Consider the following 57671-nt stretch of genomic DNA (forward strand, 5'->3'; position numbering starts at 1 on the left):
TTAAAGATGATGCAACAAACATAACCATACTGATTAACCACAAAGTCATACCCAACCCAGAACCAGGTATTGCTGTTGGTAATGCCGATAAAGGAGGATAAACTGTCCAACCGCCAGATGCAGGTCCTGTTTGAATAAAGAATGAAGACATCATTACCACACAGGCCATAAAGAAGAACCAGTAAGAAAGCATGTTTAAGAATGGCGATGCCATATCTCTAGCTCCAATTTGTAATGGTATCAATAAGTTACTAAATGTACCGCTTAATCCTGCAGTTAATACAAAGAATACCATAATGGTACCATGAATAGTAACCAAAGCCAGGTAGAAATCTGATTTGATACGGCCACCTTCTGCCCATTTACCCAAGAAAGTTTCTAAAAATGGAAAGTTTTTATCAGGCCATGCTAATTGGATACGGAATAAAATTGATAAGCCCATAGCAATAACTGCCATGATAATACCTGTAATTAGGAATTGCTTAGCAATCATTTTATGATCCATACTGAAGATATACTTTGAAATCAAAGTCTCCTTATGGTGCCCATGATCAGCGTGATCGTGATTGTGTTCGTCGTGTAATGCTATTGTTGACATAATTCTTTCGCTCTGCAGTATATTATTTATTTAAAGCCATTTGGTTAGTTTTCACAGCTGCTGAATCTTTAGCTGTTGAATCTGACACCGATTTAACAGGTGCAGGTGCCACTGGCAAATTAAATTGTTTTCTCAAATCGTCGTTTAAGTAGGTTTTCTGTTTAGCTAACCATTCTTCGTATTCCTTTTCAGAAACTACACGAACATCTTTTTGCATGTTATAGTGACCAGCACCGCAAATTTTAGCACAGTAGAAAAGGAACTTAAAATTAGGATCGTTCGTTTCCTCCTGCATTTGAGCAGTAGTTTTTGTTGGTGTAAATTCAAAAATTGTCTGCATACCCGGTACTGTGTTCAACTGAACTCTGAAATGAGGCATGTAAAAACTGTGAATTACATCTTTACTATTTAAGATAAGTTTAACTGGCTTGTTAACCGGAATAACCATCTCATCAGCCATCAAATCATCGCGTGATTTTAAATCGCTAAAATCGATACCTAATGTATTGCTAGCTGTAGTTAATTTATAGTTTTTGTGTCCTACAACTCCATCTGCCCCTGGGTAACGGATAGACCATTTAAATTGCTCCGATGTAACTTCGATTTGAAGTGGTTTATGATTTGGATCTTCTACTTTGAAGAAAATTGATCTCCATGTTAAGAAGCCCATTAATACCAATACCGTTAAAACCAATGCAGGAACAATTGTCCAGATTTTTTCGATTGTATTGTTGTGCGGATAGTAGTAAGCTTTTCTTTTTGCAGAATATTTGTATATGTAAGAAAATCCAAATAATAAGATGTGTGTTGCAATGAAAACGATTGTTGTAATGATCAATGTTAAATTGAACATATCATCAATACGCTTTCCGTGGATAGATGCAGCATCTGGAAGCAACATTGAACCATGAACTGTATATTCCCAATACACACCATATAAACCTAAAACCAAGAACAATGCAAATAAACTAGAATTTACTCTGTTCCAGTTGATACCACCATCTTTGCCTTGTGCCTCACGGCTCAGTTCATAAACTTTTAGGGCTTTACCCACAATTGCTATGAACAAACAAACTGCAAGGAAAACCAGAATATAAAATATAACTGATTTATAAACCTCGCCCATATCAACCTTAGGTGCCGCCGCTGCTGCTGCATCTTGTGCAAATGCGCTGGTGTTTGCAAAAACAGTAAGTAATACTGCTAAAGCTGCGGTCGTTTTATTCGTGATAAACTTTCTTAAACTCATTTTCTTAAAAGTAGTACGCCGTACTGCTAATTATAATAATAATTAAATATTTGCCCCTATATAATTCACCAAACTAAAGCTGGTGATGCAAACTCTCTTGTAATAATGGGTGATTTTTTGCTATTAAAGGCTTTTTACTTAAAGCGCCTAAAACCGTAAAGGTAAACAATCCTACAAAACCTGCTGCAATTCCGATTTCGATAAAGCTGAAACCGTTAGTTCCTTCTTCTACTGCACCCGGCATAATCATTTGATAGTAATCTACCCAGTGACCTAACAATACCACAATCGAAACGAACAATAATTTAACATCCGTTCTTTTGTTATCTCTATCCATTAATAATAATACAGGAGCTAAGAAGTTCATTGCAAGGTTTAAGAAAAACCAGAATTTATAATACTCAAAGCGTTTGTAGAAATAAACAGTTTCCTCTGGCATGTTTGCATAGTAGATTAACAAGAACTGTGCAAACCATACGTAAGTCCAGAAAATAGAGAAACCAAAAATAAACTGACCTAAATTGTGCAAGTGACTATTATTAACCCATTGCATATAACCAGCTCTTCTTAATAAGATAAGGATAATGGCAATTGTTGCTAAACTGCTTACCCACATTGCAGCAAAGTTATACCAACCAAACATGGTTGAGAACCAGTGCGCTTCTAAAGACATAACGGTATCGAAAGCAAAAATTGGAGTTGTAAATCCGTAAATTACTAGAAAGATACAGGCATTTTTAAAGCTTTTTCTGTAAGAATTTAATCCACCTGCTAAATCTTCATTGTATGAAAATCCAACAAACATCATAGCGAAAATGCTGTAAACCCCTAAAAATAATAACTGACGGCCTAAAAAGAAAGGTTTATTTAGAAATACAGATTTACCTGCGATGATTGCATCATAATGCTCTGATCCTTTTTCTGCTAAACCATGAGTTGCCCAATGTTTATAAAGATAAGGTACACTAACACTCTGGCCGTGTTCTATTATGGTATGTTCTATAAACAAACCGGCAGTTATTATAGCAATAAGTATAACAGCAGCAATTGGCAATGTTTTGGCCATTGCTTGTGGTACACGTAAAATTGATGCAGACCAACCTGCCTGAGCTACAAATTGAACCGCTAAAAAAAACATACCCGACATACAAACGCATGCAAAGTAATATCCCATAAGTAACAGGTTGGCAAAAGTGCGCTCTTGGTGGCCACTTAAAAAACCATAAGCAATAGCTGCAATACCTAAAACGATACCGATTATGCTTAAAGTTTTTACTTTTCCTGTAAACTCAAATTGTTCACTAAAATTAATATTGTGAGTTCCCATTTATATTCTGTTTACTTATTGTCCTTTTTGTAATTGTTGAACATACATCACTACTTTCCAACGATCTGTTGGAGAAATTTGTGAAGCATGCGAGCCCATGTTATTTACACCATATGTAATGGTATGATAGATTTTACCTGCAGTAAGATCTGCCATAGCTCCACCTCTTGATGAACTGCCTTCATGATAAGAAGGTACACCGCTAAATTTCTCAATTTTTACTAAGTGTCCTTGTCCATCACCTTTATCACCATGACAAGGGTTACAGAAAACTGTAAACAAATGTTTACCATCTGCAAGGTTAAGGGTATCTACCGGTAATGGATTTACCATGCTAACACCTGCTGCCTCATATCCTTCTTTTGTGTTAGGGTATTCATCATACTCAGTAAAACCTACTGGTTTTGTATGTGCTGGTGGCAACTGTGCAGTTTTACCATCTTTAAAATTTTTATTTGGCTGATCAGGATTGTAAGCAATCGGATCATACATATTCCTGGCATATTCCAAACCAGTACTACGTTTATCTTTACAAGCCGAGAAAGTAGCTACAAAAGCAATAGCTAAAAGCGCAGTGTAAACAAATTTATTCTTATTCATAGCTAATGTACTTCCTTTCATTATACTTTACTTCTAAAGCACCAGCGTTTTTTAATAATTCATCAATTACGGTATGCTCAGCGTTTTCTTTTGCATCAACTGCAATAACAAAGCGATCATCGGTTGCACGAAGATCCATTACTCTTGGCGCTCTTCCTGGAAATAAGTGTGTTGAAGCATAGTAGGTTAATACCATACCAAAAGCACAAAATAAAACCGTTAATTCGAACATTATCGGAATAAAATCCGGCAATGCAAATGATGGTTTACCACCAATGTTTACTCTCCAATCGATAACTGCGCAGAAATAAATTAAAGCGAAGGCCGCACAGGTACCTGTAATACCAAAGCAAAATGCCGCAATATCAATTCTCGATCTTTTAACTCCTAATTTGGCTTCTATTCCGTGTATAGGCATTGGCGTATACACATCATGTATACTGATGTTATTTTCCTGAAGCTTATCGATGCCGTGCATCATTTCATCAGGATCACCAAAACTGCCTAAAATATATTTGATATCACTCATTGTTATATTTTTGCGTAATCTTCTTGTTTAACACTATCAAATTTCTCTAAAGATTCTATGTACTCAGCTATATACTCTTTATTTTCATGACCTTCTTTAATCTGTTTCATCTTGGCTTGCTCACTTGCAGATTTTAATAATAATTTAACCTCGGCAATGGCAATAGATGGTAATACTCTTAAGAATAATAAGAACAAGGTAAAGAATAGTCCGATTGAACCCACAAATACACTTACATCAACCCAAGTTGGATAAAACATTGCCCAGCTTGAAGGAATATAATCACGGTGTAATGAAGTAACGATAATTACGAAACGCTCGAACCACATACCCACGTTTACAACAATTGATAAAATCCATGTTGCCCTGATGCTTAAGCGAATCTTTTTAAACCACAACAGTTGTGGAGAGATTACGTTACAAGTCATCATCATCCAGTATGCCCACCAGTAAGGACCAGTAGAACGGTTGATAAATGCGTATTGCTCATATTCAGAACCTGAATACCATGCAATGAAAAACTCTGTTAAATATGCAACACCAACAATTGAACCTGTTAAGATGATGATTTTATTCATCGACTCGATGTGGAACATTGTGATGTAATTTTCAAGACCTAAAACTTTACGTGCTACCAATAATAAGGTTAACACCATCGCGAAGCCTGAAAAAATTGCACCCGCAACAAAATAAGGAGGGAAAATTGTTGTATGCCATCCCGGAATTACTGATGTTGCAAAGTCCATTGATACAATTGTGTGTACCGAAAGTACAAGTGGCGTTGAGATACCTGCTAAGATTAAAGACACGGCTTCGAAACGTTGCCATGTTTTAACACTTCCACTCCATCCAAAAGAGAAGATAGAATAGATTTTTCTACGTGTGCCTACTGCACGATCGCGGATTGTAGCGATATCTGGTAATAAACCAGTATACCAAAACAATAAGGATACAGAGAAGTAAGTTGAGATTGCAAACATATCCCACACTAGAGGTGAGTTAAAGTTTACCCATAGTGAACCAAACTGGTTTGGTAAAGGTAAAACCCAATAAGCTAACCAAGGACGGCCCATGTGAGATACAACATATGTTGCCGCACAAATAACGGCGAAAATCGTCATCGCCTCTGCAGAACGGTTAATGGAGTTACGCCAGTTCTGACGGAAAAGTAATAGTACTGCTGAAATTAATGTTCCAGCGTGACCAATACCAACCCACCATACGAAACCGGTGATATCCCATGCCCATCCAACTGTTTTATTTAAACCCCAAGATCCGATACCGTTCCAGAAAGTGTAACTTACTGCTACAACCCAAAGTAAAGCACCTAATGAGGCAAAAGTGAACCCGATCCACCAAGCTTTGTTTGGCTTATTCTCTACCGGTCCTAAAATATCATCCGTAATTTTTGCATACGTGATGTTATCTCCGGTAATTAATGGTTCTCTAAGTATTGATTCGTTATGTCCTGACATAATTTGTATTTTCTTTATACTAAAGCTTACGCTTGTACTGTTGTATCTGTATTTCTAATTTTTGTCATATATCCGATACCTGGTTTCACGTTGATCTCTTCTAATACGTAGTAGATACGCTCAGAACGTAATGCTTTAGAAACTTCAGAGTTTGGATCGTTTGAATCACCAAATATGATTGCATTTGCTGAACAAGCTTCTTGACAAGCCATTTTAATATCGCCATCTTTTAATGGACGTTTCTCAATTTTAGCCTGAAGTTTGCCACCTTGTATACGTTGGATACACATAGAGCATTTCTCCATAACACCACGAGAACGTGTAGTTACATCAGGATTTAAAACCAATTGAGTAAACTCGTTATTTAAATAGTTATCGAAACGAGAATCGTTCCAGTAGTTAAACCAGTTAAAACGACGTACTTTGTATGGACAGTTATTCGCACAGTAACGTGTACCTACGCAACGGTTATAAGCCATGTGGTTTAAACCATCTGATGAGTGTACAGTTGCCAATACCGGACAAACCGTTTCGCAAGGTGCGTGATCACAGTGCTGACATAACATAGGCTGGTGAACAACCGAAACATGATCTAAATCTTCCAACTTAGCAATTTCTTTCTCTCTTGTTACATCACCGTCCTTAGTTTCGTAGCTGTAATAACGATCGATACGAATCCAGTGCATCTCACGACGACGGCGAACCTCATCACGACCTACAACAGGGATATTGTTTTCTACGTTACAAGCCACAATACAGGAACCACAACCTGTACAAGCATTCAAATCGATTGCCATAACCCAGTTGTTACCTGGTTTTTCGTATTGATCCCAAAGGTCATAGTTTTTATGTCCTTCTTCGCCTTTACCCGTACCAGCAGCAGGGTTTTTCAGGTATTCTTTAAAAGTAGCTTCACGGATTACGTTACGGCCTTCGAAAGAGTGGTGCGTTTGTGTTTGTGCCAACTCGTAATGACCGCCTGTAGGAGTAAGCGTTACCGTAGTAGCATATTGCATTGTTCCATTTACAAAAGAAACAAAAGGGAATGCATTTTTACCTACATCGTTACCTGCTTTACCAACTTTGGTACGGCCATAACCCAATGCAATAGAAACTGTTCCCTGTGCTTGTCCTGGTTGTACTAAAACAGGAAGATCAACTGAATATCCGTTGCTGCCTTTTACGGTTACAACATCAAATTCTTTAATATTTAGTTTCTCAGCATATTTAGGCGCAATAGCAACATAATTATCCCAAGTTACTTTTGAAACTGGATCAGGTAATTCTTGTAAGAATGCGTTGTTTGCACTTTTACCATCACGCATTGGAACGTTTTCGTAAACCTGTAATTCTACATCTTTAGCTAAAGCTTTGCTGCTGTTCACAATTGAAGTAGCGACTGCAGCTAAAGACAAGCTGAATGAATAAGCACCTGCAGGTTTTGCAGTTACCGAAACAACACCTTTATCTAAAACCTCATCCCATTTAATACCTAAAGCTGGCAACATTTTGGTTTCCCAATTGTTGCGAACAAACTGATAGTAATCCTTAACTGGAGCATCAGCCCAAACTAATAAACTTTCTTCAGCTTGACGGCTGTTGAAAACAGGATTAATAGTTGGCTGTACGATTGAATAATATCCTTCGTAAGCATTTGCATCACCCCATGATTCTAAATAGTTATGATTAATGGCAACAACATCACAAAGTGAAGCAGTTTCATCAGAACGATCTGAGAATGAAATTTTAGTTGGTACTTTTGCTAAAGCATCACCGAATTTTTTGCTATCGATCGAATCGTAAGCTGGGTTGCTATTTAAGAATAAAACTGCACCAACTTCTCCGCGACTCATTTCAGCAACTAAACCGTTAAATTCAGCATCATTACCTCCATATAAGTAGCAAGGATTATCTAAATCGATGGTAGTACCATAACTTCCGATAGAGGCATTGATGGCGTTTACCAAAATTTGAGTAGAAACATCGTTAGAACCACAAACTACAAGACTTTTGCCTTTAGTTTGCAATAATTCTTTTGCTACTAATTTAATTACTTTATCGGCAGTTGTATTGTTACCTAGTGTTCCACCAGGTAAAGCGCCACCAGTAATTGCATTGTATAAGGCGATTAAAGCTGGTCCTTGCTCAGATAATTTAATCGGAACACGAGTATCAGCGTTCGTACCCGTTAAGCTCATTCCACTTTCAAATTGAATGTGGCGGCTCATTTTTTTATTTTCTAACGATTTATAGTTACGGTTGGCAGTATACTGTGAGGTAAACTCTTCTCCGCTAATCCAGGTACCTAAGAAATCGGCACCAAAACTTACGATTAAATCTGCTTTATCGAAATTGTATTTTGGTAAAACGGCTTTACCGAAACTATTTTGATTGGCCTGAATAATACCTGTATAAGAAACAGCATCATACTGAACCAGTTTAGTTGCAGGATATTTCGTTATGAAACCTGCAATTACTGCATTTGTTGATGGACTGTTAACTGTTGAAGCAACAATACGGATTTTTTTACCAGAAGCTTGTGCTTTAGCCAATTCTGATTTTACAAAACCATCAACTTCAGACCAAGTTGTTTCTTTAGTTTTAAGAACCGGCGCCTTTAATTTAGATACATCGTATAAATCCAAAACAGAAGCTTGTGCTCTTGCATCTGTACCACAATTAAATTGACCCGCATTTGGATTTGGTTCTATTTTAATTGGGCGTCCCTCTCTTGTTTTAACTAAAATACTTTGGCCGTTAAAGCTAGAAGTATAATAGTTAGGAATACCTGGAGTAACCTCTTCAGGCTTAACCAAATAAGGGATTGATTTTTTTAACGGTGTACTTTGGCAAGCGGCTAATGTAACGGCACCTAAACCAAAACCTAACGCCTTTAAAAAGTCGCGGCGTGGGGTAACGGTACTTAACCCTGCTTCATTTAAAACATCTTCTATTGGAAGTGGCTCGGCGAATTCGTTTTTGTTATTTTTAACAAAATCGGGTGTATTGTTATACTCCTCTAAGCCTTTCCAGTATTTTTTATTGCTTTCCATTTAAGCTATATTACTGTTTATCGAACGTTCTTACTAAACTCTAATCTATTAATAGTGGCATTTACCACACTCTAAACCACCCAATAACGCTGGTGTAATTTTCTCGCCTTTTTTAATTTTCTCATGCGCTTCGATAACCTTAGCGTAGAAAGCATTGTTTTTCTGACCAGAAATATCTGTTTCTTTATGGCAGTTAATACACCATTTCATGGTTAATGGAGAATATTGATAAATTTCTTCCATTGTATTAACCGGACCGTGACAAGCGAAACATACAGGTTCTGTTGGTTGTAATCCTTTTGCTTTACGAATTGCATCTTCTGCAACAACAACGTGTTGAGAGTGGTTGAAGTAAGCAAAATCTGGTAGATTGTGTACACGTACCCACTCCATTGGTTTTGATTTACTTTCGTCGTATTTCTGAGTTTCTGGATCGTAACCTAAAGCATTATAGATTTTTTTGATCTCTGGAGAAATCTGTCCGTCATATTTATCTCTTGCCTGTACCGCTTTGTGGCAGTTCATACAAACATTTAATGATGGAATAGATGCGTTTTTAGATTTAAAAGCACCTGAGTGACAATACTGACAATCGATTTGATTAATCCCAGCATGCAACTCGTGTGAGAATTTAATTGGTTGTACCGGTTGATAACCTGTATGAACACCAGTATTCCACATGCCCATCCAACCAAAAGAACCTAAGCAGATAATTAAGCACAAGATAAAGAACATAACAAATTTCTTGTTTTTGAACATCTTGCGAACACCAACTTTCAATGGCACATCCTCTTCAATCTCGATTCCTTGTTTTTGTAGAATTAAGCGCTCAAGCAATTTACTTGCACGACCTAAGATTACTAAAATTACAATGGCTATTAATACGATAGCAACGATACCAACAATCGAAAGTCCGGAAACTCCATCTTTGGCAGTTGTGTTTGCATCTACAGCTCCTGGAGCACCAGCTGCTGGTTTAGGCTCACCTTCTTTAATATATGCTAAAATGCTTTTAACTTTTGCCTCATCCAGTTCAGGAAAAGAAGTCATGGCAATTTTACCATTTTCGTTGAAAAGCTTAACAGCTGCAGGATCGCCTGAAGCCACTAAACCCTGTGAGTTCGGAATCCACTTTAACAAAAAAGCTTCTGGGTGACGATCGTTAACACCTGTTAAGGCCGGACCAATCAATTTCGAATCTAATGCGTGGCACGAAGAACATTTAGCTTTAAAAAGCGTTCTTCCCTCTTTAGCATCTTGCGCACTAACGGTAGAAACCGCTATAACGGAAATAGCTGAAAACAAGAATAACGACTTCCAAACGCTTTTTAAAATCATCGAGATATCTCTCATAATGAACACTTTATACTTATTTAATTTACTTTTTGTTGTGAAATTGATGCCTGAGTTGAAAGAACCCCATCAAAACTTGAACAAAAGTATAACTTATTAATAAATCCCATGACATAATAGTGACTGGAAATACAATTTATAATCATTCTAAACAAATGCTGATTCAAGCCTCTGAGGCAATAAAAATGGCCATTTTGATCGAAATCTAAAACGGCCATGTTATTCGAGACAAGTGTATGAAGTTTTCAGTTTGCAATTATGGGTTGTAATCGCGTTATGAAATCTTCAATACTTGAATATTTATTGTTTTAATATCCAGGCAAACATCAACGGCGCTACAATTGTCGCATCACTTTCTACAATAAACTTAGGTGTATGGATATCGAGCTTGCCCCAGGTAATTTTTTCGTTGGGAACCGCACCAGAATACGAACCATAAGAAGTAGTCGAATCTGAAATTTGACAGAAATAGCTCCAGAAAGGTATGTTCTCCATTTCCATATCCTGATAAAGCATTGGCACTACACAGATTGGGAAATCGCCAGCGATACCACCACCGATTTGGAAAAATCCAATTCCTTTACCACCACTGTTTGCAATATACCAATCGGCTAACCAGCCCATATATTCAATACCACCTTTTACAGTAGTAGCGGTTAATTCCTTTTTCATTACATAAGATGCAAAGATGTTACCCATTGTAGAATCTTCCCATCCTGGAACAACAATTGGCAAATTCTTTTCAGCAGCGGCTAGCATCCACGAATTTTTTGGATCAATTTCATAGTATTGTTCCAAATCGCCACTTAAAAGCATTTTATACATAAACTCATGTGGAAAATAACGTTCGCCTGCTTTTTCGGCATCCATCCAGATTTTTTGGATGTGCTTTTGTAAACGACGAAAAGCTTCTTCTTCAGGGATACAGGTATCCGTAACACGATTGTAGTGATTCTCTAAAAGATCCCACTCATCCTGCGGACTTAAATCGCGGTAATTAGGTACGCGTTTGTAATGTGAATGTGCAACCAGATTCATGATATCTTCTTCAAGGTTTGCACCAGTACAAGAAATAATAGAAACTTTATCCTGACGGATCATTTCTGCAAGTGAAATGCCCAATTCTGCAGTACTCATTGCACCAGCTAGGGTTATCATCATTTTACCACCCTCATCTAAATGTGTTTCGTAACCCTTTGCTGCATCCATCATTGCGGCTGCATTAAAATGGAGATAATTACGCTCCATAAACTGAGATATTGGTCCTCTTGTATTGCTCATTTCGTTTTGTATTGTTTGCCGCAAAAATAGACATTTAGCCCGAAAGGTGAAAACATAATGCGTTTTGACCATAATATAAAGCTATGTTAGATTAAAAAATGGAGCTATTGAATAACAACAAATGACTTATTGACCATAATATTTATTAAGGAAATTCCTTTTCTTTGCGCCATGAAAAGAATTTATGCTTTCCTTATCTTTTGGATAATTTCTGTGCCTGGTATGGCTCAAATGAAATTAATTAAAAGAATGCTTTCTAACGAGAAAGACACCACCAGAAAGGCCAGTTTCTTACCCATTCCTTCATTTGGATATTCGCAGGAAACCGGCTTTGAATTTGGTGTCGGCGCCATTTATTCATATTACACAGATCGGAAAGATACGTTAACAAGAAGTTCTAATTTTTCTCTAAACGCAACATATTCTACAAAAAAAACCTATAATGTTACTTTAAAAGGTGATGCTTGGTCGCCGGGAAATAAATATCACTTTATCGGCGATGTTCGATTTAAAAAGATGCCTTTTAACTTTTATGGAATGGGTAACAACACACAAAAAACTGATGAAGACAAATTGGTTATGAACCAGGTTAAAGCATTATTCGATGCAGAAAAAAGCTTTATTAGCCATGCTTACACCGGTGTTTCTCTTGGTTTCGAAAATTACAAATTTACAGATCAGGCTTTGGGTGGCATTTTTAGCAACAACCCAAATATTTTAGATAAAGATGGTGGCTCGGTAGTTTATGTAGGTTTAAGTCAAAGTTACGACACCAGAAACTCGAACAACTACCCAACTAAGGGTTTCTTTGGCAGAGTTACGTATCAATATGCGCCACACTTTTTTGGCGGAGATAGTTTTACAGGAAGCCAGATTAAACTCGATTTAAGAAACTTCTGGTCGATTAGCAATAAGGTTGTTGTGGGCATACAGGGAATTTATTACACCATACAGAGTTCTAAGACTCCATTTTATTTGTTGCAGCAATTGGGCAACGACCAAATAATGCGGGGTTATTATGGTGGCCGTTACCGCGACGAAAACCTTATGGCATCACAGGTAGAATTACGCTATCGATTTATGAATCGATTTGGGGTTGTAGGCTTTGTAGGTGTGGGTAAAGTTTTTGATAATGGAAATTTCGATTTTAAAAGCATGAAGCCTAATTACGGTTTTGGAGGAAGATATTTCTTCGATACGGCAAAAGGATTAAGTGTTCGTGTAGATTATGGTATAGGCGAAAAACTTGCCAACGAAAAACGCCAGAGCGGATTTTACATCAGCTTGGCAGAAGCTTTTTAAGGTTTCTTTGAAATTTGAGCCATACTATTTATTAGAACCCTTCCCAAAAATCTGCACTTTAGAATTGTCAAAATTGAATTTAAGCGAATCGGCTTTAATTGCGGGTTTATTTGCGTCAGAAATTAGATTTGCGTGTTTCGCTTTTGCTGTATTTAGATTTTTATTATAAATAATCTCTGAACCGGTTAACACAACATTTCCATAAGAAATTTTTGCATCTCCATATAAATACACAATAGATTTATCCTTACTGATTCTGACCGAATCAACCGCTCTATATTCTATCTTGGTTTCTAAGTTATCTTTAGGGTTTTTATATGCAACCTTAAGCTCTAAATTTTTATTTATACTGTTGTCGCTTTTATATTGAAAACTCCCAGGAATTTGGTTTGTATAATAAGTTCTATTTTTTAGATCGAAGATTATTTTCTCTGATTCTAGGATATTTCCATTGTGACTATTAAGCTGTGCATTTTTTGCAGTTAATTTATATTTTAAGTTATCCAATTCCACCTCTTCAGCCTTTAAAACATCACCATTAATTTCTATTAATACATCTTTAAAATGAGAGATTTTATCTTTATTAGCTCCAATCATGGTTTGAAAAGAAACCACTTTAATCTTTGAGGGATTAAGTTTAGTTGTATCGCTTAATGTAGTAGAGATTTTCTGCCAGCCTTCTTTCGTGTAAAACCGATTATACAGTTCCTCATCTTTAAGTTCGTATTTTTTTGGCAGGGAAGCCAGTACAATCATTTTATCGGTTGAATAAACATTTTTAGAAATCAGTTTTTCTCCAATAAACTTTACCAGCACGGAATCACCAGATTTAAATTCAGTTTTTTTGATCTTTAAATTTTCAATATTTAGATTTATAGTGAATGTTCCATCATTTAAAATAATTTTGCTTATTATACCATTCTTATCCCTTTTAATAGATTTGATTCTGGATTCGGCGAACCTTGCTTTATTAATCTCATACAAAAAAGCATGTTTTTCTGATTTCCAAATTAGGGTTCCGTTTGCAAAGGCAACTTTCGAAATTGTATAAACCGGCTGATCAATAACTATTGTTTCTACCCCATGGTTGGTGATTTTGAATTTGCTAATATATCCTGAAACAGATGCCGTAAGCTTATCGCCATTGGTTAATTTATTTCTAAAGGCACTACATTCTATCGGGTAGATTTTATTTCCAGATTCCAATTGCAATACATTTCCTGTAACCAGTTTTTCAAAACCGATAATTTTCCCGGTAACGGTTTTACCAATTAAGGCAGATGCCTCTTTGTTTTCAACATTTTTACCCACTTCATTTTGTGCATAAACAACCTGAACAGCAAATAACCAAATTAAAATAAGTCCCATTGGAATAATGGAGCAGTATATCCATTTCTTCATATCGGTTGATTTGGAATTGAACAGCATTTTGATTCGCTCTTTTATTGGGCTTTTAACAAAGTTGTGAATTAATGGAACATCGCTTTTTGCTACTGCGAATTTCAATAAAATGCCGGCATAAGTTTGATGACCAAAACTTAATGATGTGGTTTCATCTGCTTCAAATTCGTGTACTTCTTCCAACGCTTTATCGTATAGGTAAACAATTGGATTGAACCATAAAACAGCTTTAAAAACCATTAAAAGGATTTTATCAATAGAATGGAATTGATTGGCGTGTACTTGTTCATGCCTTAATAAAACCTGCAATTCTGTTAGCGTTAAACTATCCTCGTTAATAAAAACATAGTTAAAAAAAGAACAATTGGTAAACCCTGTCTTTTTTGGTACTAATCTTAAACCATCTACTGTTTCGGTATGATTTCTGGCAAATTTTGTAAGCTGCAATAATCGCCAAGCGCAAATAGAAAGCAAGCAGATTGCAATAAGAATATAGCCATACTGCGTGACCTCCAACCAATCGAAATTTTGAGAAATTGTGGTTTTGGCACTCAACTGAGTTTGAATACTTGGCTGAACATCTGACGAAGCGTATACCTGAGTACTAGGTGGGTAACTAGAAATGATGGGGTTCACGGCATCAACCGTTCTAATTAGGCTAAACTGCAAAGCAGGAATTAAGAAACTTAACAAAAGCGTAGTAAGCAGGTAAAACCTATTAATTTTAAAAAATGTAAGTTTTCTTAATATAAATAAATAGAAACCAAAAAACATTGCTGAGCACGCACTTACTTTGAGCAAATAGATTAGCCATTCCATAATTTAAGAGCGTTTATTAATGAGAGCGTTAATTTCTTCTATATCTTTTTCACTTAATTTTTCTTCTTTTACCATAAATGATAGCAGGCTTGTAGGAGAACAGTTGAAATAACCAGAAAACAATTTCGAGAAGGTGGTCTTCGCATATTCGTCTTTGCTTATTGCCGGAAAATATTCGTACGTTTTACCGTACGCCTTATAAGCAACATAACCTTTTTTTTCTAACAGCCGGACAATTGATGAAATGGTATTGTACGGTGGCTTGGGTTCTTCTTCAAGCTCTTCGATAATGTCTTTAACAAACGCTTTGTCCAGCTTCCACAAAACCTGCATAATACGTTCTTCTGCCTTGGTTAATTCTTCCATAACCAAATCTATAACTTAATTTTCAGTTATACAACTAAATATTAAGTTACATTACTGAAAAAGCAGTTATAAAAGTTGAATAACTGATTTAAAGGTATATAAATTATACTTTGAAAATGAACGGATAGCTCTGCTTGGCATTGAAGTCCCGCCATTCGCTGTAGCCCTTGTAATCCCGATATAAAATCGGAACAGGGCTGTCGCTTCTGTCGGGTTTATAATTTGTGGCCAGGTTCTAGCGAGCGCCAAGTACTGACTATGTTAAGTTTTGCCAAAAGCACTTAACGCTGTATCTAAACCCGATCGAAGCGAGATGCCGATTTTTTTCGGCAGAAGCGGGAGCGGGACTGAAGACCGCCAAAAGCACAGAACCATTCATTTCCAAAAAAATTATAAACCCATGGTTTGTGATTTATAAAAAGTTAATGGCAGGTGAGCCACCAAGCCATGGATTTGGGTTTTGATTTGCAAAAACATTTGAGAAACACCCCGTATTACGGACACCCCTCTGAGAGAGGCGAAGTGCAAAGTACAGAAATCTATTTGCTTAGGCCGGCTAGTGCATTTATGGTAAGGGCTACAATTACGGTATTGAAAATGAAAGAAATCATGCTGTGCAATAGCGCAAGCCTGCGTAATCTTCTCGAAGATATTTCAACATCAGATACTTGAAAAGTCATTCCTAAAACAAAGGAGAAATAAGCAAAATCTATAAAATCGGGTTCATGCTCGCCTGGAAACTCTAAACCTCCACCCTTTTTTGTATCGTTAACCGTTTCCCTATCGCCATAATATAAATGGGCGTAACGCATGGTAAATGTAGTATGAACCAAAAACCACGACAAAAACATCCCAGACAGGGCAATGGTTAAGTCTATGGCTTCAACATTTTTATTAAGCAGTAAAAGGATAACAGCAAGTAATCCTGCAAATGTTGAAACCATTACAACAGCAAAAATTTCTCCTCTGGTTTCATCTTGTAGTTTTGCTTTTAAATGCGTTTGAGAAGTACCTGTATGAAAGAACATGTACCAGTGCATAGCGATTAAGGCAAGACAGAAAGCATTCCAGCCGAGCATAATGTGTGTTAATGTTTCTAATTTGACGAAAAATGCACCCAAATAAACAATAATCCCAACAGTTAAACTTAAGAGCAAAATCTTCGCTGCAGAAAGTTTCTGGAATCTACTGAGTTTAGGTTTTATTTCCATTATTAAAATTTCAGTTTAAAATGCTCTTTTGCCTGTCCTTTTTTAAAGTAAACAAGGCCAATCCAAAATAAATCTACCGTTACGGTTACATCTGGGTGGTTTTTAATTTCTGTCCATGCTTCTTTCATCCCCTCGCTCCAGTAAATATCATCAAAAATAAGCAATGTGTTTTCGGTAACTTTAGGCAGGCACCATTTAAAGTAGTTCAAGGTAGCATCTTTACGGTGATTTCCATCTATGTAAACAAAATCTAATGTGGGTTGCTTTGCTATAAGATCTGGCAGAATTAAATCGAAATTTCCTACGTGCAGTTCTATGTTGTTTAAATCCAGTTTCTGGAAATTATTTTTGGCCACTTCGGCAGTTTCTGGGCAACCTTCTATCGTAATAATTTCTGCTTTGGGGCAGGCTTTTGAAAGATAGGCAGTGGTTATACCCAAACAGGTACCCAATTCTATAGCGGTTTTTGGATTGGTGTTTTTCGCCAAGCGATAAATTAACTGTGCCAAACGAGGACTTTTCAGGGCGTTCTTTGCAATCTGGCTTACCTTTTTTGTTCGGTTCTTATTTAGGTGAGAACCTGCCCCGAGGTCGGTAACAGTGATTTTGGAATCGTCATTAAAAAGTTTTTTTCGTTGAAGTTCTATATTTTTGTATTCAGATTTATCTCTAAAATCGTAAATTACCTCATCAGCTAATTGATAGACAAATGGTGAGTGCGTTCCGTGTCGGCTTTTGGCAGTTAAACGGTGTTTTAAAAAATCTGTAATAAATTGAATTATCATAATATATTGCAAAAGTAATTAAACGCCGCAAACGTATGTATGTTTTATGGAAAATATAGCAGAGATAAGTGCTTTAGTTAAATTGCTTGATGATCCTGATGAGGAAGTTTATCAGCATGTAGAAAAAAAACTGCTTGAATATGGCGGCGAGGTTATCCATTTTTTAGAAAATGCCTGGGAGCAATCATTCGATGGGCTTTTACAGCAACGGATAGAAAATATTGTTCATCAAATTCAGTTCAATACGGTTAAGGAAGATTTGAACTTATGGTATTTGAGTGGCGCCTTTGATTTGTTGCAGGGTGCAATGATTATTAATCGTTATCAATATCCTGATCTGGACGAGCAAAAAATTATCAATCAGATTGAAGAGATAAAACGCGATATCTGGCTGGGTTTACAGTATGAAATGAGCTCGGTAGAAAAGGTGAAACTGATTAATCATGTTTTATATCAGCAATATGGTTTCGGAGGCAATACCAAAAACCATCACGATCCTCAAAACTCTTACTTAAACCAAGTATTAGAAAGTAAAAAGGGCAATCAGATCTCTCTGGCGATAATATATTCTACTTTAGCTCAAAAATTAGATTTACCGGTATATGGGATCAACTTGCCACAACATTTTATTTTAGGTTATATTGATGACAGCAAACAAGAGGGAACCGAGTATGGCGTTCTTTTTTACATAAATGCCTTTAACCGTGGAAATATCTTCGGCAAGCATGATGTTGATCAGTTTCTTCGTCAATTAAATTTAGAGGCATTACCAGAATATTACAGGCCCTGTAGCAACACAGATATTATTCGAAGGGTGATTAGAAATTTAATTTCGGCTTATGAAAATGCCGGGGCAACCGAGAAAGTTGCAGAATTAAATGAATTGCAGGATATCCTTGCAGAACCAGCTAAGGAATAAAAAAGGCTCGGAAGTTTAAACTTCCGAGCCTTTTTTATAAGTATTAATTATTATTTGCAATCGTAAGCGAACGTAAGTTTTTCAGTTGTAGTAATAGGTGTACCTTGTACTACTCCATTGTTATAGGTTGTAGATATTCCAGTTCTAGTTGCCGAGATGCATTTATTTGAAGCATCTTTGGTATAAATAAAATTGTTAATATTAGAATAGGTTGTTGGTTGGCCAGTAGAAGTTCTGGTTGACTTAACAAGTAGGTTTTTGGATAATGTACCAAAATATGTACTTGGAAGATCCGTACCTACGGCATCTATAATTGGATCAACATAAAGCTTAGTGGTTGTCGCCAAATCTGCCGAATATTCATAAATCGTCGTATAAGTATCGCCACCCGTATATGTCTCTACAAACTTCGTTAAATTACCATTTGTATAGGTTAAATTACAGGTAAAATTTAATGTTCCGCCTCTAAAATCGGTAATTGTGGTTAAATAACCAGCTGCATCGTAGGTGTAATCTTCAGTATTTGTACTTCCTTTAATTGCCAATTTAACAACTTTTCCACCTGTTACAGAAAAAATAAAAGTTTCCACGCCTTCATCAACTGTAATTTTATCCCCATCATAAGTGTAAGGTGTAACGAATCCAGCATCATCTGTATAAGATTTTATTCTACCTAAATCATCATATGCAAACTTAAGTTTACCATCTGGTGCACCATTGTACAAAACATCTATAGTCGAAATTTTACAACTACTTTCAGTTATAGGATCTTCTACTTGATCTTTTTTACAACTTGCAATACTCATAACCGCTACCACGGCTACCATCATTAATTTTAAATACTTGTTCATAGATTTTTTCGCAAGCCTTTAGAAACATCATGCCATGAAATAATCAAAATAAAATTCCTTTCAACTAATTTATAATCAGAACAATAACTGGAATATCAGAATAATATAAGTGAGGTTATATGGGGTAAGCAAGAAAATAATTCCCGATATGTAGATGTTTTTCTACACCAAGTTAAACTTTGTCCAAAAAAAAATCCTCGAAAGATGTTAGTCTCGAGGATTTTTTCTATTATTTAATTTAACTTATTTACAATTGTAAACCAGATTAAATTTGGCGGTGTAAGTATCGGTTGTCATTGGTCCGCCTGATGGATAAAAATTTGTTACCTGGGTAAAAGTAAGTGCGCTTGCATTTCCCTTCGCGTCAAATTGGTAGCTATAGTTTACAACATCATCCGTAAATGGATCTCCACTTGAATCTACAGTTTTGGTTGAGGTTTTAACCAAAACATTTTTAGATTGTTTGCCATAATAGCCGCCAGGAAAATAATCAACATGATAAGAAAGTGGGTCTGCGATTTCGTATGTATTAAGGGCAAGTTCTGTTGAATAACTATAAGTTGTTGTTGATACAAAACCCAGATTTGCATCTGTTGAAACTCCCTTTACCAAATTCCCATTGGAATAGGTTAAAACATCGGTTGAGCTTAAAACGCCACTTAAATAATTTTTAACCTCAACTAAATAACCTTCAGCATTATAAGTATATTTTCGAGTATAATCATAAGAAATTCCACCTGAAACGATTACTCCATCGCTTCCGCTTGAAACAGCTCTGCCATTTTCCAGAACGATTTCGGCAACATAACCATCCTCGTCAGTAGCTGTAATTTTGTTTGTACTATAAGCATAGGTATTTGTTTGCCCATCGCTAGTGGCTTTTGATATTTTGCCCGAGGCATCATAAAAGTAATTGATGGTGTATTTTCCTAAAGGTCCTAAATCTGTAGTTAAGGTTGTTAATTGGCAATTGTTACTCTTGCCTGCATTAAAGTCGATTTCTTTTTTACAGCTTGCGATAGAAATGATAGCTACTAGGCCAATCATTAAAAATTTGAGCGTTTTATTCATAAAATTTTCTTTTTGAGCGGGTTAATTATCTGATTTGCAAATATATTAAAGTTTTTCTTTCTTCATCCAAGCTGTCAAAAGATTAAACCAATCTACATCTGATGTTTTGTTTATTAACCCAAAGCCATGTCCACCTTTTTCGTATAAATATAAATCGGTCGGAATACCTTTGCTCTTTAAAGCCTCATTCATTAAAATACTATTCTCTACAGGAACGGTTTTATCATCTTTGGCATGAACCAAAAAAGTTGGTGAGGTTTTGGTCGTTATATTTTTGTTCGCAGAAAAATAACGTTTCAAACTATCTGGCGGATTTGGCCCCAACAAATTTTTCATCGTACCTGTATGAACAGATTCTTCAAAACTGATTACCGGATAAATCAAGACAGAAAAACTTGGCCGAAGGCTTAGTTTCTCTTTATCGGCAATTTTTAAGTCGTTGTAATGGGTAAGCAATGTAGACGCAAAATGACCACCTGCCGAAAAACCCATAATGCCAACTTTGTGTGGCTTAATCCCATATTTTTTAGCGTTCTTCTTTACTAAATAAATGGCCTGTTGTGCATCTTGCAAACAGGCATAAGTTTTATCAACCATAATCTGATCGCTTGGCAAACGGTATTTTAATACAAAAGCCGTAACGCCAATGGCGTTAAAACGTTTGGCAACATCAGTTCCTTCGTGACTGAAAGCCAAAGCACCATACCCTCCACCCGGACAAATGATCACCGCTGTTCCGGTTGCAATATTTTTAGGTGCCTCAAAAACAGTTAATGTTGGGATAGATACTTTTGTAATGCTCAGGGTTCCATTACTTCGAGTTTCTGTATTTTCTACATAATCTACCGGAGTTGGTTTTGCTCCAGGAATTGTTCCTGAATACAAAGGAATAATCTCTTGCGCCTGCGAAACTGTTATAGTCATGAAAAACAAGATTGAAAAAAGGATTGATTTTGCCATTTTACTCATTTTAAAATTCCATTAAATATGCTTTCAAAAATTCATTGATGTCTCCATCCAATACCGCCTGCGGATTTGATGTTTGGTAGTTAGTTCGATGATCTTTTACCCTACGATCATCCAACACATAACTTCTAATCTGAGATCCCCATTCGATTTTCTTTTTCGAACCTTCTACTGCAGCAATTGCATCGTTACGTTTGCGCTCTTCGATTTCGTACAACTGAGATTTTAACAAACGGATTGCATTTTCCTTATTCTGCAGTTGTGATCGAGATTCTTGATTCTTAATTATGATCCCTGATGGTTTGTGATATAAACGTACCGCAGTTTCTACTTTGTTAACGTTTTGGCCACCTGCACCGCCAGCTCTAAAAGTTTCAAATTCTATATCTGCCGTGTTGATATCAATCTGAATGGTTTCATCAACCAAAGGATAAACATACACCGAAGCAAAGGAAGTATGGCGGCGGGCATTCGAATCAAATGGAGAAATGCGAACCAAGCGGTGAACACCATTTTCGCCCTTTAAGTAACCGTAAGAAAAATCGCCATCAAACTGAAGTGTTACCGATTTTATTCCAGCAATTTCCCCCTCTTGGCTATCCTGTTCCGTAATTTTATATCCGTTTTTTTCACCCCACATCATATACATGCGCATCAGCATATAAGCCCAATCGCAACTTTCGGTTCCGCCGGCACCTGCTGTAATTTGCATAACTGCAGAAAGCTGATCTTCCTTATTGCGGAGCATGTTTTTGAGTTCCAACTCTTCAACAGCTTTTTTGCTGGTTTCGAATTGATCATCAAGTTCCTCTTCGGAAGCATCACCAGACTGAAAAAAATCAAACATCACAGCCGAATCTTCAACCGCGTTATTTGTATTGGTAAAACCATCAGTCCATTTTTTCTTTGAACTAATTTCTGCTAAAATTTTTTCTGCTTTTTTTGGATCGTCCCAGAAATCGGGCGCCATTGTTAATTTTTCCTCTTCGCGAATGGCGTAAAGTAGCTCATCGACGTCAAAGATGCCTCCTCAGAGACGTAATTCTATCTCTTAAATCCTGCAATTGTTCTTTTGTCATGGAACAAATATAGCAATGATTATATCATTTTCGCCAAATAGACTTTATCTGAAAAAATCTTGTGTTCTCAAGATTTTGATCAATTCTTCTTTGCCGAGGTAATGATGGAAAATCGATTTAGCTTATGTTAAAACTATGTTAAACATGAAGATAAATTTTAAAACAACTAATAAATTAGTAATTTCATGCTTCCAATAAGATAATTGAAAACAAGATATTGATGTAAAAAATCAATCATAGTTTCTGATCTCTACGGAAAATATTATAACTAATCATCTTACTAATCAATGCTCAAAAAAACACTCTCCTCTATTATTGTCTGCTTAACGTTTGTGTTAAACATTCAAGCTCAAACCAGCAAAGCAGACAGTTCAGAAATGGTAACCCTTAGAATTGACCCTGATGCCGCCCGCGGGGCTACCGTTTCTCAAATTTTCGACGAAGTAAAATTTATTCCATTAGAAACCACAAAGGAAAGCTTGTTCGGATCTATAAGCCAACTTCGAACAACTAAAGATTCTTACGTTATTTATGACTACGACACCAAATCTGTACTCATTTTTAATAAAGACGGTAAGTTTAGGGCAAAAGTTAATAGTAGTAAAGTTGTTGCTGATGCAAACGAGAAAGACAAGCAAGTTTTTTATGGCTTTAACTTGGTTAAAAACAAAGATGAATCCTTAATCAGAATATCATCAGGAAAAAATTATTTCTTTTTTGACTTAGATGGAAAACTTATTAAAAAAGAGGCTATAGGGAAGAGAACCGCAGAAGATAGATATATAAAATTTGCAGATAGTATAACCACCATAGCGCCATTTTATGTCTACAAAAATGGCAAAGACAGTACAAATTATGAGATTGCAATTTTAAACGACAAGAAAGAAATCGGGCTTTATTTCCCTTTTGAATCTGATCGGTTCGAGAAGGACCAATATATCGGGTCAGGCAATCCCTTAACAGAATACGGGACCGACAATGAGTTGTTTTATGTTAGATATTATGAATACAATCTCTATAAAATAAAACCTAAATCGGTTTCTTTAGCTTATCGCATCATATTCCCAGCAAGCATTTCCTTACCAAAAAACTTTATGGATATGACCGAATACAAGAAAAAGCGGATTGAGTATTTTGAGAAAAATCCCGGTCAAATTTATGGCATCAGCAATCCATATTTAATTGGCGATAATATTTATTTCAAAATCAATATTTGGGGATGGAGTCAAGATAAAAAAAATGCACTTGTTTACAATCTGAAAAATGGCGATTTAACTTCTCTTAAAAATCTTGAGCCCGATGCACGCTCTCAGTTTTTACCCGTAACAGATGGAGGATCATTTTACGATTTCACCAATAATGGCTTCCATTCTTATGAAGAGGGCTATTTATACACCAGTTATTCATCTCTTGCTCTGTTTACTTTTAAGGATTTAAACGCAGGTAAGGATAGAAAATATGATTCTGTATTAACTAAGTTTTTTGAGACCCAAAATAAAAAAAGCAACCCAATCATCATCCAATTAAAACCTAAAAAAAACTAAAGCGCTCTCATGCTCAACCTTCTTAAACTAGTTATTGCACTTATATTTGCAATGGCGATAAATAATGCCATGGCTCAACAGAGTAAACCCAGCCTGCCTGGCTCAACTAAAGGTATCTTGAGAGATACTGCCCATAACTACGTCTTAAAATCGGCAACGGTTTCTATTTATAAAATGGCAGACAGTAGTTTGATTAGCTATCAGATTAGCAACAATTATGGTGAATTCAGTTTTAAAAATCTTCCGGTTGGGGTATCTTTAAGATTAGATGCCAGCCATGTAGGTTATCAAACATTGAGGAAAAAATTTACCGTTCCCAGCGATAAAAATTTCATTGATTTAGGCACATTAATTATTAATCCAAAGGATAACACCCTGGAGGAGGTAACCGTAACCATACCGCCTATAACTATGAATGGAGATACATTGGAGTTTAATGCCGCAGCGTTTAAACTGGATAGCAATGCTGTTGTTGAAGACTTATTGAGAAAAATCCCGAATGTTACGCTCTGGGGAGATGGACAAATTACCGTTAACGGCAGAGAGGTTAAAAGCGTATTGGTTAACGGAAAACCTTTTTTTGGCGGCGATGCTAAAGTGGCTACACAAAATATCGCCAAAAATGCCTTGGATAAAATTCAGGTTTACAATACTGTGAAGGATAAAAACAATCCGCTAGATTCTACATTGACGGTGAACTTGAAGTTAAAAAAAGGAAAGGAACTTGGTTTTTTTGGAAAAATTGGAGGGGGTTATGGTACGGATGATCGATATGAGGCCGATTTAAGCTTCAACGTTTTTTCTCCAAAAATGCAACTGGCAATTGTAGGCGCAAGCAATAACATCAACAAATCGCTTAATAATGTAAACACATTAATTAACAATAGTACTTTTAAAGGTGTAGGAACCAATGTAGAATACCAACCGGATTTTAGAGCATCAGGTATTAATCAGCCCAATGCCGGAGGCGTAAAGTTTACTTATAATTTTGTGGAGAAACCCACCTGGGAGAACAGAAATACGGTAACATCGAGCTATTTTATTCAGAACACCAATAATGATTATGTGAGTAATTCCGAAACAACAACATCGATAAATACCACAGATAAGATTTATGAACAAAACTCGAATACAAGCTCGAATGTAAACAACAACCAAAATTTTGATGCAAGGTATGATCTGACAAAGAAAAACAAAGCCCTAACATTTAGCCACAACTTCTCTAGAAATAAGGGAGAGAGTACGAATGAAACTTTTAGAAATGCATTAAACACTCAAAACGTACTCACAAGTACCAACAATACTTTTAACCAAAATAGTTTTGACAATACAAGGTTTAGCTTTCAGGTGGATTTTAGACTATCGCAAAATTATATGAAACCGAAGCAGTTGATAAAGAGCTTAAATCTATCTTACATGATCACAGTTAACGATAATGAAAACAATAGATCGAATTTAACAGATTTTATTTCCGTTACTAACCCAGCATCAAATAGAAGATTCGATAGGCGTTATGAAACCGCTTATAATTCGGTTTATCAACAGATGAACATCGAATTGCCTAATCTAAAATCATTGTTTTTTGGGAACAGCAACTTGGGAGGAATCGATTTTGAGCTTTCTAATTCTCTTAATTTAAATAACAGAAAAGATGATAATCAAGTTCAGGATTTAAATACAGCCACAAATAATTATATCAACAATGCGTATTTAAGCAATTATGTAGAAACCCACTATATAGAAGAAACGCCTGGCTTAACCATTAGCAAATCTTTTTACAAAAACCTATCCAACCGTTACAACAAGAACCTTAGTTTAAATTTTTCGCCAAAGCAGAAATTTATCCGACAGGAAAATAGGTCACAACGATCATTTCAAAACATAACCAGGAATTATCAAAGATTTATGCCAGATGCATCTATCGGTTACACCGATAATCAGTTTGGCGAATATTACAAAAGCTACAGCCTAAGCTTTAATACAAAAGTTAGAATTCCATCTCTCGACCAATTGGCTCCGCTAACAGATAGTACCAACTTATATTCGTTGCAAAGAGGAAATTTAAATTTAAAGGAAGCGGTAGACCGTGAGCTAAGCTTAAGCTTAAACCATTACGACCAAACAAATAAGAATACACTTAATTACAATTTAAGTTTGACAGCTGGTTTTACAAAAAACCAGATCGTAGATAGCACATTTATTGATGATCAAAACCGGAGAACCAATTTTTTAACCAATGCTAATGGCAATAGGTATTTAAATTTTTACGGGGATGCCCGCAAAGCCTTTAAGTTTAAAACCTCAGAGCTGCAGATCAATTTAAATTCGCAAATTAGTAATACAAAAACCCCAGGATACACAAATTCGTTATTTGCATTCTCCAAAAACTTTAACACCAACACCAGCCTAACTGTAAATTATACTTATAAAAGTTACTTAGCGCTCGCTATTGGCCAAACCTATGGAACATATCGATCAGAACAAGAGGCATTTAACACATTATATAAAGGCATAAACAAAGCCAGCACACTAAGTTCAAGCTATAATGTTACCAAGAAATTTACACTTAATACAAACATAAGCTTCAACCAAAGTTCCTCATCCAACACTGATGATATAAATTTTACCATTTGGAATGCCAACGCTGTTTATCGTTTTTTAAAGGGAAACAATGCTGAATTTAAGCTCTCGGCATTAGATATACTCCACCAGAATACCAACATCATAAACTATGGAAGCGGGAATAGCTTTACAGTAGGATCTAGAAATGTACTACAACAATATTTTATGACAACTTTCTCTTATTACCCGAGGCAGTTTGGAAAGAAAGCACCTGTAAAAAAATAAATAAAACGGGAGATCCTAAAATGGCCCTCCCGTTTTATTTCTTCATCGCCATATAATCCAATGTTAAAATAGAAAGCAGTTTAACACCTAAAACAAATCCACTTTCATCTAGATAGAAATCAGGAGTATGATGAGATGGAGCTTTTAATGAATCTCCTCCTTTAGGCATACCACCTAAAAAGACGAATAATCCAGGCACTTTTTCCTGGAAGAAAGAAAAATCTTCTGCGCCAGTAACTGGAGGTTTTAACTTTACATGATCTGCACCCGCTGTAGCCTGCATGCTAGGCAACATTTTTTCAGTTAAGGCAATATTGTTAAAGGTTACTGGATAATGGTTGCTGTAAGGGATTTTAACTTCGGCAGTTGCTCCATTTGCCTCAGCAGTTTTGGCAACAATCGTCTTTATTCTATCTATAAACATGGCCTCATCTTCCTTACTAAAGTTTCTAACCGTACCTAACATTTCTACTTTTTCCGGAATGATATTCGATCGAACACCGCCGTTAATGGCACCAATTGTAACCACACCAGGGTTTTCGGTCACATTTAAATTCCTGCTAACAATGGTTTGAAGATTATTTATAATTTGTGCGGAAGTAACAATTGGATCAATACTGCTCCATGGATAAGCGCCGTGTGCCTGTCTGCCGGTAATGGTAATTTTCATATCGTTAACGGCGGCCATAGTTCCACCCGGGCGATACGTAACGGTGCCAACTTCAGTTTGAGAATTAATATGGAGACCAAATATGACATCAACTTTTGGATTTTCTAAAACTCCTTCTTTAACCATCAAGGCAGCTCCTCCTTCTTCTCCAGCCGAAACCCCTTCTTCTGCTGGCTGAAAAATAAATTTAACCGTTCCCTGGATATCTTTTTGCATAGATGATAGCACTTCTGCTACACCCATTAAAATGGCAACATGGCTATCATGGCCGCAAGCATGCATTACGCCAACCGTTTGCCCGTTGTACTGAGCTTTAATCTTCGAAGCAAAAGGGACATCAACCCTTTCGGTAACGGGTAATCCGTCCATATCGGCACGAAGCGCTACAACAGGCCCCGGCTTACCACCTTTCAAAATTCCAACAACACCTGTTTTTGCAACACCAGGAGTAACTTTTATCCCTAAAGATTCTAAATGCTTAGCTATAATGCCAGCCGTTCTAACTTCATTATTCCCCAATTCAGGATGTTCATGAAAATCTCTTCGCCAGGCGATAACTTTTTGTTCAATTGCATCGGCTTTTTTAGAAACAACTGCTCTTTGTTCAGATTTTTGAGCAAATGCGCCTAAAGAAATTAATGAAAAAAGGAATATGTAAAATCTTTTCATACTGAGTTTGGTTTGGGATTAAATTATGCTCTAATCTAGGTATTTTAAAGGATAGATAAAATTGATTGTAAACAACAAAGCCTTACAATAACTAGGGCTTTGCTGTTTAAATAACCTGTTAAGTTAATTCTACTTCAGTGGTTTCAGATTCTAAAATCCTCCCATCAGATAAAGTTATAGATACCCTGAATCTATGTTTCTTTCCGCTTTTTGGTGGCACTTGTAAAAAAATACCTTCATAGAAAATAATTGGCGGAATAAATTTAAAATCTTTAAAAGATTTGAGATAATCGGCCAATGAGATCGTAGTATCGTTACTTTTTGCCTTAAAGTATAAGCTAAGGTCTGTGCCCTTTGGATGGGCATCATCAAAATCGTTATTGGAAAATATTTTCAGGGATGAGAACTCTTCTTTAGGAATATAATCATCCTCCATACAACTGCAAGCATACGCCGATTGGATTAACCCCCAGGATATCTGCTGTTTTTTTAACGTGATTTGCTCCGTTAACAACTGAATTTGAATACCGTAATTAGTGCTAGCGATTGTTCCTGCACTCGTTACTTTAGGTAGAGGCAAGGAGGAGTCTAAATTTTTAAGAGATGTGCCCTTGCTTGTAAAATAAATGGTTTGAGGTGATGTGCAATGACAATCTACACATGAAGCAATGAGCTGCGAAATTAGGGCAAGGCCCAAAACAAATAGTATTTTCTTTATCATGATGAGCATTAACTAAGGATTTTAAATTTAACAAAAAAGCTAAACAAATATCCTTGTATAGCTTTTTAGATATTGTTATTTTAATTAAACATTCCCTTTAGTTTATCTAAAATCCCTCCTTCAGCCGGAGTAGCACCAGCCTGACCAGGTTCTTGATTTTGGCCACCATTAAACATGCCGATTACGTCACTCACATCAAATTTACCGTCACTTCCTCCAGAAAGGCTTCCTAAAATATCTTTGATATTAAATGAGCTATCGTTTGGATCGGCTGTTTTTTGTGTAAGTTTTCCGATAATTACAGGGATTACACTGGCAGCAATTCCCTTTGCTGTATCTGCATTTATCCCTAAACCGCTTAGTTTATCAATAAAACTTCCTGAGGCTTGTTGTGCAACTGCAGACCCTTCTGCGCTGCCACCATTAAAAATATCGGCAACGGAGCCAATATTGCCTGATGATAATTGATCTTTCAATGAATCAAAGATTGACCCTGACGCAGCCTGAATCACAGCTTGATTGTGTTCGTTTGGAACTTCACTATTGTTAACAACAGTATCTTGAACGTTTTCGCGCACCAGTTCGTTTAAATTTTCTAACATGACCGTTTTGTTTACATTAATTTTAATAACATTTCTTGGCAGGATGATGTTATAACCAAGTTACGTTGTTTGCATCAAATTAAAAATTCTATCTTTTTGAACATTAAAAAGACTGTTTTAAATTTTTGCTTTATTACTTTTACACAAAACTCAAAGAATTATGTTACCAAAAATTAATTTTACAGAAACCGAAGCCTACAAATATTTGGCTGATCATTTTATAGATATTAATCAAAAAAGCATCGCCTCTCTTTTTGCCGAAGATGCAGATCGTTTTACAAAATTTTCAGTTTTTTTCGAGGATATTTTATTAGACTACAGCAAAAATAGAATTAGTGACGAAACTTTAGCGTTGCTAATGCAATTGGCTCGCGAGTGTAAGTTAGACGAAGCGATTAAAGCCATGTACGATGGTGATAAAATTAATGAAACTGAAGATCGTTCTGTTCTTCATATCGCTTTGCGTAACCTCAGCAATACGCCCGTTTTGGTTGATGGAAAAGATGTTATGCCAGAGGTGAATGCAGTGCTTGCGAAAATGGAGAAATTTAGCAACAGCATTATCAGTGGAGAATGGAAAGGATATACCGGCAAAGCCATTACCGATGTAGTAAATATAGGCATTGGCGGTTCTGATCTGGGCCCAGTAATGGTTACTGAAGCGTTAAAACATTATAAAAATCATTTAAACATCCACTTCGTTTCCAATATTGATGGAACGCACATTGCCGAAACATTACAAGATTTAAATGCAGAAACCACTTTGTTTTTAGTGGCTTCGAAGACATTTACCACACAGGAAACCATGACGAACGCACATTCTGCACGTAGTTGGTTTTTAGAAAAGGGTGGTAAGGAAGATGATATTGCCAAACATTTCGCGGCTTTATCTACCAACGCCAAAGATGTTTCAGCTTTTGGAATTGACACCGAAAACATGTTCGAGTTTTGGGACTGGGTTGGTGGCCGTTATTCGTTATGGAGTGCAATTGGATTATCCATTTCATTAAGCATTGGTTTTGATAATTTTAAACAACTTTTGGCAGGTGCGCATGCAACGGATAATCATTTTAAAACCGCAGAATTTGAAAGCAACCTACCTGTTATTTTAGGTTTATTGGGTGTTTGGTATATTAATTTCTACAATGCAGAAACACAGGTTATTTTACCTTACGATCAATACTTGCACCGCTTTTCTGCTTATTTCCAACAGGGCGATATGGAGAGCAACGGAAAACATGTAGATAGAAATGGTAATGAAGTTGATTACGAAACTGGTCCGATAATTTGGGGTGAGCCAGGTACAAATGGTCAACATGCATTTTATCAATTAATCCACCAAGGGACAAGAATTATTCCGGCTGATTTTATAGCACCAGCGCAAAGTTTAAATCCACTTGGCGAGCACCATGAAATTTTATTGTCTAATTTCTTCGCCCAAACGGAGGCTTTAATGAATGGCAAAACTGAAGAGGAAGTTTCTTCAGAATTGAAAAAAGACGGTAAAACAGATTCGGAGATTGCTAAGCTAGCGCCATTTAAAGTTTTTGAAGGCAATAGACCAACAAACTCTATTTTATTGAAAAAAATTACACCATATAGCTTAGGCAGTTTGGTAGCCATATACGAACATAAAATATTTGTTCAGGGAATTATCTGGAACATTTTTAGTTTCGACCAGTGGGGTGTGGAATTAGGAAAGCAGCTGGCTAAAAAAATCTTACCAGAATTAAAAGGCAATGAAGATATTTCAAGTCATGATGGCTCTACCAATGGGTTGATTAACCAATACAAAGCCTGGAGATAAGAATAATATATTTTTTTTTGAAACCTGCTCAATTTAATCTGAGCAGGTTTTTTTGTTTTATGGCCACTGCATTAATTTATTTTTCAATTCAGCAAGCAACCAAAAATCAGAAGCAAACGTAATCAACCTGAATTCATTAGAAATTCAATTTGAAAATCTTTGCTATTGTGAATACATCCCTGTTTTTCACTTCTCTTAATGGGTTAAATATTAACCGGGCACAATAGATGGATTTTTATAACAGAACATAAAATTCTAGAACTCTGGTTATGACTAACAAAAAACAGATTGTAGTAATCCTTTTCGCTGCATTTTTAATCATGCTTTGCATCTCTGTAAGCGCTCAAAGCTTTACCTCGGGCAATGTTAAAACATCATTCTTTTCTTCTACGCCAATAGAAGATATAAAAGCTTCGAGCAGTAAGACTTCTGCTGTATTAATTTCGAAAACAGGAGAATTTGCCTTTCAAGTACCCGTAAAAAGTTTCGAGTTTGAAAAGAAATTGATGCAGGAACATTTTAACGAAAACTATTTGGAAAGTGATAAATATCCAACTGCAGGATTTAAAGGCTCTATAGATCCGAATATAAATTGGACCAAGGACGGCGAGTATAACATTGTGGCTAAAGGAACGCTAACGGTTCATGGAGTAACCAAACCCAGAAATATTCCGGCAAAAATTATTATAAAAAATGGTACCGCAACAATTACATCAAGCTTTGATGTAGCCTGCGTAGATCATAATATAGAAATCCCAACATTGGTTTTCACTAAAATAGCCAAAGTAATCTCGGTAAAAATTAACGGAACACTCACTCAAAAGCCCTAAACACATATGTTGAAAATCTCTACACTCCTCAGTTTTGCCCTTTTATTAAGTGGCAATATTTATGCTCAATCTGCCGATTCCTTACTGAAATCGATGACGGATACGGCAAAAATAAAAGTGCTTAATCCAACTTTTAAATCTACACGGATTGTACTTTCCCAATCTACCGAAACCCAAAAAAAACACGATCTCGATATGCGCATCAGACATCATTTTGGTGATATTGGGGGCGAATTTGGAAGTGCGCACACGCTTTACGGTTTGGACGTGGCTTCTGATCTTTTTATAGGATTTGATTACGGGATAACAGATAAATTAACCATAAGTATTGGCAGAAGCAAGCATGATGAGCTTTATAATGGTTTTTTAAAATATAAACTTTTAGAGCAAGGCGGTGGGAAGTATGGAAACATTCCGATAAATGTTACACTGTTGGCGCAAATGGGTTGGATTGCAAGAGAACCCTTTACAACTACAGAATTCCCAACATATGCCAATCGTTTCACTTACTTTTTACAACCCATATTTTCAAGAAAAATAACGCAAAGAATCTCTTTACAGGTTGCGCCATCGGTATTGTTAAGAAAAAACACAACTGAGGCACAAGATCCAGAAAGCTTGATTAGTATCGGCTTTGCCGGAAGGGTAAAGCTAACCAAAAGATTATCCTTTGTTGCCGATTACACCTTGGTTAATGGCATAAACCGACCGATAGATTTAGTGCAGAAATTTTATAACCCTTTAGGTGTTGGGCTAGAAATAGAAACTGGTGGGCATGTTTTCTCGCTCAATTTTATGAATTCAGAATACATCTCAGAAAACAGTTTTATTCCCGACACCAAAAAATCATGGAAGCACGGTGGTGTTCGATTTGGGTTTACCATTTCCAGAAACTTTACGCTGTTCAAATCAAAGGATAAAGACCTTCAATCTAAAATATACTAACAAAACAGAATTATGGAACGTAACGAATTTATTAAATCTCTGGGCTTAGGAATAGCCTTGGTTTGCACGGGTTCGTGCTTATCTAGTTGTGGTAAAAAAGGTGATGACCCATCTCCAAACAACCCTAGTGGTGGCGGAGGTGTATCATCTGGAACCACAGCTAGTGTAGATTTAGGCACGCAACTTTTAACTGTAGGTGCATCGGTAGTAGTAAGCGGAATTTTATTTATTAGAACAGCTACCGGAAATGCCACAACCTCTTTTGCCGCAACACAGGCAACTTGTCCGCACCAAGGTGGTTCGTTAAATTTTATTCAAGCAAGCAACTTTATTCAATGCAGTTTACATGCATCAAGATATACAACATCGGGCAGTATTTTAGCTCAACCGAACGATGGCGGAACAACAAGCGCTTTAAAAACTTATCCATTAACACTCACTGGATCAACGCTTTCAGCCACAGCATAGTCATTTGTTTTTATTAGGGTTAGGTGGTACTATTTTAATGGTATCGCCTTTTTATTTTGGCTGAATTATTGAGTATCTTTAAGTATAAAAATTTTTGAGTTGCCGTATTTTATGGAATCCGACAGGCTTGCACATCATTAAGTTGTTATTTCATTAAAAATATTAATCATGAAAAGTTTAAAATTCCTATTGAGTATTACCATGTTTGGTTTAGCCATGCATGCTTTTGCGCAAACCAATAAAGAAACAACGGCCAAAATTGTTGCCGATAAAAATTATACGTTCGTTGCAAATACTGCAATCCCGATGGCCAACAATGATTTGAATAATATTATGTCTAGAATGCCCGGCGGACAAGGTGCAGGCATGATAAATCTTTCTGGCTCACAATACGATGTGAAAGTGAATAAAGATAGTGTAATTGCTTATTTGCCATTTTATGGCCGTTCTTATAATGCGCCATATAATCCAACTGAAGGTGGAATAAAGTTTACATCCAAAGATTTTACTTACACAGAATCAAAATCTAAGAAAGGTGCGTACACCATTCAAATTAACACAAAGGATGTTAAGAGAGAAAATTATCGTTTCACAATTAACATCTCAGCCAATGGCTATGCATCACTAATTGCGAGTAGTGTAAACAAGCAACCCATAACATTTAATGGATATTTAAGCGAGTCTAAAGGAAATGATTAAATAAAAAAGGAGTCAGAAATCTGACTCCTTTTTTATGATCACTTATTTTTTAATCATTTTTATCTCGAAAATATGTGGCCATTTTTTACCTGCAACAAAAAGTCTTTTAGAAGCTTTATCGTAAGCAATTCCATTTAACACATTGTTTCCGATTTCGTCTTCGGTTTTAAAATAGCCCTGTGGTAATAAACCTGATAAATCAATTCTTGCCTCAACGGCTCCGCTGGTCGGATTTATGATGAGGATATCATTAGTCGTGTAAACATTCGCGTAGATTTTGCCATCAATCATTTCAAGTTCATTCAAATCTTTTATTGGTCCCTTATTATCAAAAACATCAATCGAGCCCGTTGGTTGATAAGTATTTTTATCCAAGAAAAATATCGTTCCGGATCCATCCGTATTTAAAACTTTATCACCATCAAAGTACAAGCCCCAACCCTCTTGCGTACCATGGTTATATGGGAACTCCCCTATTTTCTTAAAAGTGGCTTTATCATAAACGAAACCGATTTTTTCGCGATAGGTAAGCTGAATAATTTTATTGCCGATTACCGTGATTCCCTCTCCAAAATACTTTTTATCCAATTCGGTTTTTTGAACAATTTTTCCGTTAGCAGGCTCAACCTTGCGTAAGCTCGAATGGCCATAATCTCCCGCACTTTCGTAGAAATATCCATCGTGATATTCTAAGCCTTCTACATAAGATGATGTATCGTGCGGTAAGGTCTTAACAACTTGATAAGTGTATTGAACTGGTTCTATATTCGATAAAACATTGATGTTGGTCGTTAAATCATCCGATTTTCCATCGCCGAAAACCCTTGCAGTAATTAAGTGATTACCCAATTTTAAGCCAGCCGTTTTAAGTTTTAAGATTGAGGTATCTTTTTTTGATTCAATTTTTACTGTATCGAGCAAATAAACAACAGAATCTACTTTTCTATCGTTACCAAACTGTACTTTAACTTCTATTTCATTACCTGATGGAACATTTAACCCAATAATTGGAGAAACAATGCTTCGGTAGGAAATTGAGGGCGTGTTTTTACAAGAACTGATAAAAGCAATTAAAACTGCTATAAAAAATAAGTATTTAATCTTCTGGCCAAAAAGCATCTTCAATATGATTTAATGTGTAATTTTTATTTTTTGTAAATGTAATTGCAATAATATCAAAACGAATTTCATTTTGATGATTCATAATTTCAATATATTCTGTGGAAGCAAGTTCCATTTGTTTTTGTTTAGCTTTCTGTACAAAATCTTCTGGCTGGCCAAAAGCGATCGAGCTTCTGGTTTTAACTTCAACAAAAATTATAATTCCGTTCTTATAAGCAATAAGATCAACCTCGGCCTTACCATAAACCCAGTTTTCATCTAAAATTTCATACTCGTTATCTTCAAGATATCGTTTAGCAATTTGCTCTCCTTCTCTTCCTATATCGTTATGAACAGCCAATTTCAACAATTTATTTAACAACAACTGATCCTAGAAATCTAGAAATTTCTCGTTCTACACCTTTTATTACGCCATAACGTTGCATTAAAATAATTTGGTTATCGGCATCCTTTTCCTCTTTAATTTCTTTTAACAAGTTAGATAAAATTTTATCGACCTTATGTTTCTTTAAATGAAAAATACCCCCCAATATGGTTGCCTTTAAATGCATTGATTCATCTTTAACGTAAATCTGGTGCTTATTTAACCAATTTTCGCTAAGCGCATATTCTGATGTTGATAGCGTGATGGCCAAATCTGCAATCTCCCGATCTTCGTTTTTTATGAAATGATTTGCTGTTGGCAGTCGTCCGTTGTCGATTTCAGATTTATAATAATCTACAATTTTTTTACATAGCGGATTTTCAAAATCAACATCTGCAAGGTTCTGCATAATAAACGAACCAATGTACATATCATCAATGTTATCCCAATTTACAAATTCATGCCCATAAGCAAGAAGTAAACGAACAATCTCTTTCTCCTGATGATCTTCTGCAGAGGTTTGAGTTTGCAAATCTCCAGGACCTGCCTGATCATCCCATAAATTATCTGGTGGACCTAAAGGCTCTGGCGGACCTGAGGAATATGGATTATTATTCGCGTTATTATTTGCTCTTTGATTGCTCTCGAAAGTTTTTTTACTTTTTGCCGAACGCATTTTGTTCAGCTCTGTTAATAAGATTCTTTCTTCGATTTCCAACAAACTGCTGCATTCTCTAATAAAAACGGAAGCCTTAATTGGATCAGGAATTTTTGCGATACTTTCTACAATATCTCTAATAATGCCAGCTCTTTTTATCGGGTCGTCTCCGGCATCTTTAAGCAAAACATTGGCTTTGTAAAGGATAAAGTCTTTTCTGTTTTGCTCTAAATACGTTTTGAAGGCTCCGGCACCAACATGATGCATATAGGAATCGGGGTCATGTCCATCAGGGAAAGAAACAATTTTTACGTTCAGTCCTTCTTCCAAAATCATATCCAAACCACGCAAAGATGCCTTGATCCCGGCGGCGTCTCCATCAAACAGTATGGTTACGTTTTGTGTAAAACGACCGATTAACTTAATCTGCTCTACCGTTAAAGAAGTACCAGATGAGGCGACTACATTTTCGATGCCGGCCTGATGAACAGAAAGCACATCTGCATATCCTTCGGCCAGATAGCAATTATCCAAATCGCGAATGGCTTTTTTTGCATGGAACAATCCATAAAGGACATTCGATTTATGATAAATTTCACTCTCAGGTGAGTTTACATATTTAGGAACATTTTTATCCGTTTTAAGTGTTCTACCTCCAAAACCAATCACCCTACCTGTAAAACCATGTATAGGAAACATAACTCTACCACGAAAACGGTCGTAAATTTTGCCCTTTTCGTTTTTGATGGATAAGCCTGTAGCTTCCAAAAACTCGAGATTATGGCCTGCGTTCACGGCACTCTGTGTCATGGCATCCCAAACATCAGGAGAATAGCCTACTTCAAACTTTTTAAGAATGTCTTCTCTAAAACCCCGTTCTTTAAAATAGCTTAAACCAATACCTTTTCCTTCGTCTGTTTCCCAGAGTTGTTTTACAAAAAATGCTGATGCGTATTGGGATACGATGTACAGACTTTCCTTTGCGCTTTGTGCTTCTGCATCTTGTGGGCTAAGTTCGGTTTCCTCAACCTCAATATTATATTTATTGGCTAAAAACTTCAATGCTTCTGGATACGAATATTTCTCGTGATCCATAATAAAGCGTACTGAATCGCCTCCTTTGCCACATCCGAAGCATTTGTAAATACCTTTTGTTACCGATACGTGAAAGGATGGTGTTTTTTCGCCATGAAAAGGGCAATTACCAATTAAGCTTGTTCCGCGTTTTTTTAAGTGCACAAAATCTCCCACTACCTCCTCAATTCGGGCGGTATCCATTATCTTATCTATTGTTTCGCGGTTTATCATACCCCAAACCCCTAAAGGGGCTTTCCTTTCTATCGTTTATCCCAATCCCAAATGAGAATTATTGCTTTTATCGGTTTTGGGAATTTATTTTTTATCGATCTCGCAATTCATTTCGCCCGTAATTCCCTATTAGGGGGTTATTTTACTAATGGCAATAATTGATCTGCAACCAACTTATTTCCAGTATCGTTTAGGTGTACCCTATCAACGGTTAAAACTCCTTTTTCCTTATCTTCTGGATTATTTTTAGCTTCATATTCGGCGAAAACTTTTCTTAAATCGCAAACGGGTAAATTATTCTTAGCTGCCAATTGTCTTATCCCTTCAGCATATTTATTCAAATCTGCATCAAGTTCATTGGTTCCATCTTTTTTCTCACCAACAACTGATGGAGTTACCAAAACAACCTTGCTGCCCACACCTTGAATTTTATTGATTAATGCTTGATAAAACTTTAAATACTTATCGTAATCAGTTCCGGTATGAGACGACTGTTTATGCCAAACATCATTAATACCCACGTAAATAACCACTAAATCGGGTTTTTTATTCAGCACATCATCTTCTAAACGCAAGTATAAATCGTACACTTTATTGCCGCCGATTCCAGCGCCAATAACATTGTACTTTGTAGAATCCAATGATTTTTTAATAAGCGTTACATATCCATTTTTGGAAACACCTTGCTGTGTAATCGAATCGCCGAAGAAGATAATTCGTTTTGGTTTAAATGTCATTGAAGTTAATGCGATTAAGCAAATGCAAACTAAACTACTTGTTTTTAGGAATGTTTTCATTGTATATAAATTGGTTAGAATTATTTTTTATCGGTTTTCTTAAAATCCAGATCCTGGAAATCGAAGCTAAAATCGGTTAATGGAGATATGGCCTCGAGCTTAAAACCATCGGCCATTGCATTATTATCTAAGGTAAAATTAATAAAAGCATCGGCATCTAAACTTCTATCGTACCACTTTACAATAAAGGTATTTCCTTTATAATAAGTCATATCGCCTTTCAACTTAGGCGCATTTTTTGCCTGAAAATGCATTTTACCATTAACTTCGCTAATGGTTACATCTCCAAACCAAGCATCATGGAAAGTGCCATAATAATTTTTTGGATCTGGTTTTGTAGTCAGCGTTTTTTGCTGGGCAGCAATATCATTCCATATTTTAGCAACAATTTCTTCTGCCTGCTTCTCTCCTTTTAAACGGTTATCGTTGTAAGCCTTAACTCTATCCTGTCCTTTTATGCCAAAGTAACCATCTTTAATGGTATTGGTAATCGCAGTAAATGCAGCGCCAGATTGTTGATTGGTTAGAACAATTATACCCAATTTTATTTCTGGGATTACAGTTACCTGAGTTACGATTCCGGATAAACCGCCAGTATGTGTAGCCTGGAAATAACCGTTAACATCGCTTAAAAACCAGCCTAACCCATAGGCACTAAAGTGTGTATTGTATGGAGAACCACCATTTATTATGGTTTGAGGTGTCCAAAGTTCTCGAGCAACCGCGGGGCTGAACAGTTTCTTGTCCATGCTTTCGCCATACTTGCCACTATTCATCATCGCCATAACCCATTTACTCATATCCGTTACGTTCGAATAAATACCACCAGCAGCGTTAGCAATTTCACCAAAACTTAATCCTACGGGAAGCAGTTTACCCTCATAAGGTGCGTGACCATCAATTACATTGGATTTATCTTTTAAACGATACCAAGAGGCAGCGGTTTTTGTCATACCCAAGGGCTTGATTATTCTGCTTTCAATAAAATCTTCGTAGGTTATTCCAGAAACTCTTGCAACTACTTCGCCAGCAACGATGTACATTAAATTATCATAATCGTACTTTGTACGGAAAGATGAAACCGGTTTCAGATAGCGGAGATTATGAATCAATTGCTTTTTATCTACAGTTGATGAATCCGGCCAGATCATTAAATCGCCAGCGCCTAAGCCTAAACCGCTTCTGTGGGTAAGTAAATCTCTGATGGTAAACTCACTAGTTACATAAGCATCGTACATTTTAAACTCAGGTATTACATCCGTAACTTTTGTATCCCAGGTGATTTTTTTCTCATCAACCAACATGCCCAAAGCTGCAGCCGTAAATGCCTTTGTATTTGATGCTACACCGAAAAGTGTATTTTCATCTACCTTTTGATTGGTTTTAATTGAACGAACACCATAGCCTTTTAAATGAATTATTTTTCCATCTTTAATTACCGAAACCGCAATTCCGGGAACGTTGAAAGTAGTAAGTGTTTTTTCGACTAGGCTATCTATCTGTTTTGACGAAAGTACCTGCGCTTGTACTTGAATGACCAAGCACAACAATAAAACAGTTGTTATTTTAAGTTTTAATGAAGAAAAAAAATGCATTTTAATCGGTTTAAATAATCGTTTAAAGATAATAAATCTTTTATGCGTTAGTTAATCCTTATTTACCCTTTTCCAGTTTGTAATCTTTATGAACAATTAAAAAACTGGCCCGCTCCTCTTTTTTAAAAGGGTAATCCCAATTGCCTTGATAAGTAATTTTTGTTGGAAGTTTATCCTCACCAAAATAACCCATTTCGATATTCATCTGCACGTCGAAATCAAACAGCATGTTACTGTATTTCATATCCACGTATCGCCCTAAAATATTGAAATTACGCTTATCGAAAATGGTGACCAATTCTTTTATCATAATCCCATCCTTAGTCCAGCTGCTTAAATCAGGCTTTACAGAAACCTTAAAACGATATACCGGAATGGAATCTAAATAGGTACCGCTGGTAAAGCCATAATCATAATACTGTCGCATATTTGCTGAGAAAATTTCCGTTTTACTTCCGATAAATGGTACTTTAACTGGTCTGCCAGGATTAAAAATAAGCGTTTTCAATTTATCCTTATAGCTTTCGTTTGTACCGCCTTTGCCATCGCTAGCTGGTGCATTCGGCACGAAATCGGTATTATAGGCATTCATAAAAATGTAATCGAACATTTCTACGGTATACAATTGGTATTTGCCATTTTTCTTATAAATTTTCCCGGTATCCTGCTTTACCAGATATTCCATTTTATAAGGCCCACTGTTGTTGTGCTTTATTTTACGGTAAATTTTTCCATCAACCTTGTTCTTTTTGTCGTAGCTGAAAATGCGGTTTTCGGCGATGAAACTGTAGCGTTTCATATCTCTAAAAGATTGATAGAAAGAGGTATCGTTTACGATTTTATTTATGAAGGTTTCGATATTTAAACGCTCTGCCTTTATGTTCACTGCAGAATCAAGCGTAATTGTTTTTATCGTATCCGGATTAAATCGAGGGATTTCCTGACTGTAGCTTTTATAAAAAAGAGCGGTTAAAACTAAGAACAAAAATAATTTCTTCATGCTTTATTGTAAGGACAAAAACAATGCCTATTTAGGATGGAAAATATAAGATGGTTAATGGACTGAAAACCATCTCACATTTTCCATTATACGTGATATCTTAGTTACCCAATTGCTTTAGGGCAATGTAGGCCATTAAACCCGTTGATATTTTTAGTGCATCTTCATCTACATCGAACCTCGGCGTATGAACAGAATATTGTGTGTCTTTAGCGGCATTACCCGTTCCCAACCTATAAAAACAAGCATCGGTAACCTGAGAATAGAATGAAAAATCTTCTGCAGCCATCCAAATATCCAAATCAACAACGTTTTCTTTTCCTAAAAAATCCTCAGCAAAACTTCTAGCATTGGCGGTTAACTTTTCTTCGTTTACTAAAAAAGGATAGCCCTTGTGGATATCAAAATCACAGCTTCCGCCCATGCTTTCTGCCATTCCTTCGGCCATTTTTTTCATGCGTTTGTGCGCTTCAGCTCTCCAATCTTCGTCAAGGGTTCTAAATGTGCCTTCAATTTTCACTTCGTTGGGAATGATATTGGTTGCACCATTTGCCGTAACTTTTCCGAAAGATAAAACAGATGGTAAACGTGGATCGGCATTGCGACTTACGATTTGCTGTAAAGCAACAATGATGTGTGACGCGATTAAAACAGGATCGATATTTTGATGGGGTTGTGCACCATGTCCACCTTTTCCGGTTACGGTAACATACAGTTCATCAGTTGATGCCATGTAAATACCAGAACGAAAACCAACTTTACCCGTTTCTATTAAAGGCATAACGTGTTGGCCGACAATATAATCTGGCTTTGGATTTTCCAACACACCTTCTTTAATCATGATGCTTGCTCCGCCCGGAAGTAATTCTTCTGCAGGTTGAAAAATCAATTTTATTGTTCCACCGAAATCATCTTTTAATTGATTTAAGATAAATGCGGTTCCTAAAAGCGATGAAGTATGTACATCATGACCACAGGCATGCATCACGCCATGATTTTTTGAGCGGTAAGGTTTGTCATTTGCTTCGTGAATAGGCAACGCATCCATATCAGCACGTAGTGCAATAACTCGATCAGATGGTTGATTTCCTTTAATTAAACCAACAACGCCCGTATTTGCACAGTCGGTAAATTCTATCCCCCATTTGGTTAATTTATCTTTTACAAATAGCGAAGTTTGAAATTCTTTAAAAGATAATTCAGGGTTTGCGTGAATGTGTTGACGATAGCCTACAACATCGTTAAAAATGTCATCGGCTAAGTCTTTAATTTTATTTTTGATCATCAGTTGCAGTTTCTAAGGTTGGCGCATTAATTTTTTCCCTGAAAATAAATAAGGTTGGGAAAGTTGGACGAAGCTCGTTTATTAAACGCTGCGCTTCTAATCTGGTTCGAAAATCGCCTACACGAACGTAATAATTGGGTTCTTTATAAACAATATAGGTGTTCAATTTTGGATAGCTCCCTTTAAATCGGGCTTGCTGGTTAAAAACTTCACGCCGATCGGAGCCATAAAAGATCTGTACCCGATAACCGTACCCAGAAACGATTGGCTTATTTGATTTAATTACATCGCCTCCAGTTTTGTAGACTTCTAGTCGCTTTGCAATTAAGCTATCAATCTGCGGATCTTTTATTTCGGTTACTTCGCCTTTTTGAGCAAAAGATGCTTTGAATAAAAGCAAACAGCCGATAAAAGTAAATATTATTTTCATGTATGATTAACTCTGGAACTCCGGAAATTGTTTAAAAACAACAATGCCGAACTTTCCTGCAAAAATCGGCATTCTTTATGGGTTGTGCAAATGGTTTGGATTTTACTGTTAGAGAATCAATTTATCTGGATTTTGATTGGTGGGCCAAATTGTATGAATGACTATCTGCAAATCATTTTCTTCATAGAAAATAATATAATCAAATATAATTAACCCACGAATATCCTTTTTTGAAGATTGAATTCCTAGGTGAGGGTTTTTTAACAGAAGCTTTATGTCTTTATTAAATCGCTTATAAAGTTTAGCCGAATACTTTTTATTCCCATTTCTCTGAGCATAAAATTCAAGTATAGCATAAAGTTTAATTCTCGCTTTATGAGACCAAATTATTTTTTTAGCCATTCTTTTACCTCATCATCAAGTGTAGATTGTTCTACAAATAAGCCGTTTTTAACTTGCTCTTGGGATGAAATAATTTCTTCTTGCTGTTCTGGAGACAGGTTTAAGATTTGTGAGGTTGCATCCAAAATAGTAACACCAAACTCTTTTAAAATTTGTTTTACAATGGTACTTTTCTCATCTGGAATTTTTATGGTTAATGTTTCCATAAAGCTAAAATACAAAAATTAACTTAGAAAGAGCCGTTCAAATATTTTAGAGTTATTTACTATAATGAAAACGACATTGAATCACGGCGCATTGTTGGTCCTTACCCTTAGTTCCTGATATTTGGTATACCAAACGATGTTCTCCCGTAATACGTCTTGACCAAAATCCTTTTAGGTTGTGTTTTAAAGGTTCTGGTTTTCCCAATCCATGAAATGGAGTGCTTTTAATGTCTTTCAGCAGATCTCTAATTTTTCTTTCTGCTTCATTATCATTATCCATCCAATACTCAAAATCTTCCCATGCTTCTTCCGTAAATACGATATTCATATTTACACCTTATCGTTGCTGATGCCGTCCAATGAAAACAATTTCACTTTACCTTTCTTCAAGCTTTCAATCGAACTTTCTAATCGTTTACGATTGGTCTCTGTTGACATTAAATGTGCCGTTTCTGTAAGGGCATTATATTCTTTGATGGAAATCACAACCACTGCGTCATCTTCATTATTATTCCGAGGCACGATTAATATATCTTCTGTAAGGCTAACCTCATCAAAATAACTCTTCATATTAGTTCTTAGTGAGGAAATGGTAACTGCTTTCATAACAATAAATTTATGTACATTCAAATGTACGCTATAAAGTACAATTAAGCAATTTTTAATTAAATATTAATGGTTTATAAAAATGAATTTATTCAACATACAACCCATTAAATAACAAAAAGGCCACATCAAAATGATGTGGCCTTAAATTTTCTATCGAATTAAAATTGCTTTGTTCCTCGCTATGACGAGGATTAACTTACAAATTCGCTCCGTGGCAGTTTTTAAATTTCTTACCACTACCACATGGGCAAGGTTCGTTTCGGCCAACTGTTGCTTCTTTGCGAATCGGCTGTTGAGGAACAGCTTCACGCGTATCTCCAAATTCAATACCTGGTTGCTCATTACCAAACTCTTGTTTAGTCGTTTGTAACTTAGGCTGTTTTTTGGGAGCTGGTGCTTCTCTAACATCTTCAGCTTCTTGCTGAACAGGGATACCGCCTTTGTATAAGAAACTTACTACTTCTTTGTTTACTGCGTTAAGCATGTTTTTGAACAAGTTAAAGGCCTCCATTTTATAAATTACCAATGGATCTTTTTGTTCGTAAACCGCATTCTGAACCGATTGTTTCAAATCGTCCATTTCGCGTAAATGCTCTTTCCAGCTGTCGTCAATTAGAGCAAGTACAATTGTTTTCTCGAATGATCGAACAACTTCTTTTCCCTTATTATCGATTGCTTTCTTTAAATCTACAGCAACCTGAATTCCACGAATACCATCCGTAAAAGGAACTACAATTTGCTCAATCTGCTGACCACGTTCTTCATAAACCTGCGTTAAAACTGGTAATGATTGCTGAATAATAGATTCTGATTTACGGGCATAAAATGCTTCAGCCTCTTCGAATAATCTTTCGGTTAAAGCTGTAATGTTCGATGAAGCAAATTCCTTTTCGGTAATCGCTGTATCAACAGAGAAATTTTTAATTACCTCAAGTTTAAAACCATCGTAATTTGCTTCTTCTTTGTATTCGGTAACAATATCTTCGGCAACATCGAAAACCATATTGTTCATGTCCACATCTAAACGTTCGCCAAATAAAGCATTTTTACGTTTAGCATAAATAACCGTACGTTGCGAGTTCATCACATCATCGTACTCCAATAAACGTTTACGAATACCAAAGTTGTTTTCTTCTACTTTTTTCTGTGCACGTTCGATAGATTTGGTAATCATAGAGTGTTGGATCACTTCGCCATCTTCAATTCCCATTCGAACCATAATGCTAGAAATTCTTTCAGAACCAAATAAACGCATTAAGTTATCTTCTAACGAAACAAAGAACTGTGACGAACCTGGATCACCTTGACGACCTGCACGACCACGTAATTGTCTATCTACACGACGGGATTCGTGACGCTCCGTACCAACAATTGCCAAACCACCCGCATCTTTAACTCCTGCACCCAATTTAATATCTGTACCACGGCCAGCCATATTGGTTGCGATGGTAACGGTACCTGCCTGACCAGCTTCGGCAACAATATCGGCCTCTTTCTGGTGCATTTTAGCATTTAATACATTGTGTTTAATGCCGCGAAGCTTAAGCATACGGCTTAACAATTCCGAAATCTCTACTGAAGTTGTACCTACCAATACTGGTCTTCCTGCTTCTGTTAATTTTACAATTTCATCGGCAACAGCATTATATTTTTCACGCACGGTACGGTAAACATAATCTTGCTGATCTTGACGTGAAATGTTTCTATTGGTTGGAATCTCTACAACGTCTAATTTATAAATCGACCAAAACTCACCAGCTTCTGTAGTCGCTGTACCCGTCATACCGCAAAGTTTGTGGTACATACGGAAATAGTTTTGCAAGGTTACAGTTGCATAAGTCTGTGTAGCATCTTCAACTTTTACGTTTTCCTTCGCTTCGATTGCCTGATGTAAACCGTCAGAATAACGACGGCCATCCATAATACGACCGGTTTGCTCATCAACAATTTTAATCTTGCCTTCATCTATGATGTATTCCACATCAATTTCGAATAAAGTATAAGCTTTTAGCAACTGATTTACCGAGTGAATACGTTCTGCCTTAACAGAGTAATCACGCATTAAGGCATCTTTTTGAACCACTTTTTCTTCTAAAGGCAAATCAGATTTTTCCAAATCTGCAACCTCTGTACCTACATCAGGCAACACAAAGAAATGAGGATCTTCACCCGATTGGGTAATTAATTCAATCCCTTTTTCGGTTAATTCAACCTGGTTATTTTTTTCATCAATATAGAAGAACAATTCCGAATCTACCTTAGGCATGTTCTTAGATTGATCTGCCATGTAGTGATTTTCTGTTTTCAACAACAAGCCACGAACACCGCTTTCACTCAGGAATTTAATTAAAGCTTTGTTTTTTGGCAGACCACGGTAAGCACGCAATAAAGCTAAACCACCTTCTCCTTCTTCGGTACCGGTGTTACCAGCATTGATTAATTTTTTTGCTTCGTTTAAAGCTGAAGAAACATAAGCTTTTTGAGCATTAACCAAACGCTCAATGCGTGGTTTTAACTCATAAAATTCGTGCTCATCTCCACGAGGAATCGGGCCAGAGATAATTAACGGTGTACGTGCATCATCAATTAAAACTGAATCGACCTCATCAACCATTGCAAAGTGTAATTTACGTTGCACCAATTGATCTGGTGTTTGAGACATATTGTCACGCAGGTAATCAAAACCGAATTCATTATTGGTTCCGTAAGTAATATCTGCGGCGTAAGCTTTTCTTCTTTCTTCTGAATTTGGCTCGTGCTTATCGATACAATCTACACTAATTCCATGGAACTCAAATAAAGGACCATTCCATTCACTATCACGGCGGGCAAGGTAATCATTCACGGTTACGATGTGAACGCCTTGTCCGGCAAGTGCATTTAAGTAAGCTGGCAATGTACTTACCAAGGTTTTACCCTCACCAGTCGCCATCTCAGCAATTTTACCGCTGTGCAAAACGATACCACCAATTAACTGAACATCATAATGAACCATGTTCCAAGAAACTTCCGTTCCTGCAGCATCCCATTTATTTGCCCATTGTGCTTTATCGCCAACAATTTTTACGTTGCTTTTTCTTGCGGCATAATCTTTATCAAACTGTGTTGCGGTAACTTCCAAATAATCATTTTCACTTAAACGGCGAGAAGTTTCCTTAACTACAGCAAAAGCCTCGGGAAGAATTTCCAAGAGTACTTTTTCCAATTCTGCATCGCGTTCTTTGCCTAAAGCATCAACCTGATCGTATAGTGCAGTTTTTTGGTGAAGGTCTAAATCATCTCCTTCTGCATCTGCTTTTAATCCTGCAATTTTACCATCAATATCCGTTAAAAAGTTAGAAATCCGCTCTTTAAACTCAATTGTTTTACCACGTAACTCGTCATTGCTAAGCGCAGATAGTTTATTGTAGTGTTCATTTATTTTAACAACCAGTGGCTGGATGCTCTTTATATCTCTTTCTGATTTACTTCCGAAAACCTTCGCTAAAAATCCTAACATTATATTCTAAATCGTATTTATTATTAAAAAAATGGTGTGTTACAACAACCAAGCCATGTGTCTTGCTTAAGTCAGTTTGGCAGTTGTTGATATAAGAGGGGCATAAAATCTTATAAAAGATTGTTATCAGAAGAAGTCTATGGACTATTGTTCTTTGGTTTTTTTCTTATGGTTAAATCAGTGATGATCTGATTTACACTTAAGTATTTTGCAACCTTGAATGGAGTTTGTGTTCCGATTAAGGCAAGGCTAGTATAGGATAATAAGTAGGGATTTCGGTGTTCGTTAAGCCGAACAGCATCTTTCTCAGTAGCATTAGCACTGATTTTATGCTCATTACAATATTCATTTAATACTCTTAGCCCTTCAACACGTTCGGCTTTTGCCAAATGAGTTAAGCTAAAAAATACAAGTGATATGGTAACTAGGTGTTTCATTAATAGCGGCAAAGCTAGTTCTAATCTTTTATAAAATGAAATTACAGCATCGCAAAAAGCATACCCCAATTTTCATAAATTTTGCTTTATATTTTGGCATATCATCAAAAATATCTCTGCTAAGTGCAAATCAGCCAATGTGATACCTAAATTTTATTATTAAACGACACAAAATTGCCGTACATCGTCACACGGCTGTTACGTATTGTTCAACATTTTACTTTTATATCAACAAAGCAAAACATTCTAACTATGGAAAGAAAAAATTTCATTAGGAGTTTAATGATTGGAGCAATCTCAACTCCCGTAATTATAGAGGCCTGCAAAAAAAGCAGCATTAGCGATGGTTCTTCAACAAATGGTTCGGGTACTGCTAACGGAACTGCTGGCACAAACGGCACTTGTGCAGTAGCCCCTACTGAAACTGAAGGTCCTTTTCCCACTAAAGTTCCGGCATCTTATGTACGAAGCGACATTACCGATGGTCGCTCGGGCTATAAAATGACAACAAAAATTACCATCGGTAATTTGAATAATAGTTGCGCAGGTTTAGCTGGCGCCATTGTAGATATTTGGCATTGTGATGCCGAAGGAAATTATTCTGAATACGGTGGTTCGGGAATGCAAAGTACCAATTATCAATCGGTACATTTTTTACGCGGTCGCCAAACTACCGATGCAAATGGCCTAGTAACTTTCACCTCAATTTTTCCAGGATGGTATAGTGGCAGAGCAACCCATATTCACGTACATGTTTACACCGCCGGCGGAGCTTCTTTAAATGTAACCCAAATTGCTTTTCCAGAAGGTACCGGAACAGCCTTAGCATTGGTAAACGGATATGCTAAAGGAATGACGGGTTATACCTATAATAATGCTGATAATGTTTTTAGTGATGATTCTGCTGGTATCGAAATCGCAAAAGTTACAGGAACATTGGCGGCGGGTTTCGAGCTTATCTTCAAAGTAAACGTTAAAGCATAATTATCCTTATATAGTTTTATTTTTATCTAGACGTTAGGGATTTCTTAACGTCTTTTTTAATTTTATGCCATGCCGAAAAAAGCAATCACACTTTGTTACCGCAAAATTATAGACCACACCAATAACAAGCCCTGGGATAAACTTGTGCATGAAGATAGTTTTGCAGAATTCAAAATGCAATCGCAGTTTTATAATCAGGAGCAAAAATATACCACTTTCGCCGAACTGCTTTTAAATGTAGCCGGATCAGAAAAACTCCATTTCTTGGTTAGTGCATCTATTACAGGTTATTTGCAACAATTAAAGGGCATTATACCAGATGTTTTAGATAATTTAGGAAGACGATTTTTGACATTCGAAAACTTTAGGTTTGAATTGATAAATTCAGATATAAAGGATATTATTCGACATAAAATTGCAATTAATTTTTTTTCTAAACCATTGGTATGGCATGATACAATTGATAACCAGCTATTGGTTTCGGCACTTACAGAAATAGAGGATGAAGAAACTTTTACCAATCTATTTCAGTTGCAACCTTTTGTAAGTATTTATTCTATTAAAACTATTGAATAAAATGGAATTATCACCCGGAAAAATTTATCTTGCCGACCAACGCGGCTTAGCAGAAACCACCATTTTGAGGAGCTACTCGACTTTTAATTTTAAAAAATATTATAACGAGCACAAAGAACCCTTCGGCGATTTATTTATTTGCAACGATGATTTTTTAGCAGGCGGAAAATTAACTTTCTTTCTTTCTAAAGATGATTCGATTCATTTATTCATGCCAATTACTGGTGGGATAGATATTGTTATCAATGGAAAAGAATATGCTGTAGAGACTGGACAGGTTCAGGTGCTAAATTTGGGCAAGGGCGAAGTTTTGGAAATCAGCAATCCATACCCCAATGATGTAATCAATTACCTGCAGATTGGCATTAAAACCGATTTATTTTTAATGAGAGCTAGCGAACTGCTCTTTAATTTCGATTTTGAAAAGAACCAAAATCAGCTGATAGAAATCATTTCAAACCCAAAGTTGCCCTTTAAATTAAACACAGGAATTTTCGCTGGTCGAGAGGAAGCGATTTATAAAATGAATCAGTCAGGTAATAAGTTTTACTGCTTCATTATTGATGGTGCTTTTGAAATTGAAGGCCGATTGATGCACGCACGCGATGGTTTGGCATTATGGGATTTAGAGCAAGTGGAATTGGAAGCCCTAAGCAATAATGCAATTGTAATTACTTTAGAGTTGCCATCAAATTTTGGATATTAATAAATTACTGCTGGTAAATTATAGGCAAAAAAACTACAATTCTAGAAAACTGCAAACCAATAATTAACACAATTTACATGTAATTGGAAAGGGGGGCATCCTGCTTACCTAATGTAATTATTTGATTATAAAAATTTTAATAGATTTTGATTCACCACTTAGCTAGGCCTTCTTACTAAATCTCCGTTCTACTTAAATCGGCCTAACAAATTTTTGGGAATGCATTATCCAAGCCAACTCACAAACTTCAATACAAAAATTTTCAGCCGACACTTTTGTTTCTTTTGGTGCCAAAAGAAAAAAGCCCGTCCGGCCAGGACAAATAAAACACCCCGTCCTACGCACACCCCTCTAAAAGAGGGGAATGCAGAGTGCAGAATTTATTTATTTTGGTTAAAACAAAGAACCAATTACTTAAAAACAACTTCGGTTGCGCCATAACCAAACTTTTCTTTCTGGGCATCCATATAGGTTTTTACGTTTGGGTTTTTACTGATCAGTTTATGAATTTTATCCCTCAGTGTTCCATTACCAGAGCCATGGATAAAAACAATTTTATCAAAATGGTGGACCACAGCAGCATCGATTGCCGTTTGGAAGTGGTTAAGCTGAATTTGCAACATTTCATCAGCTTCCAAGAAATGATGATCATCGCGTAGTTTTTCGATGTGCAAATCAATTTCCTTTGCGGGCACATCAACGGTTTTTTTCTGATCGGCCCCTCTAAAAAAACTTTCTTTTAATTTTTGCGCATCGACTAATGGAGCTTTTTCATCCAAACGAATTAACCAGCCTTTTTGCTTCGAGCTTGGAAGTTCTTTAAGTTCTCCGCTAAAATCTTTTGCTCTAAATTTTTTATGGATGACCAAAGGTTCAACAGGTTTAATATCAGCTTTGCTGTGTATTAAAATCTGGAAATTAAACGTTGGCCAAAGATCCAAATCAGATAAGGAGGCTGAATAAACCAACGCAGAATTATAAGCTTCCAAAACACCATAAAATGCGCCCGCATACTTATCCTTTCTTTCGGTATTTACGCTGACTAGTAAAATATGAGGAGTTTGATTTTGCAGGTTAAAATGAACCACATTATCGGCTTTATTATCATTTGCAACAGCAAGGTAAATGCCATTTTCAGTTTTGCTAGTGCTCGGTACATTTACCTGAATTGGTTTCGGAGCATCCAGTTCTTCTGCTACAGCACCATGCCCATGAACAGAAGTCAAATTGCTTAATGCAACGGGGATTTCGAAACCATCTTCATCCGTAACGCCCAAAGTTTGAGCATCGATTATTTTGGTTACATAGCCTTCACGTTTTTCATCAACAAAACGAACAAAATCACCTAGTTTAAATTTCATAACCCCTAAATCCCCTACAGGGGATCTCCTTTTTATAGTTTTAAGCGACATGCCCAAAACAAATTAACCCCAACCCCTAAAGGGGCCTTTTGACCTTCTAAGGCTCTAAGCAAAATGCCTAAGCCAAAATTTTATTATACCCTTATGTTTTTCCACCATGCTTTTCAGCTCCCTTTTGGGGATTGGTGGTTTAGTGCCTCGTATCGTTTCCGTGGTAGATGCTCAAATAGCTTTCGTATCTAGAAACGGCAATATCACAATCATTTACAGCTTCCAAAACTGCACAACCCGGTTCGTTTACATGCCTACAATTATTGAAACGGCAATTATGCGAAGTTTTGAAAATCTCTGGAAAGAAATGTCCCAACTCTTCCTTTTCAATATCAATTACCCCTAATTCTCTAATCCCAGGCGTATCTACAATGAAACCACCCTGAGGCAATTCGAACATCTCGGCAAAGGTTGTAGTATGCTGGCCTTTATCGCTCCAGTCAGAAACTTCACCTGTTCTTAATTCCCGATCGGGTAAAAGTGCATTAATTAAACTCGATTTCCCTACACCAGAGTGACCGGAAATTAAGGTAATTTTATTGGTAATCAAATCTTGAATAATTGGAATATTGATTCCCTTTAAAGCCGAGACTTCATAGCAAGGGTAACCGATAGTTTGATAAATTTCTTTAAAGTCCTTCAAAATTTCCAGACCTTCTTTACTAAATAAATCCAGCTTGTTAAATACCAAAACCGCAGGCACATCATAAGCTTCGGCAGTTACTAAAAAACGGTCTATAAAACCCAAAGAAGTACGCGGTGATGCCAATGTGACTAGCAAAATTGCCATATCTAAGTTCGCGGCCAAAATTTGAGCCTGCTTACTAAGGTTTATGGATTTACGGATAATGTAGTTTTTTCTTGGCAAAAGCTCGTTAATAATCCCTGTAATGCCATCGCGTTCCAAATCAAACTTCACCTGATCTCCTACCGCAATTGGGTTGGTTGTCTGAATTCCCTTCATTCTGAATTTCCCAACAATGCGACAATCGTAGCGTTCGCCATCATCAGCCAAAACACTATACCAACTCCCGGTAGATTTAATTACTAAGCCCTGCATATTTGCAACAAAGGTATAAAAAGGATGTAAGATGTTGGATGTAAAAAAATGGAAGATGAAATTAAGATCGATTTGAAAAGCTCTGAAGTTGTTTCTTTTGACTAGACCTGCGTTTCGGTGGAACTTACGAGAATTGTTTTGATAACACCGACTACAGGAAAATATATGTTCTTTTATTTAAAATAACCACCCCGCCCTGCAGGCACCCCCAGAGAGGGAATCACTAAGCACCAAATTCCACCGTTGTAAGAAATTTGGTTTTCTATTCCACCTCCTATTGTTAGTTTATAAATTTTACATGCGGAAAGTTCTAGAAAGCTATAAGCCCCCGTTAACTAAACCTGACAGCAATGAAAATCCTTTTTGTGGTCCTGGACAAAAAAAGGCCACGTCGTTCCTCCTCGCAATGACGACAATTGGAGTATGACAGAGGTTTACAAAAAGATTGAAATGAATGGCAGGACTGATTTAACCGAAGAACTACTGAAGCACCTTTTCAAATGGTTTAGTCATCGGATGAATATAGGCCTAATGTTTATATTCATCCGATGACTTTTTAGAGAGAGGGAATCACTAAGCGCCAAATTCCACCGTTGTAAGAAATTTGGTTTTCTATTCCACATCTTATTGTTAGTTTATAAATTTTACATGCGGAAAGTTCTAGAAAGCTATAAGCCCCCGTTAACTAAACCTGACAGCAATGAAAATCCTTTTTATGGTACTAGAAAAAACAGATTGCCACGTCGTTTCTCCTCGCAATGACGACAATTGGAGTATGACAGAGGTTTACAAAAAGATTGAAATGAATGGCAGGACTGTTGCAACCGAAGAACTACTGAAGCATCTTTTCAAAATTGGTTTAGTCATCGGATGAATATAGGCCTAATGTTTATATTCATCCGATGACTATTTAGATAGAAACCACCCCGCCCTACGACCACTCATTTTTAAAAAAAGAGGGTTATTAAAAATCCACAGCACTAAGATTACCGCTTCGTTCCTCCTTAAAATGACGATTTTCCATTGTAGTTTTCGGTTCAGAAAATGTGGCTATTTCATCCGATTAAATGTTTTATTAAAATATTTTCAAAAAAAATTAAAAATTGTTTGCAATTAAGAAAAATATTCTGCTACTTTACGGTGTAGATAATACACTAAGAAATGAATTTTAACACTTCGATTATAACAACGATTATTATTACCACCGGTATAAACCAGCGGGGCTAATTTGTTGTAAATTGAAAAAACATAAAACACCAAAAGCGTCCCGACAAAATCGGGGCGCTTTTTTTTTAACCCCAAACTAAATGAAGGTACTTAAATTCGGCGGCACATCCGTAGGTTCGGCCGAGAACATTAAAACGCTGCTGCGTATAGTAGCCCAAGAAAAATTACAGAGCAATCCGGTAGTTGTATTATCGGCAATGAGTGGCGTAACCAATTTGCTAACCGATATGGCCGAAAGGGCTGAACGTGGCGAAGATTACGACGCATCTTTAAAAGAAATTGAAGCAAAACACTTTGCGGTAATCCGTTCACTCTTACCTGCAGCTGCACAAAACCCGGTTTTTACGCGTTTAAAAATCTTTTTTAATGAGCTAGAAGATTTACTGCAAGCCGTAAATAATTTACGCGAGTTAAGCTTGCAGACCAAAGATCAGATTTTAAGCTATGGCGAACGTTGTTCATCTTTCATGATCGGTCATATTGCTTCACAACAAATTCCAGAAGCCATGTATGTTAATGGTTCTGAACTTATAAAAACCGACAGTAATTTCGGGCAGGCAAAAGTTGATACCGAGCTCACCGAAATGTTGATTAATGATTTTTACCAAGCAAATAAAGGTAAGGTCTTATTTGTAACTGGTTTTATTGCCAGCAATGCAAACGGCCGAGTAACTACTTTAGGTCGTGGTGGTTCTGATTACACCGCAGCAGTTTGGGGCGCAGCCTTAAATGCACAGGAAATCGAAATCTGGACGGATGTAAACGGAATGATGACTGCTGATCCACGGATTGTGAAAAAGGCATTTTCTTTACCTGAACTGAGCTATACAGAAGCTATGGAATTAAGCTATTTTGGAGCGAAGGTGATTTACCCACCGACTATGATTCCGGCTTTTATGAAGAAAATCCCGATCGTAATTAAAAATACCTTTGAGCCAGATTTTGCCGGAACATATATAAAAAGCGACGTAAAGGCTTCGAATTTGCCAATCAAAGGCATTTCTTCGATTGATCACATCAGCATTATCAATTTAACTGGAAGCGGCATGGTCGGTAAAGCAGGTTTCAGTGGAAGATTATTTTCTTTGCTTTCCCGCGAGCAGATTAATATCGTATTGATTACGCAATCTTCATCCGAACATAGCATCACCTTTGCAGTAAAACCCACAGATGCTGGTCAGGCAATCGCTTTAATTAAAAAGGAGTTCGAACTAGAATTGGATGCAAATAAACTTGCCTTGCCAGAGGTAGAAAATAATTTAGCTGTTTTGGCCATTGTTGGCGAAAATATGAAGCATACGCCTGGAATGAGTGGCAGATTATTTAATGCTTTGGGCAGAAACGGAATTAACGTTAGGGCAATTGCACAGGGTTCTTCAGAATACAACATTTCGGTTATTATCAGCGCTGGCGATTTATCGAAAGCTGTAAATGCAGTACACGATGCCTTCTTCACCGACTTAAAAAGAACATTAAATATCTTTTGTTTGGGTACTGGAAATATTGGAAAAACTTTATTTAACCAGTTAAAAGAGCAAATGCCATTCTTAGCCGCCAATAACGATTTACAGGTTAAAGTTGCAGGCATCAGCAATACCAGGAAAATGATTTTCAAGGGGGATGGATTATCTCTTGAAGATTGGGAATCGGAGCTCAACAATAACGGAGAGCAAGCAGACTTAGCAGGTTTTATTGAAAAAATGAAACAGATGAATTTGCCAAACTGTGTTTTTGTAGATAATACAGCCGCAGAAACTCCAATCGAGTTTTATCAAGGAATTTTTGAGAGCAGCATTTCTATAGTTACCTGTAACAAAAAAGGAAACTCTGCAGATTTTGCCCAATACAAATCCTTTAAAGATACTGCCCGTAAATTTGGTGTAGATTTTTGTTACGAAACCAATGTTGGTGCAGGCTTACCAATCATCCGAACGCTTAGAGAATTGATGATGAGCGGGGATAAAGTGGCTCGCATTGAGGCGATCTTATCAGGAACGATTTCTTACATCTTTAACAACTTTAAGGGCGATGCCGGATTTTACGAAACGGTTAAAGAAGCGCAGGAATTGGGCTATACTGAACCTGACCCTCGTGACGATTTGAACGGAAAAGATTTTATGCGCAAAATGTTAATTCTGGCTAGAGATGCAGGCTATCCATTAGAAGCTTCAGATGTAAAAATAGATAATATTTTACCAGAGGCCTGCTTGAATGCAACCTCGGTTGAAGATTTTTATTCGGAGCTACAAAAAAACGCTTCCTATTTCGAAGATTTAAAAGCCCAAGCCGCCAACGATAAAAAAGTATTGCGCTACATAGGCAAACTAGAAGATGGAAATGTAGAAATTAGTTTGCAGATGGTTGATGATAGTCACCCTTTTTACATGCTTTCGGGAAGTGATAACGTCATTTCTTTTACAACTGATCGCTATAAAACCCGTCCGCTCGTGGTAAAAGGCCCAGGTGCAGGTGCAGAAGTTACTGCGGCAGGCGTTTTTGCCGACATTATAAATGTTGGAACTTTAACCCCCTAATCCTCTAAAGGGAGAACTAAAGGTGAGATGGACATAGAAAAGACAAAAAAATAGTATATAGCACGGGATTTCAACCATGAGCAACAAAAAAATAAATAGACAATGCCAAATGTTTTAAATAATAATTCAGACCAAACTGATAACCTGAATGTAGCCGATGGAACGGCAATTCCTCCTTTAGGGAGTCGGGGGGTGATCCGCGTTTTTGCTCCGGCAACCGTAGCAAATGTAGTTTGCGGTTTCGATGTACTGGGTTTCGCAGTAAACGAGCCAGGTGATGAAGTTGAAATGCGTTTAACTGATACACCCGGAGTAGTAATTAAAAGGATTACTGGCGATAATGGTAAATTACCGTTAGATGCAGCAAAAAATACAGTTAGTGCAAGTGTTCAGCACTATTTGCATCACGTTAACCGATTAGATGTTGGCGTAGAAATTGAACTACACAAAAAAATGCCAATTGGTAGCGGATTAGGCTCAAGTTCTGCAAGTACGGTAGCAGGTTTATTCGCCATTAACAAATTAATGGGCGATCTTTTAACACCAAAAGAACTGGTCCCATTTGCCATGAAAGGTGAGGAACTGGCTTGTGGATATGGCCATGCTGATAACGTAGCTCCTGCTATTTTAGGTGGCTTTGTTTTGGTTAGAAGCTATGAACCACTTGATGTAATTTCTTTGCCTACACCTGCCGGAATGTATGCGGCAATCGTTTACCCTGAAGTAGATGTACCTACGAAAGATGCCCGTCAGATGATTCGCAGTAAGGTGTTTTTAAAAGACGCTGTTACACAATGGGGCAACGTTGCGGGTTTGGTAAGCGGATTATTTATGAATGATTTCGACTTAATCGGCAGAAGTATGAAAGATGTCCTGGTTGAACCAACACGCTCTATTTTAATTCCAGGTTTTGAAGACATGAGAACCATTGCAATGGAAAATGGCGCAATCGGTTTTGGTATTTCTGGTTCGGGCCCATCCGTTTTTGCTTTAGCCAAAGATGAAGAAACCGCAAAACGCATTACCAAGGCACAACAACAACTTTTACACAAATTAAATATTAACAGTAAAGCTTACGTTTCTTCAGTAAATGCCGAAGGACCAAGAGTTATGTAATAGGTAAGATGGTAGATGGAAAATCTAACTAGCTTACACCTTCCATTTTACATCTTCCATTTTCCATTAGAAAAATGAAACTATATTCAACCAACAATAAAGACTTACGCGTTTCTTTTAAAGAGGCTGTTTTTAACAGCATGCCTCAAGATAAAGGCTTATACATGCCGGTAGAAATTCCTGCTTTAGATGCAGATTTTATCCAGAATATTGAAAAATATAGCTTGCCGGAAATTGCCTATAAAGTCGCTTCCACATTATTAAAAGATGAAATTCCAGCTGATGATTTGAAAGCATTAATTAACGA

51 protein-coding genes (2 of these 51 running past the window's edge) are annotated in these 57671 nt (G+C 36.7%); 15 read left to right on the forward strand and 36 right to left on the reverse strand.

Annotated elements, in window-relative coordinates; translation table 11 throughout:
• The 9 genes from DF947_RS15160 to DF947_RS15200 form a co-directional block, all read right to left on the reverse strand.
• On the reverse strand, positions 1 to 598 hold the beginning of the coding sequence (locus tag DF947_RS15160) for a cytochrome c oxidase subunit I (RefSeq protein ID WP_205940798.1). It extends 1283 nt beyond the left edge of the window; 598 of the gene's 1881 nt are visible here — the first part of the coding sequence; it begins with the start codon at positions 596 to 598; its stop codon lies off the left edge, out of view.
• A gap of 22 nt (positions 599 to 620) precedes the next feature.
• Positions 621 to 1847: a cytochrome c oxidase subunit II gene (locus DF947_RS15165; RefSeq protein ID WP_109930890.1), complete on the reverse strand. Its 1227-nt coding sequence runs from the start codon at positions 1845 to 1847 to the stop codon at positions 621 to 623.
• A 73-nt stretch (positions 1848 to 1920) separates the two neighbouring features.
• Positions 1921 to 3174 (reverse strand): quinol:cytochrome C oxidoreductase, encoded by a 1254-nt coding sequence (locus DF947_RS15170; RefSeq protein WP_109930891.1) that lies wholly within the window; start codon positions 3172 to 3174, stop codon positions 1921 to 1923.
• Between the two features lie 15 nt (positions 3175 to 3189).
• On the reverse strand, positions 3190 to 3795 hold the full coding sequence (locus DF947_RS15175) for a c-type cytochrome (protein WP_109930892.1): 606 nt from the start codon (positions 3793 to 3795) through the stop codon (positions 3190 to 3192).
• Entirely contained in the window at positions 3767 to 4303 is a 537-nt protein-coding gene (locus DF947_RS15180; protein WP_109930893.1) for a DUF3341 domain-containing protein, read from the reverse strand. The genes DF947_RS15175 and DF947_RS15180 overlap by 29 nt, the downstream gene beginning before the upstream one ends.
• Before the next feature lie 2 nt (positions 4304 to 4305).
• On the reverse strand, positions 4306 to 5778 hold the full coding sequence (gene nrfD, locus DF947_RS15185; protein ID WP_109930894.1) for an NrfD/PsrC family molybdoenzyme membrane anchor subunit: 1473 nt from the start codon (positions 5776 to 5778) through the stop codon (positions 4306 to 4308).
• A 26-nt stretch (positions 5779 to 5804) separates the two neighbouring features.
• Positions 5805 to 8831, reverse strand: a complete 3027-nt coding sequence (locus DF947_RS15190) for a TAT-variant-translocated molybdopterin oxidoreductase (RefSeq protein WP_109930895.1) — start codon at positions 8829 to 8831, stop codon at positions 5805 to 5807.
• Between the two features lie 48 nt (positions 8832 to 8879).
• Positions 8880 to 10184 (reverse strand): c-type cytochrome, encoded by a 1305-nt coding sequence (locus DF947_RS15195; RefSeq protein ID WP_109930896.1) that lies wholly within the window; start codon positions 10182 to 10184, stop codon positions 8880 to 8882.
• Positions 10185 to 10484: 300 nt separating this feature from the next.
• Positions 10485 to 11465: a deoxyhypusine synthase family protein gene (locus DF947_RS15200; RefSeq protein WP_109930897.1), complete on the reverse strand. Its 981-nt coding sequence runs from the start codon at positions 11463 to 11465 to the stop codon at positions 10485 to 10487.
• Between the two features lie 171 nt (positions 11466 to 11636).
• On the opposite strand from DF947_RS15200, the gene DF947_RS15205 reads away from it, so the two are divergent.
• Entirely contained in the window at positions 11637 to 12767 is a 1131-nt protein-coding gene (locus DF947_RS15205; protein WP_109930898.1) for a BamA/TamA family outer membrane protein, read from the forward strand.
• Positions 12768 to 12791: 24 nt separating this feature from the next.
• Here DF947_RS15205 and DF947_RS15210 read toward each other — a convergent pair whose 3' ends face one another.
• From DF947_RS15210 to DF947_RS15225, 4 genes are all read right to left on the reverse strand, one after another.
• On the reverse strand, positions 12792 to 14987 hold the full coding sequence (locus DF947_RS15210) for a M56 family metallopeptidase (protein WP_109930899.1): 2196 nt from the start codon (positions 14985 to 14987) through the stop codon (positions 12792 to 12794).
• Positions 14988 to 14990: 3 nt separating this feature from the next.
• Entirely contained in the window at positions 14991 to 15353 is a 363-nt protein-coding gene (locus tag DF947_RS15215; RefSeq protein ID WP_109930900.1) for a BlaI/MecI/CopY family transcriptional regulator, read from the reverse strand.
• 539 nt (positions 15354 to 15892) lie between these two features.
• On the reverse strand, positions 15893 to 16564 hold the full coding sequence (locus DF947_RS15220) for a DUF1345 domain-containing protein (RefSeq protein ID WP_109930901.1): 672 nt from the start codon (positions 16562 to 16564) through the stop codon (positions 15893 to 15895).
• A gap of 2 nt (positions 16565 to 16566) precedes the next feature.
• Positions 16567 to 17349: an O-methyltransferase gene (locus DF947_RS15225; RefSeq protein ID WP_109930902.1), complete on the reverse strand. Its 783-nt coding sequence runs from the start codon at positions 17347 to 17349 to the stop codon at positions 16567 to 16569.
• Between the two features lie 46 nt (positions 17350 to 17395).
• On the opposite strand from DF947_RS15225, the gene DF947_RS15230 reads away from it, so the two are divergent.
• Positions 17396 to 18268, forward strand: coding sequence for a transglutaminase-like domain-containing protein (locus DF947_RS15230; RefSeq protein ID WP_109930903.1), 873 nt, complete (start codon positions 17396 to 17398; stop codon positions 18266 to 18268).
• A gap of 50 nt (positions 18269 to 18318) precedes the next feature.
• Here DF947_RS15230 and DF947_RS15235 read toward each other — a convergent pair whose 3' ends face one another.
• From DF947_RS15235 to prfB, 4 genes are all read right to left on the reverse strand, one after another.
• Complete coding sequence (locus tag DF947_RS15235) at positions 18319 to 19119, reverse strand: hypothetical protein (RefSeq protein WP_109930904.1); 801 nt, start codon at positions 19117 to 19119, stop codon at positions 18319 to 18321.
• Positions 19120 to 19362: 243 nt separating this feature from the next.
• Positions 19363 to 20190, reverse strand: coding sequence for a hypothetical protein (locus DF947_RS15240; protein ID WP_109930905.1), 828 nt, complete (start codon positions 20188 to 20190; stop codon positions 19363 to 19365).
• A 45-nt stretch (positions 20191 to 20235) separates the two neighbouring features.
• Positions 20236 to 21150 carry an alpha/beta hydrolase gene (locus tag DF947_RS15245; RefSeq protein WP_109931093.1) on the reverse strand — a complete coding sequence of 305 codons (915 nt, stop codon included), beginning with the start codon at positions 21148 to 21150 and terminating at the stop codon, positions 20236 to 20238.
• Positions 21151 to 21160: 10 nt separating this feature from the next.
• A protein-coding gene (gene prfB, locus DF947_RS15250) for a peptide chain release factor 2 (protein ID WP_109930906.1) occupies positions 21161 to 22235 on the reverse strand; the annotation gives its coding sequence in 2 pieces (ribosomal slippage) (positions 21161 to 22174 and positions 22176 to 22235; 1074 coding nt in all).
• Between the two features lie 287 nt (positions 22236 to 22522).
• Here prfB and DF947_RS15255 point away from each other — a divergent pair.
• Positions 22523 to 23779 carry a 6-bladed beta-propeller gene (locus DF947_RS15255; protein ID WP_109930907.1) on the forward strand — a complete coding sequence of 419 codons (1257 nt, stop codon included), beginning with the start codon at positions 22523 to 22525 and terminating at the stop codon, positions 23777 to 23779.
• 9 nt (positions 23780 to 23788) lie between these two features.
• Positions 23789 to 26626 (forward strand): TonB-dependent receptor, encoded by a 2838-nt coding sequence (locus DF947_RS15260; RefSeq protein WP_109930908.1) that lies wholly within the window; start codon positions 23789 to 23791, stop codon positions 26624 to 26626.
• A 34-nt stretch (positions 26627 to 26660) separates the two neighbouring features.
• Here DF947_RS15260 and DF947_RS15265 read toward each other — a convergent pair whose 3' ends face one another.
• The 3 genes from DF947_RS15265 to DF947_RS15275 all read right to left on the reverse strand — a co-directional run bounded on the left by DF947_RS15265 (position 26661) and on the right by DF947_RS15275 (position 29288).
• Entirely contained in the window at positions 26661 to 27965 is a 1305-nt protein-coding gene (locus DF947_RS15265; RefSeq protein WP_109930909.1) for an amidohydrolase, read from the reverse strand.
• Between the two features lie 118 nt (positions 27966 to 28083).
• The gene (locus tag DF947_RS15270) at positions 28084 to 28686 is read right to left on the reverse strand and encodes a DUF5034 domain-containing protein (protein WP_158526283.1); all 603 of its coding nucleotides are present in this window, start codon (positions 28684 to 28686) and stop codon (positions 28084 to 28086) included.
• Positions 28687 to 28766: 80 nt separating this feature from the next.
• A complete protein-coding gene (locus DF947_RS15275; protein WP_109930911.1) occupies positions 28767 to 29288 on the reverse strand; it encodes a hypothetical protein in 522 nt (173 codons plus the stop codon).
• A gap of 160 nt (positions 29289 to 29448) precedes the next feature.
• Here DF947_RS15275 and pgi point away from each other — a divergent pair, with 160 nt between their 5' ends.
• The 5 genes from pgi to DF947_RS15300 all read left to right on the forward strand — a co-directional run bounded on the left by pgi (position 29449) and on the right by DF947_RS15300 (position 34037).
• Complete coding sequence (gene pgi, locus DF947_RS15280) at positions 29449 to 31095, forward strand: glucose-6-phosphate isomerase (RefSeq protein ID WP_109930912.1); 1647 nt, start codon at positions 29449 to 29451, stop codon at positions 31093 to 31095.
• Between the two features lie 269 nt (positions 31096 to 31364).
• Positions 31365 to 31925, forward strand: coding sequence for a YceI family protein (locus DF947_RS15285; protein WP_109930913.1), 561 nt, complete (start codon positions 31365 to 31367; stop codon positions 31923 to 31925).
• A 6-nt stretch (positions 31926 to 31931) separates the two neighbouring features.
• Positions 31932 to 32870, forward strand: a complete 939-nt coding sequence (locus DF947_RS15290) for a DUF5777 family beta-barrel protein (RefSeq protein WP_109930914.1) — start codon at positions 31932 to 31934, stop codon at positions 32868 to 32870.
• Positions 32871 to 32882: 12 nt separating this feature from the next.
• Positions 32883 to 33338, forward strand: coding sequence for a QcrA and Rieske domain-containing protein (locus tag DF947_RS15295; protein ID WP_109930915.1), 456 nt, complete (start codon positions 32883 to 32885; stop codon positions 33336 to 33338).
• Between the two features lie 168 nt (positions 33339 to 33506).
• The gene (locus tag DF947_RS15300; protein ID WP_109930916.1) at positions 33507 to 34037 is read left to right on the forward strand and encodes a DUF4251 domain-containing protein; all 531 of its coding nucleotides are present in this window, start codon (positions 33507 to 33509) and stop codon (positions 34035 to 34037) included.
• A gap of 42 nt (positions 34038 to 34079) precedes the next feature.
• On the opposite strand, the gene DF947_RS15305 is transcribed toward DF947_RS15300, so the two are convergent.
• The 14 genes from DF947_RS15305 to DF947_RS15370 all read right to left on the reverse strand — a co-directional run bounded on the left by DF947_RS15305 (position 34080) and on the right by DF947_RS15370 (position 47749).
• On the reverse strand, positions 34080 to 35156 hold the full coding sequence (locus tag DF947_RS15305) for a glutaminyl-peptide cyclotransferase (RefSeq protein ID WP_109930917.1): 1077 nt from the start codon (positions 35154 to 35156) through the stop codon (positions 34080 to 34082).
• Complete coding sequence (locus tag DF947_RS15310; RefSeq protein WP_109931094.1) at positions 35134 to 35499, reverse strand: YraN family protein; 366 nt, start codon at positions 35497 to 35499, stop codon at positions 35134 to 35136. The genes DF947_RS15305 and DF947_RS15310 overlap by 23 nt, the downstream gene beginning before the upstream one ends.
• A gap of 10 nt (positions 35500 to 35509) precedes the next feature.
• Positions 35510 to 37489 (reverse strand): DNA primase, encoded by a 1980-nt coding sequence (gene dnaG, locus DF947_RS15315; RefSeq protein ID WP_109930918.1) that lies wholly within the window; start codon positions 37487 to 37489, stop codon positions 35510 to 35512.
• A 137-nt stretch (positions 37490 to 37626) separates the two neighbouring features.
• Positions 37627 to 38286: an SGNH/GDSL hydrolase family protein gene (locus tag DF947_RS15320; protein ID WP_109930919.1), complete on the reverse strand. Its 660-nt coding sequence runs from the start codon at positions 38284 to 38286 to the stop codon at positions 37627 to 37629.
• A 20-nt stretch (positions 38287 to 38306) separates the two neighbouring features.
• On the reverse strand, positions 38307 to 39881 hold the full coding sequence (locus DF947_RS15325; RefSeq protein ID WP_109930920.1) for a serine hydrolase: 1575 nt from the start codon (positions 39879 to 39881) through the stop codon (positions 38307 to 38309).
• Between the two features lie 58 nt (positions 39882 to 39939).
• The gene (locus tag DF947_RS15330; protein ID WP_109930921.1) at positions 39940 to 40881 is read right to left on the reverse strand and encodes a hypothetical protein; all 942 of its coding nucleotides are present in this window, start codon (positions 40879 to 40881) and stop codon (positions 39940 to 39942) included.
• A gap of 100 nt (positions 40882 to 40981) precedes the next feature.
• The gene (locus DF947_RS15335; RefSeq protein ID WP_109930922.1) at positions 40982 to 42166 is read right to left on the reverse strand and encodes a M20 metallopeptidase family protein; all 1185 of its coding nucleotides are present in this window, start codon (positions 42164 to 42166) and stop codon (positions 40982 to 40984) included.
• Positions 42153 to 42596: an SPOR domain-containing protein gene (locus DF947_RS15340; protein ID WP_109930923.1), complete on the reverse strand. Its 444-nt coding sequence runs from the start codon at positions 42594 to 42596 to the stop codon at positions 42153 to 42155. Before DF947_RS15340 ends, DF947_RS15335 begins: the two co-directional genes overlap by 14 nt.
• Before the next feature lie 108 nt (positions 42597 to 42704).
• Positions 42705 to 42998, reverse strand: a complete 294-nt coding sequence (locus tag DF947_RS15345; protein ID WP_109930924.1) for a type II toxin-antitoxin system RelE/ParE family toxin — start codon at positions 42996 to 42998, stop codon at positions 42705 to 42707.
• Positions 42983 to 43204: a hypothetical protein gene (locus tag DF947_RS15350; protein ID WP_109930925.1), complete on the reverse strand. Its 222-nt coding sequence runs from the start codon at positions 43202 to 43204 to the stop codon at positions 42983 to 42985. The genes DF947_RS15345 and DF947_RS15350 overlap by 16 nt, the downstream gene beginning before the upstream one ends.
• Positions 43205 to 43256: 52 nt before the next feature.
• The gene (locus DF947_RS15355) at positions 43257 to 43532 is read right to left on the reverse strand and encodes a Txe/YoeB family addiction module toxin (RefSeq protein ID WP_109930926.1); all 276 of its coding nucleotides are present in this window, start codon (positions 43530 to 43532) and stop codon (positions 43257 to 43259) included.
• Between the two features lie 2 nt (positions 43533 to 43534).
• On the reverse strand, positions 43535 to 43810 hold the full coding sequence (locus DF947_RS15360) for a type II toxin-antitoxin system Phd/YefM family antitoxin (protein WP_109930927.1): 276 nt from the start codon (positions 43808 to 43810) through the stop codon (positions 43535 to 43537).
• A 199-nt stretch (positions 43811 to 44009) separates the two neighbouring features.
• On the reverse strand, positions 44010 to 47312 hold the full coding sequence (gene secA / locus DF947_RS15365) for a preprotein translocase subunit SecA (protein ID WP_109930928.1): 3303 nt from the start codon (positions 47310 to 47312) through the stop codon (positions 44010 to 44012).
• A 137-nt stretch (positions 47313 to 47449) separates the two neighbouring features.
• Complete coding sequence (locus DF947_RS15370) at positions 47450 to 47749, reverse strand: hypothetical protein (RefSeq protein WP_146202930.1); 300 nt, start codon at positions 47747 to 47749, stop codon at positions 47450 to 47452.
• Positions 47750 to 48001: 252 nt separating this feature from the next.
• Between DF947_RS15370 and DF947_RS15375 the strand changes: the two genes are divergently transcribed.
• From DF947_RS15375 to DF947_RS15385, 3 genes are all read left to right on the forward strand, one after another.
• Positions 48002 to 48733, forward strand: a complete 732-nt coding sequence (locus DF947_RS15375; RefSeq protein WP_109930930.1) for a dioxygenase family protein — start codon at positions 48002 to 48004, stop codon at positions 48731 to 48733.
• A gap of 69 nt (positions 48734 to 48802) precedes the next feature.
• Positions 48803 to 49309 (forward strand): hypothetical protein, encoded by a 507-nt coding sequence (locus tag DF947_RS15380; RefSeq protein ID WP_109930931.1) that lies wholly within the window; start codon positions 48803 to 48805, stop codon positions 49307 to 49309.
• A gap of 1 nt (position 49310) precedes the next feature.
• Complete coding sequence (locus DF947_RS15385; RefSeq protein WP_109930932.1) at positions 49311 to 50015, forward strand: pirin family protein; 705 nt, start codon at positions 49311 to 49313, stop codon at positions 50013 to 50015.
• A 410-nt stretch (positions 50016 to 50425) separates the two neighbouring features.
• Here the strand turns inward: DF947_RS15385 and DF947_RS15390 are convergent, their stop codons facing one another.
• The gene (locus tag DF947_RS15390; RefSeq protein WP_109931095.1) at positions 50426 to 51376 is read right to left on the reverse strand and encodes a Smr/MutS family protein; all 951 of its coding nucleotides are present in this window, start codon (positions 51374 to 51376) and stop codon (positions 50426 to 50428) included.
• A gap of 190 nt (positions 51377 to 51566) precedes the next feature.
• Positions 51567 to 52487, reverse strand: a complete 921-nt coding sequence (gene rsgA, locus DF947_RS15395; RefSeq protein WP_109930933.1) for a ribosome small subunit-dependent GTPase A — start codon at positions 52485 to 52487, stop codon at positions 51567 to 51569.
• A 1307-nt stretch (positions 52488 to 53794) separates the two neighbouring features.
• Here rsgA and thrA point away from each other — a divergent pair.
• The 3 genes from thrA to thrC all read left to right on the forward strand — a co-directional run.
• Positions 53795 to 56248: a bifunctional aspartate kinase/homoserine dehydrogenase I gene (gene thrA, locus DF947_RS15400; RefSeq protein WP_109930934.1), complete on the forward strand. Its 2454-nt coding sequence runs from the start codon at positions 53795 to 53797 to the stop codon at positions 56246 to 56248.
• 102 nt (positions 56249 to 56350) lie between these two features.
• Positions 56351 to 57364, forward strand: a complete 1014-nt coding sequence (locus DF947_RS15405; protein ID WP_240615391.1) for a homoserine kinase — start codon at positions 56351 to 56353, stop codon at positions 57362 to 57364.
• Positions 57365 to 57438: 74 nt separating this feature from the next.
• Positions 57439 to 57671, forward strand: the 5' portion of a protein-coding gene (gene thrC / locus DF947_RS15410; protein WP_109930935.1) for a threonine synthase. The gene runs 1075 nt beyond the window's last position; only the first 233 of its 1308 coding nucleotides appear in the window; its start codon is at positions 57439 to 57441; its stop codon lies off the right edge, out of view.

The sequence above is a fragment of the Pedobacter paludis genome (assembly GCF_003173575.1).
GTDB lineage: Bacteria > Bacteroidota > Bacteroidia > Sphingobacteriales > Sphingobacteriaceae > Pedobacter > Pedobacter paludis.

Excerpts from the sequence above, each read along its gene's own strand:
- DF947_RS15165 (WP_109930890.1), bottom strand. The coding sequence starts at position 1,847 with ATGAGTTTAAGAAAGTTTATCACGAATAAAACGACCGCAGCTTTAGCA.
- DF947_RS15170 (WP_109930891.1), bottom strand. The coding sequence starts at position 3,174 with ATGGGAACTCACAATATTAATTTTAGTGAACAATTTGAGTTTACAGGA.
- DF947_RS15175 (WP_109930892.1), bottom strand. The coding sequence starts at position 3,795 with ATGAAAGGAAGTACATTAGCTATGAATAAGAATAAATTTGTTTACACT.
- DF947_RS15180 (WP_109930893.1), bottom strand. The coding sequence starts at position 4,303 with ATGAGTGATATCAAATATATTTTAGGCAGTTTTGGTGATCCTGATGAA.
- nrfD (WP_109930894.1), bottom strand. The coding sequence starts at position 5,778 with ATGTCAGGACATAACGAATCAATACTTAGAGAACCATTAATTACCGGA.
- DF947_RS15190 (WP_109930895.1), bottom strand. The coding sequence starts at position 8,831 with ATGGAAAGCAATAAAAAATACTGGAAAGGCTTAGAGGAGTATAACAAT.
- DF947_RS15195 (WP_109930896.1), bottom strand. The coding sequence starts at position 10,184 with ATGAGAGATATCTCGATGATTTTAAAAAGCGTTTGGAAGTCGTTATTC.
- DF947_RS15200 (WP_109930897.1), bottom strand. The coding sequence starts at position 11,465 with ATGAGCAATACAAGAGGACCAATATCTCAGTTTATGGAGCGTAATTAT.
- DF947_RS15205 (WP_109930898.1), top strand. The coding sequence starts at position 11,637 with ATGAAAAGAATTTATGCTTTCCTTATCTTTTGGATAATTTCTGTGCCT.
- DF947_RS15210 (WP_109930899.1), bottom strand. The coding sequence starts at position 14,987 with ATGGAATGGCTAATCTATTTGCTCAAAGTAAGTGCGTGCTCAGCAATG.
- DF947_RS15215 (WP_109930900.1), bottom strand. The coding sequence starts at position 15,353 with ATGGAAGAATTAACCAAGGCAGAAGAACGTATTATGCAGGTTTTGTGG.
- DF947_RS15220 (WP_109930901.1), bottom strand. The coding sequence starts at position 16,564 with ATGGAAATAAAACCTAAACTCAGTAGATTCCAGAAACTTTCTGCAGCG.
- DF947_RS15225 (WP_109930902.1), bottom strand. The coding sequence starts at position 17,349 with ATGATAATTCAATTTATTACAGATTTTTTAAAACACCGTTTAACTGCC.
- DF947_RS15230 (WP_109930903.1), top strand. The coding sequence starts at position 17,396 with ATGGAAAATATAGCAGAGATAAGTGCTTTAGTTAAATTGCTTGATGAT.
- DF947_RS15235 (WP_109930904.1), bottom strand. The coding sequence starts at position 19,119 with ATGAACAAGTATTTAAAATTAATGATGGTAGCCGTGGTAGCGGTTATG.
- DF947_RS15240 (WP_109930905.1), bottom strand. The coding sequence starts at position 20,190 with ATGAATAAAACGCTCAAATTTTTAATGATTGGCCTAGTAGCTATCATT.
- DF947_RS15245 (WP_109931093.1), bottom strand. The coding sequence starts at position 21,150 with ATGGCAAAATCAATCCTTTTTTCAATCTTGTTTTTCATGACTATAACA.
- DF947_RS15255 (WP_109930907.1), top strand. The coding sequence starts at position 22,523 with ATGCTCAAAAAAACACTCTCCTCTATTATTGTCTGCTTAACGTTTGTG.
- DF947_RS15260 (WP_109930908.1), top strand. The coding sequence starts at position 23,789 with ATGCTCAACCTTCTTAAACTAGTTATTGCACTTATATTTGCAATGGCG.
- DF947_RS15265 (WP_109930909.1), bottom strand. The coding sequence starts at position 27,965 with ATGAAAAGATTTTACATATTCCTTTTTTCATTAATTTCTTTAGGCGCA.
- DF947_RS15270 (WP_158526283.1), bottom strand. The coding sequence starts at position 28,686 with ATGATAAAGAAAATACTATTTGTTTTGGGCCTTGCCCTAATTTCGCAG.
- DF947_RS15275 (WP_109930911.1), bottom strand. The coding sequence starts at position 29,288 with ATGTTAGAAAATTTAAACGAACTGGTGCGCGAAAACGTTCAAGATACT.
- pgi (WP_109930912.1), top strand. The coding sequence starts at position 29,449 with ATGTTACCAAAAATTAATTTTACAGAAACCGAAGCCTACAAATATTTG.
- DF947_RS15285 (WP_109930913.1), top strand. The coding sequence starts at position 31,365 with ATGACTAACAAAAAACAGATTGTAGTAATCCTTTTCGCTGCATTTTTA.
- DF947_RS15290 (WP_109930914.1), top strand. The coding sequence starts at position 31,932 with ATGTTGAAAATCTCTACACTCCTCAGTTTTGCCCTTTTATTAAGTGGC.
- DF947_RS15295 (WP_109930915.1), top strand. The coding sequence starts at position 32,883 with ATGGAACGTAACGAATTTATTAAATCTCTGGGCTTAGGAATAGCCTTG.
- DF947_RS15300 (WP_109930916.1), top strand. The coding sequence starts at position 33,507 with ATGAAAAGTTTAAAATTCCTATTGAGTATTACCATGTTTGGTTTAGCC.
- DF947_RS15305 (WP_109930917.1), bottom strand. The coding sequence starts at position 35,156 with ATGCTTTTTGGCCAGAAGATTAAATACTTATTTTTTATAGCAGTTTTA.
- dnaG (WP_109930918.1), bottom strand. The coding sequence starts at position 37,489 with ATGATAAACCGCGAAACAATAGATAAGATAATGGATACCGCCCGAATT.
- DF947_RS15320 (WP_109930919.1), bottom strand. The coding sequence starts at position 38,286 with ATGAAAACATTCCTAAAAACAAGTAGTTTAGTTTGCATTTGCTTAATC.
- DF947_RS15325 (WP_109930920.1), bottom strand. The coding sequence starts at position 39,881 with ATGCATTTTTTTTCTTCATTAAAACTTAAAATAACAACTGTTTTATTG.
- DF947_RS15330 (WP_109930921.1), bottom strand. The coding sequence starts at position 40,881 with ATGAAGAAATTATTTTTGTTCTTAGTTTTAACCGCTCTTTTTTATAAA.
- DF947_RS15335 (WP_109930922.1), bottom strand. The coding sequence starts at position 42,166 with ATGATCAAAAATAAAATTAAAGACTTAGCCGATGACATTTTTAACGAT.
- DF947_RS15340 (WP_109930923.1), bottom strand. The coding sequence starts at position 42,596 with ATGAAAATAATATTTACTTTTATCGGCTGTTTGCTTTTATTCAAAGCA.
- DF947_RS15345 (WP_109930924.1), bottom strand. The coding sequence starts at position 42,998 with ATGGCTAAAAAAATAATTTGGTCTCATAAAGCGAGAATTAAACTTTAT.
- DF947_RS15350 (WP_109930925.1), bottom strand. The coding sequence starts at position 43,204 with ATGGAAACATTAACCATAAAAATTCCAGATGAGAAAAGTACCATTGTA.
- DF947_RS15355 (WP_109930926.1), bottom strand. The coding sequence starts at position 43,532 with ATGAATATCGTATTTACGGAAGAAGCATGGGAAGATTTTGAGTATTGG.
- DF947_RS15360 (WP_109930927.1), bottom strand. The coding sequence starts at position 43,810 with ATGAAAGCAGTTACCATTTCCTCACTAAGAACTAATATGAAGAGTTAT.
- secA (WP_109930928.1), bottom strand. The coding sequence starts at position 47,312 with ATGTTAGGATTTTTAGCGAAGGTTTTCGGAAGTAAATCAGAAAGAGAT.
- DF947_RS15370 (WP_146202930.1), bottom strand. The coding sequence starts at position 47,749 with ATGAAACACCTAGTTACCATATCACTTGTATTTTTTAGCTTAACTCAT.
- DF947_RS15375 (WP_109930930.1), top strand. The coding sequence starts at position 48,002 with ATGGAAAGAAAAAATTTCATTAGGAGTTTAATGATTGGAGCAATCTCA.
- DF947_RS15380 (WP_109930931.1), top strand. The coding sequence starts at position 48,803 with ATGCCGAAAAAAGCAATCACACTTTGTTACCGCAAAATTATAGACCAC.
- DF947_RS15385 (WP_109930932.1), top strand. The coding sequence starts at position 49,311 with ATGGAATTATCACCCGGAAAAATTTATCTTGCCGACCAACGCGGCTTA.
- DF947_RS15390 (WP_109931095.1), bottom strand. The coding sequence starts at position 51,376 with ATGAAATTTAAACTAGGTGATTTTGTTCGTTTTGTTGATGAAAAACGT.
- rsgA (WP_109930933.1), bottom strand. The coding sequence starts at position 52,487 with ATGCAGGGCTTAGTAATTAAATCTACCGGGAGTTGGTATAGTGTTTTG.
- thrA (WP_109930934.1), top strand. The coding sequence starts at position 53,795 with ATGAAGGTACTTAAATTCGGCGGCACATCCGTAGGTTCGGCCGAGAAC.
- DF947_RS15405 (WP_240615391.1), top strand. The coding sequence starts at position 56,351 with ATGCCAAATGTTTTAAATAATAATTCAGACCAAACTGATAACCTGAAT.